Source organism: Streptococcus pluranimalium, from assembly GCF_002953735.1.
GTDB lineage: Bacteria > Bacillota > Bacilli > Lactobacillales > Streptococcaceae > Streptococcus > Streptococcus pluranimalium.
The window spans coordinates 1,168,087-1,225,757 of the sequence record NZ_CP025536.1; the positions used below are offsets into that span (position 1 = coordinate 1,168,087).

Genomic DNA, 57,671 nt, shown 5'->3' on the forward strand with positions numbered 1-57,671 from the left:
CATCTGTCTCATAAAAGGGAATCTCATAAGTTATCCTATATCGTTTTCCCATTTTTAACCTTCTTTCTAATCATCATTATCAAGAATAAATTTTTCCGCAACAGTATCTCCAAGGAAAAGACCTTTTTTGGTCATGCGAATGGTATCATCTTCATGAATCAAGAGACCATCCTTGACTAAATCGGCAACGATTTGCCCGTAACGCTCTTCAAAACCGACACCAAATTTTGCTTCAAAATGACTGATGGAAATGCCAGATTTCTTACGCAAGCCTAGGAAAAACTCTTCCTCCATCATTTCCTCTTTGCTTAGGATATCTTCACCTAGACGCGAATGCCCATGTTCCGCAATGGCTTTAAGGTAATGCTGAATTGGTCCACGATTGCGGTAGCGCACTCCATCGAGGTAACCCGAAGCACCCGCACCAACACCGTAGTATTCGACATTGTCCCAGTACATGAGATTATGACGACTTTCAAATCCTGGCTTGGTGAAATTGGAAATTTCATAATGTTCGAAGCCATTTTTTTCCAACTCATTGATGATATAGGTAAACATATCCGCTTCGATGTCTTCATTTGGTAAATGCAAGCGACCACGACGTTGCTTATTCATGAAAACTGTATGATTCTCCAAAATCAAACTGTAAAGACTGAGATGGGGAATATCTAAGGCCAAAGCTTTACGAACATTTTCCTCAACCTGTTCCATGGTCTGATTGGGTAAAGCGTATATCAAATCAATCGAAATATTAGTCAAACCAGCTGCTTTGAGGGCATCGATGCTTTCATAGATTTGAGCTTCATTATGACTACGACCTATTTGCTTGAGCTGCTTGTCAAAGAAGGTCTGAACACCTAGAGAAACGCGATTGACGGCTGATTTTTTCAAGACTTCAATCTTCTCAGGTGTTAAATCACCTGGGTTTGCTTCAATAGTAAACTCTTCCAGCATTTCCAAATTGATTTGTTTTTCAAGATTGCTCAACAAGTAATCTAATTGCTCAGCTGAGATTGCTGTCGGAGTTCCTCCCCCAATATAAAGCGTTTTTAAATCATGAATATCATAATAATTAAATTCACTGATAAGCGCTGTTAGATAATCATCAACAGGCTGATTCTTGATAAAAACTTTTGAGAAATCACAATAGTAACAAATTTGAGTGCAAAAAGGAATATGCACATAAGCTGAAGTTGGTTTCTGAGACATACTACTATCCTAGCATTTTTTAGAGTGAATATAAATGAAAGTTCAAAAAGACATAGAGAGAAAGAATAAGAGACCTATTATAGAAAGTTAACAGCTTTATCCAGTTAAAAACAATCCTAAACACGTTTTATAAAAGATTGAGACAAGCATTATCAACAAAGAATCAACACAGTTCCGTCATTAGAAAGTATCTATAATAGCTTGATACTGCTCCTTGGAAGTCAAATGAGCAGCTGCTTCTTGCGCGACGATTGCCGTAATCATGTTACTTTCATTGCCAATTAAATCCTGTAATTTTTGACTCATCTGAGCAATTTCAGTCGGTGCAAAACAATGTCTGTCAGCGATATAATCTCGACCATGAACTGTGTTATTAAAAGCCAAGATAAGCATTCGATTTTCAAAAGCTGTTCTTAAGGCAGCTAAAATTTCATTACCATGATTGATATCTAAATAAAAGGAACAAGTCTGAAAAAGATGATTAACATTAGCTTGAGAGATATTAGGATAAAGGCTGACGTTAGGGTATTTACCAAGCGCCATCAACTTAGCCGACATTTCTGTCAAAGCACCGATATGAACATGTAGCGACGGTATTTGTCTAAGTAACTCCTCAATACCTTCTAGCTGATCAGAATTGGTTAAAATAAGTGCCTCGTTAGTAAGGTGATTTTGACGTTTAAATGGATAGTGAAATCCTAAAAAACTGACTTTGTTTTGTAACGGTAGTGGCAACAAATCTAAGGCTTTCTCATAAGCTTTCTTCTTTTGAATAACGATTTTGGTAGGCCTTGGTACATCGTCATTTAGCAATAAAGTCATATTTCCAGGAATGGATTCTCCCAACTCTTCCTGCCAAAATAAAACATCATTACCAGCTAATCCTAGTTGATAGGTTGCAAGGAAGGGAGTTGATAAAGAGTTATAAAAAATACGATCGAGCTGATAGCCTGCTACCTTCAAATAATATGCCACAAATTCCGAACGACTTTTAAAAATGATAATCTTGTCAGCTGTTAAAATCACATCACCTGTTGTATGATTCTCAACAATAACTTCCTGATTATCTTTATTAAAATAAGTTGTTATGGTCGCTTGACTAGCTTGATTATAGCTTGTTTGAGAAAAGAGATACCCTTGCTTGTTATAACGATCCGTCACGCGCAATCGTCCCTTCTCATCATACCAATCCACTGCCTTGACACAGCGCAAATGTCCTGGATGAGCATAATGAATGTGCGCTCGCTTTTGATGATAATCATGAACCGCCGCATGGCTATTATTACCTGAGATTTCCCAGTATTCAGGAACTCTGATTTGATTAAAATAAAGCGGATTCGCCGGCATATCAGCAAAGCCTGTAAAATACAAATAAGGTGATGTAACGTCTTCTGGCAAAAAGCCATCATCATTAATAGCAATCGTCGGATTCTGATAGCCAGACATGATTAATGAATAGTGGAGATCCCAACTCGCCTGATTATAGGTATCAAATAGATTAATCATGTCTTATCTCCTCCATTAATTGATGCCATTTTTTCGCGACTTCCTGTTTTAAATAGGGTTGCGCCATTTCATAAGAAGCAAGATGCATTGAGGTCAGATTATTTTGCTCAAATAGAGTGATTATTTTCTCAGCAAATTGTTTAACAATCACTCCTTCATCATCGTTATCAGATTTAGGGATCAAATATCCGTTCTCCCCATCTCTAATAAAGGTCTGATTGCCATATCTCGAATCAAAGCCAATCAAAGGCAAGCCAGCACCTATAGCTTCCATCAAAGTCAAGCCAAATCCCTCGCTTTTTGAAGCTGTTAGATAAAGCTGATAGTTTGGATAAACTCTCGTTAACTCTTGATGACCTTTTAAATGAATGAAAGTTTCTGCAGAAGCCGCCTTAATAATTTCTCGTATATTAGTTTCTTGAGCACCTGCACCATAAATATCGAATTGAAGTTCAGATAGGCGTTTTTGTGCCTCAATGACAGCCTTAACTAACCAGTCAACATGTTTCTCAGTAGCTAAACGAGAAGCAGTCATCATGCTGAAAGGTCGTCTTTCCTGCAATGGTTGATGCAGTTCAGCCAAACTTCCAACAGGAATGGTAACAATTCTCGGCTGATGGTTAGTATAGGTTTTAAAATGCTCTGCTAACAATTCTTTTTGCTTATCAGTCGCCGTAATAAAAACATCCACTTTATCAGCATTCGTAAACTGATATTCATAGAAATTATTCCACAGAATATTATTGCCGGTAGACGCATTTTCACTGAAATGTTCTGCATGTACTACTACGGCTAACTTTGCCGGCTTAACATGTCTAAAAACTGCCTGACCAGTCCCTGTAGCACGGTCTAGAATCACAACATCAGATGCTGTTAACTGCAGACTTTTCAGGTAATGGGCAATTAAACTTTCCTTTGAATAGCCGATAAAATCTTTTGTACGATAAACAATCGAATCTCCATCAATGATTTCTTCTAAAGCGACTGTACCGTCCTCATTAAAAAAGCGACGTTGATAGAGGTGAGCTTTGCCATCTCTCGGGGTATAATACTCGGTAAAACTTCTAAGATAGGTAAAGAAATCTTTACGGATTAACTTCCCACGAGAAACATATTCCATCCGATGCACAATATCTTCATGTTCATTCTTCAAGTAGGCTGTCAAAAAGACATCTTGGTCAGGATAAAAATATTTAACAACTTTTTTATCGCGTTCAATCCGCTTTAAATCTCCATAAAAACTGTCCTTTAAATCTTGCAAGGTAAAGGTCGTTGGAGCTATTTTCTGATCAGAAAAATGTGTATACAGCCAATCCACTTGATCATCTGAAAAGCCAAGATTTCTCGTCAAATCACAAATATTATCTTGAGAAATAAAGTCCATGAAAACGAACTTAGCATCAATTCCCAAATCGTTAAAAGCAGTCGAGCGATAGGCTTGGGCATATTCAACACCCGAGCTAGCCCAACCAATGCCTAAATTGATATTATAAACAGTCATTCATTCTCACTTTCTTTATTCAAATCTTACACTTTAAAAGACTTTATAAGAGATCATCAATTAAGTCTGTCACATCATCGGATTCTTCGTTAGGTGTTATTTCTGTCACCTTAATTCCTGCAACAGCTCTTTCTACAAGTCCTTCAACATCGAGTCGTTCTTCATACTGTTCTACATTTTTAAGCTTAGGATTCGTCTTAGGACGATCAGGTGCAAAAATAGTACAGCAATCCTCAAACGGTTGAATAGAAATCTCAAAGGTATCAATCTTCTGAGCCAAATCAATAATTTCTAGTTTATCCATCGTTACTACCGGACGAATAACTGGAGTTGTAGTGACTGCATTAATCGCCTGCATAGATTCCAAAGTCTGACTAGCTACTTGACCAAGGCTTTCACCATTGATAATAATACGAGCATCACGTTGTTGACGAATGCGATCTGTGATACGCATCATAAAACGACGTGTTAAGGTCATCAAATAGGCTTCAGGCGCTTTTTCCTTAATCTCTTCCTGAATTTCCGTAAAAGGCACCTCGATAAATTGGATATTTCCACCAAATTTTGTTAATTTACGTGTCAAATCCTGAGCTTTTTTCAGAGCACCTGGACTAGTATATGGAGGGCTGGCAAAGTGAACAGCCTCAATATCAACCCCACGCTTTAGAGCAAGATAGCCCGCAACAGGTGAATCAATTCCACCAGACAACATGAGCATACCCTTACCAGCTGTCCCGACAGGCAGCCCCCCAGCTCCACGAATCTCCTCATGTGAAATATAAGCCGCTTCATCACGGATTTCAACTTTGAGGTTGACATCTGGTTTTTTCATTTGTGCCTTGATATTTGGGAGTACATCAAAGACTGCTCCACCAAGTGTATGGTTCAATTGTGTTGAATCTAGTTCAAACTGGTGGTCGCTGCGCTTACTTGTTACCTTGAAAGTCATGCCTTCATAATACAAATCAGTCATGATTGCTTGCACTGCTTTGGTTAAGACAACCACATCTTTTTCCACGCGATAAACAGGATTAAAGGCTTGAATTCCAAAAATTTGTTGGAGGGATTCCGCAACAGGCGTATAATCTACACCATTTAAAAAGACATGACAACGGTCACGATCTGCTGACACCTTAACCTCAGGGTAAACCGATAAAACATCCTGGATATTACGACGCAACTTGTTAATGAAACGCATGCGGTTTTTCCCTTTGGTTGATAGTTCGCCGTAACGAACCATAATTTCTGAATACTGTAAATTCATTTGACTACTTGCTATCCTTATCTAACTTTTTGAGTTTTTTCATAAACTTGCTTAAAAATGGTTAAAAATTGTTCCACTTGTCCCATATCATTATCATCATCCAGACTAACACGTACAGCTGTCTGAGCAGTCTTAGTTGGAATCCCCATTGCCATCAAGGTTCCTGCTGGTTTACCTGCTTTTGAAGAGCAGGCTGAAGTCGTTGAGATAAAAATATCATGTTCTTCAAAGGCATGGACAACCACTTCTCCACGCACTCCCTTGATACCAAAGGTAATAATGTTTGGCGCAAAGCCATCTTGACCAGAAAAGACAAGAATATCATCATGTTTTTCTAACTCACCAAGGATGATTTCCTTCATTTTGGCAATCTTGGATACAGCAACAGCCTCTTTATCCTTAACCAAACGAAGTGCCTTCGCCATAGCCGCAATTGCTGCAACATTCTCAGTTGTTGAACGTAAATCTTTTTCCTGACCACCACCTGTTAGCAAGGAACTAATTTTCTTACCAGATTTTTTGTAAAGAAATCCGACGCCACGGACAGCGTGAAATTTATGACCAGAAAAAGACGCCAGATCAACTCGGTCAGTTAAATAACTTTCCGTTGGAATTTTTCCGATCGCTTGCACCGCATCAACATGAAAGGTAAGATTAGGACGGTCTGCTAACAAATCTGAGATTTCTTGAATCGGTTGGATTGACCCTATTTCATTATTGACCGCCATAACTGAGACTAAAATCGTATCAGGACGCAATAACTCTTTCAGAGCATCAAGATCTACAAAACCACGAATATCAACTGGAGCTAGTGAAACCTCAAAGCCCTGTTGACTTAACCACTCAGCGGATTCTTTGACCGCAGGATGTTCAATAGCTGAAATGATAATATGTTTGCCAAAAGCTTGCTTTTCAAAGGCAATCCCTTTAAGCGCCCAATTATCAGCTTCTGTACCACCCGATGTAAAGAAAATCTCCTCTGCTTTCTTTCCCAAAAGATCTGCAATTTGTTTGCGGGATGCTTCTAAAATACGACTTGACTGACTTCCTAAACGGTGTAAACTAGACGGATTCCCCCAAATTTTTGTTGTCACTTCTTGATAAGTCCTAAGGACTTCGGGATAAACTTGTGTCGTTGCTGAATTATCAAAATAAATCACAAAATAGCCAACTTTCTCATTCTTTTTTAGTAAGAAGAGCCTTGGGGGACATAGACTTTTCTTCCATTTTCGACTATCTATTATAGCATAAATCCCTATCAAATAGGTTTATGGACTATTCAAAGGAATATCTTCTGGATGTTAAAAATGTATGCAAGCCTTTTCTTGTTGCCTGTACCTTTCTTGTTAAGACATAGAGTCTTTAACATCCTAAAATTCTTGCCTTAAACTATTGCTTTTCTATTGATATTATCATTGATATTATCATTGATACCGTTCTAAAACACCTATCAATTGAGCAAAGAACACTTTTATTTATATACCTCGTAATTATACATATTTTTATACTTCAGTGGCATCAGTCATCCCTTTAAGGAAATAATAAAGAGAGAAGATATAACGAATCTTCTCTCTTTTAAAAAATCAGTTTTATTTTTGACCAAATACATAAGTCAATTGTTTAGCTTCTTGTGCTGAGAATGTTCTAAAGGAAATATTTCCTAATCCAGTTACATTAGACTCTGAGATAAGGATGCTACCATCTTCTCTGACGTCTTCTACAAAGGCAACGTGACCATAAGTGGCATCAGCACCTGCCTGACCTGGCGCAAATGATACTGCTGCACCTTGCTTAGGTTCATGACTTGTTTCATAACCTAATTTCAAACGCCAGTCACCACCATTTCCCATAAATGGACTGAATGCTATACCAAATTCTTGAGCACGGTTGTAAACGTACCAAGTACATTGTCCCCATGGATAAGTAGCGGCTGTATAGCCTGATTTATCTATAGAAGCACTCAAATTGAAGCCTTCTGGAATAGAGCTTGCAATAGAACCACTAGAAATCAAGGTGTTAGCTAAAGCTGGTGCTTTAGGCGTTCCACCATGTTGGTCAATCCAACGGTCCAAATCTTCCATTACTTTGGCACGTCTTTTACCAGTACCAGAAGTATCCGTAAAGTAAACACCACCATCTTTGGCAACATCTAACTGCCCATTTGCTAGTTGACGCGCCTTGTCATCTTGACGTTTAAAAGTGTTATTTTTATTTTTAATGATACTAATCTTAGTCAGAGCTTTGATAGCTTCTTCATCATTAAAACGTTTTGCATTATCTGGATTGTTATCAAAAGCGCCATATCCAAAGGCATTTGCTTGATTATCTTTGGCAACTCCTGCTGTTCCCAAAGAACTTTCAGCAATGGCAATAGCTACAATCGCACGGACATCAAGACCACTTTCTTTTTCCCACTTCAATAAGTTTTCACCATTGAAACGATTGCTATCATAGTCTATACCTGTTGATTGTAAAAAGCCATCTAGTTGTTCAGCTGAGATCCCAAATCGTTTTGAAAGTAAGTTATGGGTGTAAGCATCTTGTCCAGACCAATGGTCAACATACTGATTAGACACGATAATAGCATCATCTAAAACAACATTACTAAAACTTTCAATTGAGGCAGTTGAAGAGGCTACAGTATTTTCAGTTGGAACACTATTAGCGACGCCTTGGTTAGTTGTCACAGCTGGTGCCTTAACTGATGGATTTACTTTAGAAGAAGTCGCGGGTACACTACTATTATTTGCTGCTGGCTTTTGATTAGCAGTATTTGATGTAGAAGATGGTTGACTAGTTTGATCTTTAGTTGAAGACTGATCAACAGCATCTTTCTTTTCATCTGTATTTGTACTTGACGTCTCAGGGGTACTAGATGCTACCGTCTCTGCAGAAGGGGCTGAAGAATCAGCTCCTGTAGAAGCCGGAGTTTCTACAAACTCACTAGCAACCGTTTGAGATCCATTATTCGCCAGTGTGACATTATCTGAAGATTGAACTGTTTCAGTTACCGACTGATCTGCGGACGCAGTTTTTTTATCATTATTTTCTTTTTTTTCTGCAGTTTTATCATTTGTAATAACAGCTGACTGCTCAGTTTGTTGCTCAGAATCCACTGTAGCATAAACTGTGCTAGTTACAGCTGCACTTTCGGAAATAATCATTCCACATAATAAAATTATAGATAAAATTTTATTTTTACTCATCTCTCTATACTAATTCCTATCATTTTATTTTTTTGTATTACTCCACAAATAGTATTATACCATATCATTATCAAATAAGTAGCATTTTTTGTTTGTCAAAATTGCTTTTATCTATAGCTACTATGTTAGGCAATGATAATGATATCATATTCTTTTTAAAAAAAGTTATTCATTTTGACATGATTTTTTTCGAATTAAATCATATAATATAATTCAAAGGAGGACATTATGTCACAACAGTATTCTCGAAAATCAAAACAAACAGGGCAAAAAGAAAAGCGTCGTCCTACTGAACATATCAAGTATGGCTTAACTGCCTTTCAAAAAACCTTAGCCTTAGTTGGTTCTATATTATCCATTATTGTAGCTTCCATTACAATCACCAACTACTTACATAGCAAAGGGACAACCAATGAAGATAAGAGTCCCTCTTCAACTATTGTCATTGAAAACAACGGCGGACAAGGAGCTTCCAATACAAGGTCGGGAAACACTACGGATACTGAAAACTCTTCAAATAGTTCTTCTGACTACCAAAGTGAAGTTATCAATCCGGATAGCTCTTCTGATACAGCTACCAACGATACTCCTGCTAGTTCAATACCTGCTACTGATACGGAGACCTCTCCAACTTCACAAGGCGATGGAACAACGGATCAGCCAGCAATAGCTCAATAATAAATAAAAAGGTTGGGGAAATCCCAGCCTTTTCGTGTTCATTAATCAAATAAGACTAAAAAATCACCATACCCAGCTGATGCCATATCTTCGTAAGGAATAAACTTCAGGGCAGCCGAATTAATACAATAGCGTAAGCCACCAGCTTCAATGGGTCCATCATTAAAAACATGACCCAGATGAGAACCAGCTTCTCGGCTTTTTACTTCAATCCGTCTCATAAAATGGGAACGGTCATCGTGATTAGTCACGCGACGATTATCAACTGGCTTGGTGAAAGCTGGCCAACCACAACCAGAATTATATTTGTCCAGTGATGAAAAGAGGACCTCGCCACTGACCACATCAACATAAATACCTTTCTCAAAAAAGTCATCGTATTCCCCTGTAAAAGCGCGTTCTGTAGCTGCATTTTGCGTAACTTCATAAGCCAAATCGCCAATACGTTGGCGTAATTCTTCTTGTGTTTCTACCATAAGATGCTCTCCTTCTTCTTTTTATCTCAAATAAACATACTAGTATCTCTCGCTTATGATTTCCAGTTTATAATTAGTAGTATTTAATACTAACACCTAGCCACAAACTCTTCCGCACCAGTTGGGTGAATAACTCAAGCAGTCAGGGATTGACTGATTGAGGTGGGAAGACATAGGATTCCCAATTTTAATGAAAGCTATTCAACCAAGTTAAAACTGACTAACTAAAACTTGTGACCATACACTTCCTACTTAGCGCATGGTTACAAACTCTTCCGCACCAGTTGGGTGAATAGCCACCGTCGCATCAAAATTTTCCTTAGTAGCTCCCATCTTGATAGCGACTGAGAAGCCTTGTACCATCTCATCAACACCGTATCCGATACCATGGAGACCGATGATTTTTTCGTTTTCTCCAAGTGTGACTAATTTCATGGTAGAGTGTTGGCGGTTATCTCCCATAGCTGTGTACATTGGCGTGAAACTTGAACGGTAAACTGTCACCTTATCTTCACCATATTTAGCAATGGCAGCTTCTTCAGACATCCCAATAGAACCGATAGCTGGGTGACTAAAGATAACCGTCGCAACATTTTCATAGTCCATTTTGGCATTGGTTTTACCATTGAAAAGGCGTTCTGATAGTTGACGACCAGCCTTGACCGCAACAGGTGTCAATTCTAACTTACCATTAACATCACCTAGGGCGTAAATACCGTCTACTGTTGTATTCTCAAATTCATCAGTTTGGATATAACCTTTTTCAGTCAGTGCAACCCCAGTTTTTTCTAAGCCAAAACCAGTTACATTTGGCTTACGTCCGATTGCCCAGATGAGGCAATCAACTGTGTAGGATTCTCCATTTTCTAAAACAAGGGTCAAAGAACCATCATCATTTTTGACAACTTCTTTTGGTACTGAGTGCGTGTGTAAGCTTGGACCGTGCTTAGCCATTTCATCAGTCAAAACAGAGATAATCTCACTATCAAAGTTACGCAAAGGACGTTCTTTACGAACAAAAAGGTGAGTATCTGATCCAAGTGCATCAAGAACACCAGCAACTTCAACAGCAATATAACCTGCTCCAACAACGGCTGTACGTTTTGGCACCTCATCAAGTTCAAAGAAGCCATCTGAGGTGATGCCGTAGTCAGCACCAGGAATTTCAGGAATAACTGCATGACCACCAGTCGCTACCAATATGTGTGGCGCAGTGTACTGCTCCCCAGATACTTCCACTGTGCGGGCATCTACAAAGGTCGCATAGTCATAGATACGCTCCACACCATTGTTATCAAAACCACGTTCGTAAGAGCCATGGATACGATCAATATAGGCTTGGCGATTGGCTTTCAAAGTCATAAAGTCAAAGTTTTTAATATCAATAGCAAAGCCATATTCTCCAGCATAACGGTTGAGGGTTTCAGCGACTTGAGCACCGTACCACATGACTTTCTTAGGCACACAGCCAACATTAACACAGGTTCCACCAACTGCATTAGCTTCAATCAATAGTGTTTTAGCACCATGCATGGCCGCACGATTAGCAGAGGCAATCCCCCCTGAGCCACCACCAATAACAATGTAATCATATTCTTTAACCATAATAACCTCTTTTATTGTTCTATCTCCTTAAAGAGTATCACAATCTAAAACTGTCCTCAACTTTCTGCTACGACAAGCAAAAAGAGCAGAAAATTCTGCTCTTTGATAGGAAAATAACAGTGAATTAAGACAAAATAGCCTTCTTTTAGGATTTTTATTTGGGATTTGAACTAATCGTTTTAAAATCGAAAATCATATAACCATTGAAGATAGATAATAGGTTTATCAACATTTTCAATTCATCTACCCTTTAAACTATATATTTAATAGCGTAATAATTCTGTAGAATCAATCTTCTCTATCTTATCAAATTGACCTTGATAAATCATATTGAATAACCACTGTAGATTAACTTTAGGTCTTTCTTGATACTGAATAATAGGGCTCATTACTTGGTTTATCAAATCATCAGACTCTTTTTTTGTTTTAACTGATGTATTGTCTTTCCATGTTTCAGTTTTTTTGTCCCACTTGGCTGTATCACGCGAAAATACAAAATTACCTGTCCGAGATGAATAAGAGTATTCATTTGAATTTGAATTAACATTATCCAATGAATATCTTAATGTTATAATTCTCTTGTCCTCGAACTCGTAGTCATATTTTACAACGTAGCCAGCGTTTTTTATTAAAATGTTATTTCCATCTAGATTAACACGTAGTCCTTTATCCTCCGGTATCCGAATATTACCCAAATACTTGATAGTCATGACCAATTCTGGGTTAGTCCCTTTCGCATGAGGCATGCGATGAGCATAATAAACAGAGTGAATAGCTATATTAAACCAGATATAAATAGCTAGAATCAACGAGCATAGCGGTAAAACAATTGTTGAAATGGTCAGAACTTTTGATTTCATGATTGATGCCGCTCCTTCAATACCTATCTCATTTTCAATAATCAGTACAAACTAGTTGAACCTTTTCTCATACCGCCAGTTAAAGAGCCACTGTAAATTGACTTTCGGTTTAGGCTGACGCTCAATAAAAGGTTCCAAAAATGAATCAATATCTCTCCAAACCGCATCCACATTGACAGATTGAAATTCTTTTTCACTAGGTTCAGTAAAAGTACCATTTTCAGTTCCAACTCCAGTAAATTTATGAGTATCTGATGAAAAATTATATCTGTTCCCATCAAAACTTCTATATTTAATTGATCCAGAAAATCTCTGTAAATACTCTTTATCAGAATAAATAATAGGTGATTCATACGTATCATAAGAGTAACCGATATCTTTTGGCTTTTCTAAAAAATCAAGTTCCTCTAAAACAAGAAAGGGAAGTGGATGTTTATCTTTGGCATGAGGCATCCGTTGGGCATAATAAACCGTGTACTTAGCGAGATTCTCTTCCACAAAAATATTCCCAATCGTGTACAGGGATGTCAGTACAAGCAAAATAATAAATAATATCTTTTTCATTTACGTTTTCTAATGTTCCCGAAAAATAAAGTCATATAACCATTGAAGATTGATAAACGGTTTAGTAACCCGTTTTAAGAGTGGTTTAATTAATTCATTGAGTTCCTTGCGAATTTTTGCTTCTTCCTTAGAAGTGAGTTGATAAGAACGATATGGGCCGTCATCAATAGATACATCACTTTCTATCATTGACATACTTTCATCAAAATAATATTTAAACTCTTTATTTTTTTCTTCTTTTAAATAATAATATCCTAACGATTCTTGACCAAAGCTACGTCCAATCACATTAGTAGTAATATTATAGCTAATAGATTTTGAGCCATCAGTTTGCAAAAAATAATTACCAAAATGTTCGTATTTTGTGTCATACATAACATCATCCAAATGGTCTACAATAATACCTGGCACCTCATCTTGACTGGTATACTTGGAATGAATCGCATAATAAGTTGAATTCAGCCAAAAATTAAAGATAATCATCCCAAGCAAAACGAATAAACTAATCAATAAAATACGTCTTTTTTTCATCTTCAACCTCCAAATTAACGCTTCCTTTTTCTACCCTTAAATACTTTTTTAACAAACCTAGTAATGGGACGAATATAAGGTTTTACTGCCCTAATAACTGGTCTAATATAAGGTTTTACTGCTCTAATAACTGGTCTAATATAAGGTTTTACTGCTCTAATGGCTGGCTTGACATAACGCTTCACCGTCTTAATAGCTGGTTTCAAACGATATGTTATCGGCTTAAGAACTGGTTTCACATAACGTTTTATCGCCTTAATCTTAACAGCCGGTTTCAAATGACGTTTTATCGGTTTAGGAGCTGGTTTCATATAACGTTTTACCACCTTAACAGCTGGTTTCAAACGATGTGTTATTTGTTTCACCTTAGTATTTTTTATTTGTTTAGCCTTACTTGGAATAGATTTAACAAAAGCTACAACCTTTGAACCAAATTTTTTTAGCAAAGATACAGCCACTATAGCCCCCAATCCAAGACTAAAACGAGCAGCTATTTGGGCCTGTTTTTCCTTTTTCTTATTAGAATCAAATTGTTTTTGATAGGTATATGCTCTATTATACTTCTTTCCATATAAATTGATAAAATTAGTAACCAAATCAGGCGATTGACTATTGGTTCTTTTTTTCAAAATATAAGCATCATTATCCGCATTTCTGTCAATTTGATCTATATTGGTATAAAAATCACCTACTAATGAATTCAACCAAAAAAATGATTCCGGAACTTGTCGTCCAAAACTAGTATCGGACATTGCTGTTTTTATCAATTCCTTCCACCATACACTTTTATAAGAGGTTGCAATAGGCATCATCATATGCGATAAATCCACCTTATAATAATTTTTGTGACTACTGTTTACTACTCTGGAGGCTTTATCATAATATTTACTTTTTTTATAATCAATAAGATTAAAATCATTAACGAGTTTCTGATCCTTTGATTGATCATAATTTATTCCAGCAATAGCATTAGCCACGGCATGATTAATCTTATCATGATTATTTTTTCCGTACTTTTTAATAGCCATTTTTTGAACATCTTTAAGGTACGAAACTAAAGCTCTAACTTCATCTCTAGAAATATTATAATCTTTAAGTTTCTTATCATATACCCCAATATTTCTTCTAAACCAATCAATCTGCTCCGAACTCAGCTGGTCAATATAATAGCTATTTGTTTTCTTAATAGATGTCTTCTTGTTAACAGGATTAAGTTTGGGTGGTAGAGAAACTATGTTAGAAGAAAAACTCTTAAGATAGTTTAACGTAGCTGGTGTTGAAAACACTGTGTTCGATGTATAGTATACCGGTATCGGTTTAGGTTTGTAAGTTACCTTATTGACTTTAACTGTCGCTACTGACGGTTTAGGGCTTACCTTAGCCCTATTTGGACTAGAGGTTGCTCGTTTAGTTGGTTTTGACGGTCTTACTACTTGTGATAGTTTGGGAATAATAACTTTAACTTGATGGTAAAAAACAATCGGTCTTAATGGTGCTACCGGCTTGGCAACAACTTTGGGAGCTAGTGGTTTCATCACGACTTTGGGAGCAACAGGAGCCTTTGGTGGGGTTAACAATCCACCACTAACTTTGACATCCGAGTTAAAGGCAAACCAGATAGCTGAACCTTTTGAATTGCCAAAATGAAAGCGAATACGTTCTGTTGATTTTCCTACAATAGCTCCAATATAGGCATTAGGATTGTCCTTATCATCCCATTCTCCAACAACATCAATTTGCTTAGTGTTTGTGAAATTAGCTGCCCTACCATTTTGCACGCTTATCGTTGAGCCATTGATCGGGAGGAATTGTCCATTATAATCACCAACATACTCCCCTTCGCCATTTAAGGAATTTAAACTAGCAAAACTCGTCAAGGCATAGTTTTCTGGAGTTGGAAGCAGTTCTTTGCCATTAGCATCAAAGAATTGTACCGTCATTTCCATATCAAAAGCAGATGATGTTTTAGCATCTTTATGATAGACATGGGTAAAAGAAGTGACTGTTGGATCACTCAGAGCTTGAAAAATAACTTGTCCGGAATAATGAGAGGTTGACACCAAGCGATACGTATATCTGACTGTTTTAATCGTATGACCTGAAAAGCTTGAGTGCTGCAAATCAGAATAATCAACGACGACAGTATCTCCAACTGCCATTAAAACACTGTTGTTTTTATGACGGCTAGTCACCGTGACTAATTTCGGACTTCCTAAAATTGTCCCTGGGTCAATCCAACCGACGTGATTCTTAATCGCCTTACTTAATTGCTCATCAGAAAGCACCTTACCAGTGATTGTTTGGACGGCATCTGGTTCTAATCTAAAAATAAGATTTTGTGCTAACACTTCTGGTAAGTAACCTGTCTTTGTCGTATGACCTTGTGCTTCTGCATAAGCCATATCATAACTAGCCGCTTCAAGATTGTAAGCTTTCATCTGTTGGTCATAAATGGCTTTTTCTTTTTGATAAGCTTGGTAAGTTGCTAGCTCTTTCTGATACTGAGACTGTTTAGCCAGGTAATCCTTATAATTTTGGTCGTTTTTCAGATACTGAGCTTTTTCAGTTTGGTATTGTTTCGTAACGGCATCGACGGTAGTCACTTGCGCTTGGTAATCCTGAGCCTTTTCACTGGCACTTGCTACTACTTCTGTCGGTGCTTCAACAACAAGGACACCTTCCGTTTGTGCTCTTGTTAAACGACTATTCAAGCTAGCATCACCACTAGTCGTAATCGGTTGACTAGAACCAATGCTACCACTAGTGGATTCAGGAGGAATTGCCGGACTAGCAACCGTTGATGATGCTGGACTAGCTGTTGTATCGGCTTGAGCCTGTACTTGAGAGGACATAAAAAAAGCGGAGCTGAAAAGGACTCCACTCACGATACGCAGTTTTTGATTTCTTTGTTCCATCCGGATTTCCTATATTTTTTTTCAATAATATTGATAATACCATGGATGTCATTTTATTGCAATCTAATATTAATTTTCTAATTTTTGTTATTTTTAGTAAAAATTAGAACTAATGCCTAAATCGCCTCTGTTCTAAATCCTCGGCTTTCAAGAACTTTCAGCATGGCATCTGCAGTGTCAAGGGCAGTAAATAGGGGAACACCTTGTTCAATAGCAGAGCTTCGGATAATCTGTCCATCCTTGTCTGTTGTGCGTTTCGTACCTACAGTGTTGATGATGGCTTGAACTTTTCCAGCGCGAACTAGGGCTGGAATATCTTGATCTTGGTTCTCACCGATTTTATTGACCAGGCGAGCATCAATACCATGTTTACTCAAGTAATCAGCCGTTCCTTGTGTTGCGAAAATACTGTACCCAATAGCCGCAAAACGTTTAGCCAATCCAAGAGCTTCTTCCTTACTATCGTCAGCAATGGTGAAGACGATATTACCGTATTCTGGCAGATGGAAATAAGACGCTTCAAAAGCCTTATAAAGAGCCTTCTCGAGGGTCACATCTGAACCCATCACTTCACCAGTTGACTTCATCTCAGGTCCCAAGAGGCTATCAACTTTAGCTAATTTGCTAAAGGAGAAAACTGGCGCTTTAACATGAACTTGTGATGATTCTGGATAGAGACCGTCCTCATATCCTAAGTCAGCCAAAGTTTCCCCTAAAATGAGACGAGTCGCCACTTGTGCCATTGGGATATTAGTGATTTTTGAAAGGAAAGGAACCGTACGGCTGGCACGAGGATTAACCTCAATAACATAAACTGTTTCATCCTTTATTACAAACTGGATGTTCATCATTCCGATACAGTTGAGGCCGATAGCCAAGCGTTTGGTGTAGTCTGCGATAGTCTCTTGAACAACTTTAGACAGTTTCTGTGGTGGGTAAACTGCCATAGAATCCCCTGAGTGAACCCCTGCTCTCTCAATATGTTCCATAATCCCTGGAATGAGGACATTTGTGCCATCTGAGATAGCATCCACTTCACACTCCTGACCAACGATATAGGAGTCCACAAGTACAGGGTGCTCTGGACTAGCTTTAACCGCTGTTCTCATGTAAGAACGTAAGTCTTCTTCATTCTCCACAATTTCCATAGCACGACCACCCAAGACATAGGACGGACGAACAAGGACAGGGAAACCGACTTTACGTGCAGCATCAACCGCTTCTTCCTCATTGGTTGCAGTATGCCCTGGCGGTTGTGGTATGTCTAATCCTTTGAGAGCTTTTTCAAAGAGGTCACGATCTTCAGCACGATCCAAATCCTCAACCTGAGTTCCTAAAATGGTAACACCGGCCTCTGACAAGCGCTCAGCCAAGTTAATAGCCGTCTGACCGCCGAACTGAACCACTACTCCCTTAGGTGCTTCCAAATCAATAACATTCATGACATCTTCAAATGTCAATGGTTCAAAGTAGAGCTTGTCCGAAACAGAGAAATCCGTCGAAACCGTTTCAGGGTTAGAATTCATGATAATAGCTTCGTAGCCAGCAGCCTGAATCGCTTTAACAGAGTGAACAGTCGCGTAATCAAACTCGACCCCTTGCCCGATACGAATTGGGCCAGAACCAAGAACTAAGACTGATTCTTTCTCTGTACGAATGGATTCATTCTCAAAAGCATAAGTTGAATAGAAATAAGGTGTCGTTGACTCAAACTCTGCAGCACAGGTATCCACCATCTTGTAAACTGGTAGAATGTTGTTGGCTAAGCGAACTTCACGAATCTCGTCATCCTGCATGCCCCAGAGTTCTGCAATTTTACGGTCGGTAAAACCATGACGCTTGGCTTCTTTCAAAAGACTGAGATCGCCGACTTTTAGGGCTAATGCTTGTTCCAATTCATAAATATGAAGTAATTTATCCAAGAAGAAGATATCAATCTTGGTCAAATCAGCAATTTCTTCAATGGAAATACCACGGCGGATGGCTTCTGATATGTAGAAGAGACGATCATCTTGGGCTTTCACAATTTTCTCAAAAAGCTGGTCATCACTAGCTTCAAATAATTCTGGCATCTCATTATGATAGACACCAATTTCCAAAGAACGACAAGCTTTTAAGAGAGACTCTTCAATGTTACGACCGATAGCCATCACTTCTCCAGTCGCCTTCATTTGCGTTCCTAAACGGCGCTCACCATGTTCAAATTTATCAAATGGAAAACGTGGAATTTTAGCCACCACATAGTCCAAGGCTGGCTCAAACATGGCATAGGTTGAACCAGTGACAGGGTTAATCATTTCATCCAAGGTCAAACCAACAGCGATTTTGGCCGCTAATTTGGCAATAGGATAACCTGTTGCCTTGGAAGCCAGGGCTGAAGAACGTGATACACGAGGATTAACTTCGATAACATAATATTTAAAACTGTGAGGATCCAGAGCAAGCTGAACGTTACAACCTCCCTCAATTTTAAGGGCACGAATAATTTTCAAACTGGCATCACGCAGCATTTGGTTCTCAACATCCGAAAGTGTTTGTGTCGGTGCAAATACAATAGAATCCCCTGTATGAATTCCAACTGGGTCAAAGTTTTCCATGTTACACACAACCAAGGCATTGTCAGCAGCGTCACGCATAACTTCGTACTCAATCTCTTTAAAGCCAGAGATTGAACGCTCAATCAAACATTGCGTTACCGGAGACAACTTGAGACCATTTTTGGCAATGGCCCGCAGCTCATTGTCATTAGAACAAATACCACCACCAGTACCACCGAGAGTAAAGGCAGGACGGACAATAACTGGGTAACCGATAGCTTCAGCAAATTCAAGAGCTTCTTCCACTGTTTCAACTATTTCAGATTCAGGGATAGGCTGTTCCAATTCCTCCATGAGTTGTTTGAACAAATCACGGTCTTCAGCTTGGTCGATCGCTGATAATTTTGTTCCTAAAAGTTCAACTCCAAGCTCTTCTAAAATTCCCGCTTTTGATAAGGACATGGCCATGTTGAGACCAGTCTGACCACCGAGAGTTGGTAGAAGAGCATCTGGGCGTTCCTTGCGAAGAATACGTGAAACAAATTCAAGCGTCAATGGTTCAATATAAACCTTATCCGCGATTTCTTTGTCAGTCATAATGGTCGCAGGGTTAGAGTTAACCAAGACAACACTATAGCCCTCTTCTTTCAAAGCAAGACAAGCCTGTGTTCCGGCATAGTCAAACTCCGCAGCCTGTCCGATAATAATGGGACCAGACCCAATCACCATAATTTTCTTAATATCAGTACGTTTTGGCATAATTCATGATACAAAGGGACATTTCGCTTGCGAAAATTTTCGTAGAAAAATAGGAGTGAAAGTGTCCAGTGGACACTTTCAGCTCTATCACCTAAAAATCATAAACGATAGGCACCTCCTCCAAGAATCTATCCCCAGACTCTTGGACTTCCCTAGAAAATTAGTCCCGTGTTCAAATCAGCAAATCAACTAACCTGAACCTGTATCCTCCCCTTTCTTTCATTTGTTACCTCACTGGATAACTTTAAATAATTCTCTAGCTCACTGTATAGGATTAAATGGATACTCCGACATGAGAAAATGATTATCCTATGACCTCATTTTCCTTAAGAGTCTTAACGACCCTGTTCCGCCTGATAGGCATCAATCATCTCTAAGAAATCATCAAAGAGATAATCAGCATCGTGTGGACCAGGTGCTGCATCAGGGTGAAATTGAACGGAGAAGGCCGGAAAATCACGGTGACGGACACCTTCAATAGACTTGTCATTAATCTCTTCATGAGTAATCATAAGGCAATCCGGTAAACTGTCACGCTTAACCGCATACCCATGGTTTTGACTCGTAAAATCAACACGACCCGAAGCAATTTCACGAACAGCATGGTTAAAACCACGATGTCCAAAGGTCATTTTATAGGTCTCAGCCCCATTAGCCAAGGCAAAGAGCTGGTGACCCATACAAATCCCAAAAATTGGAATTTTCCCTTGAATACCTCTAATCATGTCCAAGGCATGAGGCACATCTGTCGGATCTCCTGGTCCATTAGATAACATCACGCCATCTGGATTAAGACTCAAAATCTCTTCAGCTGTTGTATCGTGTGGCACGACTGTCACGTTAGCATTTCGTTTTGAAAATTCGCGTAAAATCGAGTGCTTAAGACCAAAGTCAACCAGAACAATACTTTTACCAACACCTGGTGCTGGATAAGCTGTCTTAGTAGAAACTTGTTCGATATTATTAGTCGGTAGAACCGTTGCTCGCAATTGGTCCTTCAAGTGGTCAACACTATCCCCATCATCTGCCATAGTTGCTTTCATGGTTCCATGTTGACGGATAATTTTGGTTAATGCCCTAGTATCAATGCCAGAAATGCCAGGAATATTCTTAGCTTTCAAAAATTCATCCAAGGACAATTGAGTGCGCCAGTTACTAGCACGACGAGCATGTTCAGATATGACAACCCCTTTACAAGTCGGGCTAATCGATTCGTAATCATCACGATTAATACCGTAATTTCCTACTAAAGGATAAGTAAACGTTAAAATCTGACCATTATAGGATTGGTCGGTAATAGATTCCTGATAACCAGTCATCCCAGTATTGAAGACAATTTCACCAGTCACATCAATATCGGCACCAAAGGCTTCACCTTCAAAAATGGTACCATCTTCTAAAATTAAAAGTCGTTTTCCCATATCTTTTCCTTTCGTCAAGTCCTCTCAGGAACTTGTTAACGTTTTTTCTGACGTCCGTTAAGAACTGCTTCTAAAATAGCCATCCGTACAAATACACCGTTAGACATCTGTTTAACAATGCGCGATTTTTCAGCTTCGACCAGAGCGTCAGCGATTTCCACATCACGATTGACTGGAGCAGGGTGCATGATAATAGCTGATGACTTCAACTTTTGATAACGGTCTTGGGTCAACCCAAAAAGCTGATGATAGGATTCTTTTGAAAAAGATGTCTGTCCATCATGACGCTCATGCTGAACCCTTAAGAGCATAAGCACATCTAAATCAGGCAAGATAGCATCGAGTTCCACATGTTGACCATAATCCTCGAACTCTTCAGAATACCACTCTTTAGGTCCAGCAAAGTACACTTGAGCACCTAGTCGTGTTAGCATCTGCATATTTGACTTAGCGACTCGTGAGTGAGTGATATCTCCTGCAATACATATCTTAAGCCCTTGGAAATAGCCAAATTCTTCGTAAATGGTCATCAAATCCAATAAACACTGACTAGGATGTTGTCCTGAACCGTCTCCACCATTAATAATTGCAACTGATAGCGATGGACTTTCTATCATCTCTTTATAGTAATCGACTGCTGGATGACGAATCACACAGACATCAACGCCCAAGGCATCCATGGTTAATATCGTATCGTAAAGGGTTTCCCCTTTTGTAACAGAACTACTGTCAGCATGGAAATCTATCACATCCATACCAAGCTTCTTCTCAGCCACTTCAAACGATTTATGAGTTCGTGTCGAATTTTCAAAAAAAAGATTTGCCACAAAGGTCTGACTATCCAAAGAAAATGTTGCCTGATCATTTTTAAATAGCAACCCTCTTTCCAACAAAGCCATCACTTGTTCTGTAGACAAATCTTCAATACTTACCAAATGTTGTAAACTCAGCATTTTCTCACCCTATTAATTCTTTTATTCTGTTCATGACAAGATGTCATTAACCAACTTCAAAACCTACTATTATAGAACATAGAAAATCAAAAATAAGCGATACTGATTAACAGGATTAATACTTGAGTATTACGATAAAGTCTAACAGAAAGCTTCTTTTGATTTCTAGTGATTGTTAGCTTGGATCTACAATGCTAACACTATCACGTCCATCGACTTCTGTGACTTCAACAACAATTTCTTCAATACTTGATGTTGGGATGTTTTTACCAACATAATCCGCACGAATCGGCAATTCACGGTGACCACGGTCAATCAGCACTGCTAGGCTAACACGCGCTGGACGCCCAAGGCTAACGAGGTTATCAATAGCTGCACGAATAGTACGACCTGTATAAAGGACATCATCTACCAAGATAACATCTTTATCAGTGATATCAACTGGCATTTCTGTAGTATCTTCTTCGACTTTCATGTCATCACGGAAAGGTTTGATGTCAAGTTGACCAAGAGGGATTTCCAAACCTTCAAGTTGTTGCAATCGTTCTTGAATGCGACGTGCCAAATACACTCCACGTGTCTTGATCCCTGCTAATACGATATTATCAAGATTTTTATTACGCTCAATAATTTCATAAGTAATACGGGTTACCGCACGTTTCATGGTCACTTCATCAATAATTTCCTTGGCTTTCATAATAAACATCCAACCTTTCTAATCTAAAAAAATCTCCTTGTTTCCAAGGAGATACAACAAATAGCATACAGTTAGCCTGTACGTTTTCCGGTCTCCTTGCCTGCCTCACGGGACAGGGTTAAAGGATTATTTAGTTAATTTATTCTAGCAAAAAGACTTTTGGAACGCAAGTTAAAATAAGAATTATTTAACTATTTGGCGACATTTTGCTAACGTTTTTTGAAAAATCTCTGGCAAGTCAGCTTCAAAGGTCATCAATTCACCAGTTTTAGGATGGGTAAATCCGAGTGTTCTGGCATGGAGAAATTGACCATTACCTGCTAATGTCTTACGAGGTCCATAAGTTGCATCACCAGCAATTGGATGACCGATGTAAGCCATGTGCACACGGATTTGGTGAGTACGTCCTGTTTCCAATTGCAACTCAACTAGAGTATAATCACCAAAACGTTCCAAGACATGGAAGCGTGTCAAGGCTGGTTTGCCTTTTTCTGTTACGGCTTGTTTCTTACGATCTTTATCTGAACGACCAATCGGTGCTTCAATCACACCACGATCATTTGGTAGATTGCCATGAACGAGAGCCACATACTGGCGAAGTGATTTCTTGGCTTTCAGTTCCTCAGCCAAGGCTTGATGCGCTTGATCATTTTTAGCAATCATTAGGAGCCCAGAGGTATCTTTATCAATACGATGCACGATCCCTGGACGAATCACGCCATTAATAGAAGACAAATCCTTAATATGATACATGAGGGCATTAACCAAGGTTCCGGAAGAATGGCCCGCAGAAGGATGAACTACCATTCCTTGTGGTTTGTTCACGACTGCCACATCTTCATCTTGATAGATAATATCTAAGGGAATATCTTCAGCTTTATATTCTAAGACTTCCTCTTCAGGAATCTCATAGCTGATGACATCACCCATTTTAACAGCATATTTTGCTTTCGCAGGCTTACCATTAACTAAAATAGTACCTGCCTTGATTTCTTCATTGGCTTTTTGACGTGAGAGTTCCGTTAAATCCGCCACTGCCTTATCTAAGCGGACGCCCGCTTCTTTAATGATTACTTCCATCTTCCTCTTTCCATAGGGCAATCATCAAAACGATGACCCCAATTGTTAAATAAGAATCCGCCACATTAAAAATGGCAAAATCCATAAAATCCAAATGCACCATATCAACCACATAACCCAGACGCATACGATCGATAAAGTTACCTAAGCCACCTGCAATGATTAAAAGTAATCCAGTCAGAAACCAAAGAGAACCATGAATCATTTTATGGGCATAATAAATTGCTACGCCAATTACAATACAAGTTACAAGAGCAAAAAACCACTGTTGATCTTGCAAAATGGAAAAAGCTGCCCCTCTATTTTGCAAATACGTCAAACTAAAAATACCTGGTAGAAAGGATTTGACCTCTCCCAAAGGGATGTTGTTAACAATCCAAAGCTTACTGAGCTGGTCTAAAGCTATCAATACCAGCACTAGTCCACTAAAAAGAATTTTCCGCATACAACCTCCTAAGGCTTATATTTGTCAAAATAGCTAGTCATCACTCCAATAAATGCTAGTGCTTGCGGACTTAAGTTAGCATCCTTACGTTTGACATAGACCATCTTGTTGACTAAATTATCTTCTAAAGGAACCACGGTAATCCCATTAACACTTCTGTCATCTAAGAATCCTGAGCCTGTCGCATAGGCATTAGTCCGCTCTAAAATACCATTTAAAGTAGCGCGATCTGTGACATGGTACATCACAGTGCTGTCAGATGTATCAACAAGATTTTCAGAATAATAGAGATATTCATCTCTTTCTTGAGCAAACTTAACCGTTGGCAATCCAACCAAATCAGCCATCTGAAGTGTTTCTTTAGTAGCTAGTTGGTGTGTTTTAGACAGATAGATATGCGTTCTAAACGAAATCAAATCCACCGATTCCAAGCCTAATTTTTCCATTCGCCGGAAAAGACCACTCTCATTTTGGTGATTCATATAGATGATACCAATCTGACTGAATCCCTGAGAAACCTCGTCAAGAATTTGAATCGTTGTTGCTTCAAAAATTCGGAAATCGTTAAGCTCAGGATAAGCCCTAGAAAACTCCGTCATTAAGGGTGGCAAAAAGTCATAGTGTTGACTGGCAATTGAAAACTGGTTATCCTCATCCTCTGGTTGGATAAAATGCTTCTCAAAAGAATCAAAACTTTTAACAACTTCAAGAGATTTTTCGTAAAAAGTCATCCCTTGAGCTGTCAAAACAGTCCCTGTTGTTGTTCTGGTAAAAATTTGAAACCCTAATTCAGTTTCTAAATCTTTAATTGCTACTGATAGACTAGGCTGACTCACATAGAGTTTACTGGCAGCCTCACGAAATGTGCCACTATTAGCAATAGCAACCACATAACGTAATTGTTGGATGTTCACAATAGAACTCCTTTCTTAACCTTACTAGCTTAAAGTTATATCAAGACATTTTTTAAGTGAAAATTCTCTCTAAAGTATGTCCAATGATAACTAAAAACTACCATTACTTCTATTATACAAAAAATCACAGGAAAGACCTGCAATTTAGACTACTTTTAAAACTTCTTTGACGATTTGTTGAATGGGATTCTTTGTCCTAAAATAATACCTAATAAAGCTCCCAGAAGTGTTAGGCCAAAGAAAAATAAGACGACTTTGAGGTCTGGTTCAACCATAACTCTAGTAATATAAGCCATATCTTTCCCTCGTTCTAAAAGCATTTCTTGGTAAGCCTTTGGTGCTAACCACATGAATAAAATAGGACCAGTAGTTGTTAAGGAAAATAAAATAAAGGAAAGTTTGTTTTTGATGTCTTCTTTATAATGACCTGACTTGGCTAGAAGGTCAGCCAGTAGAGCAAATCCCCAGTATGGCAGGATAGTTGCCCAAAAATGACCTGAGAATAAAAAGAAGAGCGATACGATTACTGAAGTTAAAGAAATTAAACCAAAAAAAGATTTTTTTAGCAGATATTGGAAGTAAAGAATCCCCGAAAAGACCGCAGAAAAGGCTGGGGCATAAAACATGTTACCATTTCTGTCAAAGATAAGATTCAATAGAACCCCGATTCCTAGACAGGCAAAATAAAGTAAGGCGGCAATCAAAGTACGCTTGATTGCAAAAAAAGATTGTTTTGACATAAGATTTCCTTTCACCATATCATTTTATCATAGGCAGAAGAGAAAAGATAGGTGACTATCATAGGCAAAGACAATATCCAATACCTATCCTTATTTTCTAGACCTCTATATTTTAAGACTGTTTCTGATTTTATAGGTTTCAAAATTATCACCCAAAAGAAGCTAGCATGGAGTTGATCAGCTATACGAGATAGGTTACTTCCGATTGTGAGACAAATCCTAGCTTCTCATAAAGATTTTTGGCGATGAGATTGTCGCTCTCTACTGCGATTTGAAAAGACTTATGGTCTTTTGCTATACGATCATTGATAATAAAGGATGTCAAATAACGACCAATCCCCTGATTTTGATAGTCCTTTTTAACGGCTAAGCCATAGAGTACCTGATCTCCTGACGATAAATCTACCGTACAAGAAGCCACGACGAAATCCTCTATCAATACAACATAGAGTAAACTATTTGGATCCTCAATAGCTTCTTTAGCATAAGTTCGTGTTACTTCTATAGGTTCATCAAAAACATGTGATTGAAACATTGCAGTAGCATCGATATGCTTATCATCAGCTAAAAGAATCCGTAACTCTTTTTTGTCCGGTAGCTCTATCAGCTGACGTCCTCTAGTCATCCAGAGTTCACTATCGTCAGTTTCTTTGAGATGCCAGGCATTTGCTAGGTCAGGATTGGCGCGTAGAAAATGCCTTTCAATGGAAAATGATGGTTTCCCCAAGTGATAAGGTTCAGTTGCCTCCTGATACGAACGAAAAAGTCTCTTAGCAATTCCTTGTCGTCTGTATGTTGGAGCTACCCAAATCATCAATTCTGGTTCATCTAGTGTATCAGCATAGACTGTCAAAAAACCTCTCAACTCATCTAAATCATAGGCCAAAAAGAAAGCTGGCATGTCCTGATCAACATTTAAGATATTGGTCAAAAAGGGTTCTCGAGTCAAGTGGTCATGCTTTCTGATGCTAGCAATTAACTGACGAACCTGATTTTCTTCTGTTCTTGTTAATCTATTCGTTATGGTTATCTTCATTGTTTTACCTCACTAAAGTGTAAGCCCTACAATCAACGGCTTCAACTATTTTAAAACCTTGGCTTTCATAAAACGCTTTGGTCTTGTCCGTTGTATCCGTCAAAAGATGTATTTGATAAACATTTTTGTATATCTCTAGACAGTTTTTGATTAATTGGCTTCCAATCCCCTGTCTTTGGTAACTTGGTAACACAATAATATCCTGAATAAACATAATAGAAACGCCATCTCCAACCGCCCGTAAAATCCCCACCAACTTACCACTATCATAGGCAGCTTGGACATAGAGGCTTTGTCTCAATGCTTGCTCAAGCATTTGAGGTTGAGAAGTATAATTCGTCCAGCCAACGGCTTCATATAAGGGCAGAACGTCTTCTATTCTTAATGATGCTATCACTTTATAGTTTATCATTATCATCACCCCTTCAACTCTTATTAATTAAACGCTTTAATCATAAAGCTTCAAAGACCAATTCTCATCTTCATGATAAATCATTTTTTTACTCATTCCACCATCAACTGTAATGGTCTGTCCCGTGATAAAACCTGCCTTATCCGAAGCCAAATAAAGGATCATATGAGCAATATCGTCTGGGACACCCACACGACCAACTGGATGCTGGTAGTTGTCTGCATCAGAGTGTACGCTATCACTTGTCTCAATCCAACCAGGCGCGACAGCATTTACCCGTACTTTGCCAGCAAACGACATGGCTAGAGCATGCGTCAGAGACGTAATACCTCCCTTAGCAGCTGAGTAGCTTTCCGTTTGAGCTTGACTTTGGGCATAACGCGATGACGATACATTAATGATACTTGCACCAGAAGCAAAGTGACTAGCAAACAACTGACTCAAATAAAATGGCGCCGTGACACCAACTGTTAGGGCTTTTTGGAAATCCTCAAAGCTTGCTTGATCCAGTCCAACCATGGGCGGTAGCGCATTATTGACTAAAATATCCACCTGATGATGTTTTTTCAAGACATGATCTGCAAAAGCTTCCAAGGTTTCTTTTTGACTAATATCACCGACAAAATGGTCGCCTGGGGCAATATCAATGATTTCTACTGTTGCACCAGCTTTTTTAAAAGCCTCAGCAGTCGCCTGGCCAATGCCATGAGCACCACCAGTAATAAGAACAACTTTGTTTTTAAAGGCTAAATCAGACATCTCTTCTCCTTACTTTTGAATTCCAGCATGTTCACCAGTCACAAACATGGTAAAGGAAGCTTGAGCAACTCTTTCACCTGCTTGGTTAGTAATCGTAACCTCTACAACCTTAGTCTTACGACCATTATGCAAGCAAGTCCCATCAATGGTAAGCAAATCTCCCAAGTGACCACCCTTCATATAATGAATATTAGACTGCATGGTCACAGCCTCACTTCCTAAAGATAAACAAGTCAGACCCGCAACTTGATCACACAAGGTAAACAGATAGCCACCATGAGCATTGCCGTAATAATTAAGAGACTTTTCAACAATCTTCGTTGACACAAGGATATGACCTACTTCTTCCATCAGCAAATCATAATTTTCAAACACACTAATTTCATGTAGTTTATCTAACATCTTATCTCCTCAGTAATCGTCTAAATAAAAGCTACTTGTATTATAGCACTTTCCCGTCTGATAAGCCGATTAATACTCGAAGAAAGTCAATATCTTACTAGGAAAGGAATCGCAGATAGAACTGAAGTTCATCAAGGTAAACTTGACAATGTCAGATTGTGATTTCCAATGAGTATAACACCACTAAAAGAGGTATTTGACACTAAAAGCCAAATACCTCAATAATATCACCTATAGATTAACTGTCATCAAAAACTTATTTTTCAGCCAAACCTGTAATGTAATCAAAAAAGGCATCACGATCAACATGGTAAACTAAATCTACTGGACGACCACCGTCAACCTTAATTGTTTTCCCTTTGCTTGCACCTGTCGTAAGGACATCGGACTCAACTACTTCACGTTTCACCAAATCTTCTTTACCAAACGAAGCTGTCGTTAGAACATCCCACAAGAAGTAGGTTGAATTCGTCACAAAATGTGTTAATGGTGGTACAATGGCATAACACTGACCAAGGAAATCCAATCCTTCATTTTGGCGTCCCTGAGCCCAACGGTCACGAACATCCAAAGTTAATGGCACCATACGAGTGCTTTCAAGAGCAACTAACTCAATTTTAATGTTTGAATCCCAAACACGTTTTGCGGCGTATGGATCCCAGAAAACATTCCATTCAGCTGTTCCATCATGCTCTGGTTCTTCAATATTACCATGGTCAAGGAAAGTACCACCCATCCAGTAAAGTTTACCAATCTTCTCTTCAATACGAGGTTCCAAATCAAGCGCACGTGCTAGATCAGTCAAAGGTCCTACAAAAACAAGGTCAATCTTATCTTCAGAATTCATTAAAACATGAACCAAATCTTCATGAGCTTTCAGAGGAGAGTCTTCAACTTGGAGAGGTTTATGTTCATTAAGAATAGGCAGTGCATCTACGGTAAAGGCATGCATACGCCATTCTTTCGGAAATGGGTGAACTGGACGCGAATCAGATGAAGCAACTCGCAACTGTTTATCTTTGTCAGAACCAAATTTTTGAATGATTTTCTTACTAGCTTCTACTGCCGGCAAAAGATAACAATCTGCTTCAATGACGCCGACACCAACCAGTTCAACATCTTCCATTTTTAACAAGAGGTACAAAGATACTAAATCATCAACACCACCGTCATGGTTCAAATAGACTTTACGCATATTAACTCCTAATTTTTCAGTTTATACTCTATTATAACGAAAAAACCGAACAAACTAAACTCTTTTTAAACAAAACTAGTAAAAAAACTATAAAAACCGAAAATCCTATTCCGATAATTGGTACGAACTATAAAAATCAACTTTTAATTGAATAAAACGTTCCAAATCTCCCAGAAGTTGAAAAAGCAAAGCTCGGCTTTCAAATTCTTCACGTTTTTCTGGTAATGCTCTTTCTCTGAAATGATCTCGAAACTCGTGTAATTTTGTCAATAAGGCAGTTGCTGGATTTTCTTGACTTAATTGGTCAGCTGTTCCTTCAAATAACTGTGCCAGTAGTTGACTCTCTTCACTTTTTAAGGTCAAAGATCTAATGCTTTCAGCCATCCCCTTTAAAATTTTTTCTTGTTCACGGCGCATTTCAAAATAATGAACTTGATAGTTGGTTGATTGAAAAATTTGATTGTCACTTTCGATATAAACCAATTCTAGGGCTTTCGTCAGAGTCTCCTCAAGTTTATCGATTAATTCACCCTTGTTACTACCATCTCCATTTTTTAAGAGTCTTGCAAGAGCATTTAAAATGGCTCTCAAACCTTCTTCGACTTCTAGATGATAGGCATCAATCCTTGCTTGTTTGGAAGGCATGTAAGCATTTAAGGCTAAAGCCACTCCAGTACCAATAAACAGTAAGCTAACCTCATTCATAATATGAGTTAACAAAATACTTTCTAAACTATACAAGTGAAGTATCAAGACTGTTATCGGTGGAATGCCAGATTCTAACTTCCAATGATAAGCCAAAGGAACATAAAGCATCATGTAAAGACTAATCACCCAAATATGATAACCAAAAATAGAGAATAAGACAACGGCTATAACTAGCGCCAATAAAGCGGATAACAATCGGCGCCAAGCTATGGTCAAGGTACTTTTGCGCGTATCCAAGATACTTAAAATAGCAATCACCCCAGCAGATGTCGCGAAAGCTAGACCAAATAGCTGAGCTAAAATAATGGCAATCGTAGTTGCTAAAACTAATTTTATCGTCCGTTGAAAAATCGACATAGAAACCTCATCCAAATATAATCCTATCTATTGTAGCATGAAATGAGAAGGTAAAAAAACAGAAAAGCGTTGAAGAAAACAGATTTACAGGTACGTTTTTTTACAAGGATATCTTTGTCAATATTGTTATAACCACTATAAATAATAAATATATGATGTTTTTCTTCTACAATGGCTCCTCTTAAGCAAGTACCAATACCTTTAAAACTATCGTTCATTTCGTAAAAATCTCATCATAATAATCAAGCGATATATCTTGACAAGTATATAACTAATTTTTCATAAAATCTTTTATTTTAAAATTTCTCCGTGATATTAACATCCAAGACTTATACGAGGAACATCCCCTCCTCACCCTCTACAAACAACTAAACAAGACAATCAAAAAGAAGGTCGATGAACTCACTCATGACCTTCTCATGGAACAAAAGGTTGTCCCACTCTTTAGTGTCCAAGTGCTGGACCATATCGCCCTCTCGGCAGGACACGGTTCTGGCTTCTACAACGAATACGAGACTAAGGAAGTCTTTACAGACAAAGAATACCTCTACGATGTAGCAACATGGATTGATGGGCATTCCATGGAACCTGTCTACCAAAATGGAGAGATAGCCTTAATCCGTGAAGGGGGCTTTGATTACGATGGGGCGGTTTATGCTATTTCCTGGAATGAAAAATTATACATTAAGAAGGTTTATCTTGAAAAAGACGGCTATCGCCTCGTTTCCATTAATGATTCCTATCCAGATAAATTTGTGCCTGCAGAGGACGAGCCGAGGATTGTCGGGAAAATAGTGGGAAACTTTATTCCTATAGAACAGTAAAAGCACTTGAAGAATAAATTTCTTCAAGTGCTTTTAAGTATTGTATCGATACTTCCTAGCCAACAAATAATTGATGTAGCTCTGATCGGCTAATCGGGCTGATAACAATCTGAGAATCCGTCTCTTTAGCAACTTTGCTAGATAATTGTCCCAGACCTTCTCTAAATGGCAAATCAGCAATAACAGATTCTTCATCAGAAGTTATAGCAAGTATTCTAAACTCCGTTACTTGTCTACCATCAACCTGATACAAGTTTTCAGGATACTTAGGTAACAGGATTTTGTCATCAGAATCACGGATAGGAAATACTCCTAGAGTTTCAGAACCATTTTCATAAAATGTTGGTTCAATAGCAACAGGTTTTTGAAACAAATTTTTAAACATTTAACCTCCAAAATGAACTAAATCGTAAGGGTAATACTTATTGTCTTTGAAAGAATCATCTGGGATATTCAATACTTTTACCAATGCAGCAATTTCTAATGCCCAGTAACCGAAATATAATGGTTCTTTTTCTTTATCATAGCCATAGAAATAACTACTTCTTTGACTTTTATACCAGTTCGATAACTGTTTTGAAATGATAGCTTCTCTATCATCAGGTGACTGATAAAGTTCTGCAACCCAGGGTCTAAAACGTCTGATATCTTGATAACGACTAATATCACTAATATTCTCTTTGTGCATGAGAATATCAATAACACCATGTGAAACTTCAAATTTATCAAGTAATGATAAAAACTCCTGATCATTAAATAAATCGACATCTAGTAATACTGCTAAAGCTATAAACTGAAGAGTACTCATATCAATGATATCTGAAAAGACTTCTTTGAATGCAGGTATAGATTTTATATATTCTGCCCTTATTGACTTCAAATCATCACCTTTAGAATATCTAGCCAGTAGAATTTCAAAATTTATCGTGAAAATTGCATTCTTCATCGATCTCATGACTTTTTCCTTTGAAGTATCTATCTCGGGTAATTTATTTTTATAAAATGTAAGCCTAGTATTTTGTTTATCTAAGTAATATTTGAAGTACTCACTATCTTTTATTGTATCTCTCATTACTCTGTGCCCTCCTAAGGTAAAACTTTCGATTTAACGCTTCCATCAGGCATGACACGAACTAATAAACTATCATATCCTTGAGAATTTATTACATCTGTAAGGTCAGAACCTACTGCTTTTTGTAATCTCTTATCAATCCAGCCACCACTCATCTGAGGACCATCTTGAGTTTTTCCTAATTGAGCAGTATTATACTTAGCTTCCGCTACAACATATGTATATCTATCATTGACTTATCTCCTAATCAATGAAGTTGGGGTTCCTAGAACAGTTACTCCGCAATTCTTTTTAGCAGAAACTCTATAAAATCACTTGCATAATATTCCTCATCCCTAAAGACAGGTAACTCATTATTCAAAGAATCTTGATTTTGGAAATAAAACATACCATCTTCACATTCGCAAATGACCAATTGATCAGAACTACTAAAACCTTTTTTCCTATTTAATTCATTTATATAAACAATGTCGCCACCGACAACATTGTCAAAATCTAATCCATAAATACTAAATATCTCTTCTCCATAAATTTCACCTCCCATATAATTTTTTAGCCACCATTTATATGATTCAGGAAACTTAAAACTCAACCTTTCCTCAGCTTTTTTTATCCATTCCTCAGAAATCCCTTTCCCAAACGGTGCAAAATCTACACCTTCAGTAGAAGCAATCTTTTTTTTCAAGTCATCTTTCAGCATAATTCACCTCATTTAATCAATAAAATCTTTCGCTCTGTTCTCCCAGTAACTTCCTCTCCACTTCCCAAACTCATTGCGATTGATTCCTGAAGAGATTGTATTGGGATTAATATGAATTGTCTTTGAATTTTGTTTATGGAACGTATATGTAGTCTCTGCAATCGAACTGGTTTGTCTCTGTGTAGTATGATGCAATTCAATTGATTTACCATCCGGCCCTATAGGTGTCAAACCTTTTTTCATACGATCAACATTTGTTCTACCAAAAGTATCAGTAAGATTCGGATCTATCAAATCATCTCGTTGATACACCTTGTTACCATTAAATTCTATCTCGTTTTTCCAATATTTTCTATTTTGACTGTAGTCTTGTTTAGGAGGTGATGCACTAGAAGTAGAATTTCCCGACTTCAGCTTGTTCTTGACTGATAGTTATTCCATTGCTGACCAACCCAGAATGTAATAGGTTTAATTATAATTCAAACTCTATACCATCTACTTCTATGCTATTTGTTTCTAGAAATAATACTTGGTTCCATATTTCCATAATCACGTTAACTTTGGAATTGTTTTGAGCATTCCCTTGGAATATAAGGGGAGACTCTTCATCCAATAGTTCAATAGCAGTCAATTCTAAGTACTCCATATCAGTAATAACATACTTAAAATCATCTACATCATTTAAAAAATAAGCAGTGGAGATATTTTTAAAGTTTAGAGTGTGAAAACTCTCGTTCCCTCCATCGAGTAATTTTAATTGCATGTTCAGATTATTCCTAAATAAGTCCATATTGTATTCTAAAATAGTGGCTCCCCATAAATTATTTAAATTTTCCTCTAAGTTGTGAACCATACTTCCTCCTTATGGTTTTATATATTGATTAATAATCTGTGTTATCTCAATTACTGAGTTAGGTGAAATATTAATATGAGTGCTTCCTATATCACTCGAGAACGCCCCTGTTATATCGACTGAACCTTTATTCCCTATTGAAACTTGATAATACGGAGAAGTTCTGTCACCACTCCCTTCTCCCATAAGACGTACAGTAATTTTTTGGTTTCCTTTATAAGGTATAGTTACTGTATACCCTTTTCCAGTCCGCTCTTGAGAAACACTACCTCCATATAAATTTCCGATTTCATCAGCCATGCCATGTAAATTTGAACCCACTTGCGGAGTTGATGAGTTTATTGCCTTTGCCGAATCCGTAGTTTTCTGCTGGTTGAAGTTAACTTTTGTCTGGCCATAGTACTGCTTATAGGCTTGGTTGGCAAAGGCAATATTAGTACCGATTTGAGCAATATTAGTGACACTTTTTATCCAACCATAATTATTTGCTGCCCACATTTGAGCTGGAGTAGCAATTTTCCCAGTATTTGGGTCGATTCCTGTAGCTTTCATTTTCGCGAAGTAATTATCAGTTGCTCCGTAAAAATCGGCTACTTGCTGAGCTATCTTAGCATCCTCTTTTGCCTTCAGCTCCCGGTAACGCTTCATGACAAACTGGTCTTCAAGCAATTGTTTTGGACTCCGGACAATATAGCCATAGCCAGTACCTTGATAGCTATGTTGAGCACTAATGAGACCTTTGTATTTCTTCGTCAACTCCTCATAATCCAGTTTGTTGACTTCCTTCTTAAAGGATTCGCTCACTGTGGGTTTAGTGGTACCTTTATCCTTAGCCTTAGCAGTCTTCGGATTGCACACATGCTTCAATGTCTCAGCTAAGGCTTTACCCCAGTTGCGAAAGAGATTTTTCCCTTCTCGAGTCTTAGGAGTGGATTTAAGACCCGTTGCTTGGCGGTATTCGTCACTAATCTTTTGCTGACGGCGTTGCTCGGCTTGGGCTCTAGCTTGAGCCTGTTGTTGCTGAACATAGGCATGACTAGTAGTTGGAGAGTAATAGCCTCCGCCATAACCACCTAATGGAGATGCATGATAACTTGTTCTTGACTGATAGTTATTCCATTGCTGTACAGACCAGTTCTTGACATGGTTAACTTGAGTACCAACCCAGTTAACTGCCTGACTGACCTTGTTGCTGACCCAGTTCACGGGATGGGATACTACACTCTTCACCGTATTCCACGTATTTGTTGCAACTCGCTTCACTGTATTCCAAGCGTTGCTGGCTGCCTTCTTAATGCTCTTCCAGAAGTGTCCGCTTAGGTCGGTGTAGTTGACTGGGTTATTGTGGACATAGGTGTAGCGATTCCGACTGAGTGGATCCGCCAACTCACCTTCTGTGTTGGTCTCGTAATGGTCGTACCTGAGGTCTCCTCCTGACACCAATCATTATAACAGCACAGCGTAATCCTTGTAAAGAGGATGTAATGTTTCTAAAACTTATAAATCTAGGAGATCACTCTATTGTCTACTTGTGTCATTTTTATAAACCACTTTCCCACATTCCTTGTCAGTAATAAAAATAAGAGGAGGACATCTATTCCCTCATACTCCTTACCTCGACGTGTGCTGAGAGCTTTCTTCTATACTAATAGACGAAAAGGTGGGGAAGTGATTTTAGAATGATACTGTGGAACGGAATAACAATTATTGACAAGACAGTAAACTGACTTAACTTCTTCTATCACTGGTGAGATATGCAATTCTATATAATCTAAAAATCACATTAAACTCTTCAGACCGTCATAATTAGTCAGAGGGATTTTTGATGATTTCCTTGTAAATCATTCTAAGAATACCTGCAACAGTCGCTTTGTTAAAATGAGGCTCACCAAAATGATGACTACTACCCCTCATTTTCAAGGCCACTAGCCCCTCTATTTTCTTACGATCTATCACACCATTTGCTGCACACTGATCTAAAAATGAATCACCATAAATTTTTTGATATTCGTCCAAGCCTTGTACAATCCAAAACGTATCATATAAGGAGACCTTATAGGCCTTCAACCAATCCCACATAATCTCTTGGTCCACAACATTTGGATTTTCAAGATGGCATCTTTTGCACAACAAGACAAAATTTGAAGGCCTATCTGTACCCCCTCTAGAATGAGGAATAATATGGCAACGTTCTAGCTTGGTTTTACGGGCACATCGCCAACACCTCTCTCTTGCTTCCGACCAATCAACGCTCAGTTCACTCTCGCAAACTTTATTAGTCCAATAATCTGCAATCTCGTTAATCGTTGTGCTTATTTTGGGCCGTTTAGCCATCACTGACCTCCCGAAATATTTTCCTCTAAAATATCTTGAACTGATACAGCTACAAAATGCGACTTATTAAGATGGTCAACAATATAAAAATAGACTTTCCCTTGTTGCCGCCTGCCGACTAACTGTTGAATAGCTTTCTTCATTATATTGTCTTCAACTTCAAGATAAACACTTTCACCAGGTCGCAAGGTGCTGGAATAATGTGTCGGCAGATTCTTTTCATTGTAAGTCCATTCCAATACGCCATCAAACTCAACCTGTTTACTAAAAATAATACGTTTGTATAAAGATAATCCTTCATAAAGAAGTGTTGTGGGAACCTGTCCAATATTTAGAATTTCAAAAATATGAGTTGTTTTATCAGTCTCTGAGTCATAATCCATACAATAGTAAATATAAAGGTTTGGCTTCTCAGTTCGTCTCGCCAGCCATAATGACAGAACAACCGCTCCAATTGTCCCCAAAGCTGATAGCATATCCCATAAATTACCTAAATCAAGAATAAGTTTCATTTGCTATCTTTCTAAAAAACCATAATCAATATTAAGTGCGTAAAAATAATTTTGGAATGATTCCCTGAACGAAAAAAGAATCAAGCACACTATCACCTAACAGCTCCATCTAACCAAATAACACTATTGAACTAGATTGCTTTGTCAACTTTACCTATAACTCCCAAGAATATTTAGAGTAGAATACTTCCAATTTATACATTAAACAACATCGTTCCCTTGACATATACGTATAACTTCAATAAATCCAAAAAAGTACACAATACTATAAACAATATAAATAACATCCATTTGTCCTAAGCAGCAGGGGACTTTCGAAGGAAAGGAACTCTGTTAGACTTTCTTTAAGGAGTATTAGAATTTCAGGTAACCATCAATTCTCTTCAACTTCATTGCATTCAAATTTACAATCCTCGACTCTAATGGTTGATAAATCAGCACTGCTTGGATTATCTATCTTTATCACTCGTCTTGCATGATGCATAATCAAATCATCATACAAATTTCTTGCCAACCGACCATTTGCAAAGTTCTCGTCCTTCAATGAAATTTGCTTTTCAAAATACAAGTGAATTTTCTCTTTAGCCTCATCGTCTAGAATATAATCATTGCTTTGGCATATGGATAGCAATATAGTAACCAACTCTGCAGAACGATAGTCAGCGAATTCTATGAAGGTATTGAAATGCGATTTTAATCCAGGATTTGATTCAAAAAATTTATTCATTGGCTCGGTATATCCAGCAACGATTACAATCAAATCATCTCTATAATCCTCCAAAGCTTTTGTTAATTCTGTTAAGCACTCTCTACCATAAGAATCAGAATGCTCATTTTCTGTAATGCTATAGGCTTCATCAATAAATAAAACACCACCTTTAGCTTGTTCAATGATTTTTTTAACCTTAAGTGCTGTTTGACCTTGGTACCCTGCGATAAGATCAGTTCTTGAAACTTCGACAAAATGCCCCTTTGAAAGCAAACCAATCTTCTTAAAAATTCGTCCTACAATTCTGGCGACAGTAGTTTTTCCGGTTCCTGGATTACCAGTAAATGCTAGATGTAAGGTACTCTTTGTCGTGTGAAGATTTTTTTCCTACGTAACTGTTGAACCTTTTGATATAGTATCAAATCTTGAACGTTACTCTTTACTTTTTCTAAACCAGTAAGATTATGGTTTTAGCTTCATATAATAATCCCTTTGCTCTGGATCTAGTTTTTCTATTGCCATCCGGAGGGTCACCCGGGGCATGGACTTCCCGTGTTGATCTAGAAATGCCAACAATTTCTCCCTGTCCCTCTTGCCTGCTTCTCTAATCCAGCTACCTACAGCCTTGTTGATGAGTTCATGTTCATCGTATAAGAGAATTTCAGCAATCTTAAAGGTATCCTCCACCTGTCCTTTCTTAATGAAGGCGTAGGTGCTGACAATTGCCGTTCTTCTCTCCCAGGGGTCATCAGATTCGGCAAGCTGATATAGGATTTTTCTATCCTTATCAATCAGATACTCTCCAATTATGTTATAGGCTCCCCGATCTACAAAATCCCAATTGTTAAGTTGATCATGTCTTCTTAAATAGAGATCAAAGAGTTCTTTTTTCTTCTCGGATGTAGTCTTCTTGTCCTTGGCTTGATAATCCATAATGCTTACTGCACCCATTCGGATTTCGTAGTATTTGCTTTCGAGAAGCTTTTCAATTTCTTCAATAGACATAGACTTATACTTTTTAGCGATTTTAAATACATCCCCAAATTTCACCCCAAAGGCTTGAGTCTCCTTGTCTTCTCCTTTGAAATACTTCTCGAGCTTCTTGAGCTCTTTTTCCGTCTTAAGCTCCTTTAGGGTATCGATAAAAGCCTCGGCTGTAAGCACTATATCTTGATTTTCTTGCTTCTTAACCATATCCTTTCTCTCCTTTTTTCATTTTTATTTTTATTTTTTACTCTCAGTTATAAGCTTTATTCAACTGTTCATTCTCAAGCTTCTTCATCTTTAAATCAATATCAATGACCCTTTTCACACGATCTTTGTCTTGGTCCTGAAGATATTCAAATAATACCTAAAGAAATATTTTCCAACAGCACTTGTCTATCTGAAATAGTATGTTCCCTTTTATTTGCTGGTTTCCCATTGATTGTAACACTTCTTAGCCCAAAATAGTACAGATTCCCCTCTAAAAAAATATCATAAGCTTTCATATACTGAAAAAGATTTGTATCACTTCTGGTTAACTCTTAGATACTACTCCCTTTTGAAATCTACCTAGTAATATCGTCATAACTAAAGATAACAGTAACCCTCCAAATACATAATCCCAACTAAAGAATGAGGTAGGCTTTATCATTATATTATTGAACGGATTTATTAGTCTAAGAAATGTAAAAGTCTACCGACAAGTCTTCATCAGATTCATGTGGTTTCCAAGCCACATTAAAACCATATCTCTCGCTCCAATCTAGGTGCCAATCGTCATAATATGGAACACGACTGTATTTACCAAGTGTCACTTCATCCTCTTCAGGCGATTCCTCACAGGTAATCCCAAACTCGATACCATCCAATTCCCAGGAATTTCCCCAGACATACTCATCAGAAATGACATCGACCCATCTCGCAGCATCTATCTCAAAATCAGTACATAACTTCAAAGATTGGAAAGTACTATAATTCATCTTGAAAGGCTTGATATGTATAGCACAGTCAACGTAGTATTTTTCATAGTTGGCATTTAAGAGGGTAACCTTCATTGGGATAGGAACGCCATTCAATTCCAACCACCAGTGCCCAAGTTTATTGTTCAATATATCAAAATAGTCATCTGCTACTACTGATTTTGAAAAAACATCTAATTCTAAACATCGACCTGACGTTACTAATTCAGCTGCAATTTTCTCTGCTCTCTCTTTATCAAAATCAGAATAGCGCTTAATCACATGTTTCAACTTGTTAATTGGATAAGAGATATCGTCTTGCGTAGCCTGATGTATTTTTACAACATGAGCAACTTTTTCGACATTATTGATACCTACAGGTACAACCACATAATGGTCCTCCTTGATTGATTCATCCTCACAGATATAGGAATATTCCTCACCAAACTCTGAGAAAGTGACCGATGCAACTCTATAAACTATGTCTGATGAACTTTGAACTGTAGCTTGCTTCCCTTCACTACTATCTAAATCTATCCGCTTATAAAATGTATATCGATTAGGATTCTCATCCTCGCCGAATACCATCAAACTTTGACATTTAGGGCACTGCCAAGCATAGTACGAAGCATCAGAAATATCGTAGTAATCAATTTTATTATTTTCATCAGCGGTATCTGTTATTTCTTCCCACAACTCATCCGAATATATTGAAAAAGCGTTCGGATCCGGAGCAGAATGATTATTCATCGGATACCCACATTGACAAATCCACTTACCCATATTAATACTCCCACATCTAGCATCAAATCATACTTTTTCTGTTGACCCTATTATACCACGAAACAACGCAATAAACTGCAACCTTTCGGTCACAGTCATTTACAAGTCTACCTCAGTTCCTTCTAAAAATCTGACTGTTATTTGCCCATCCTCCGAAATTGTTATACTAGTATTTGCCATCCTATCAATGCTTGCTGCTATATCATTCCATTTTAAGCAACGTTTTAAAGAACTCCTTAAGGAGAGCATTTTTACTTCTTGTTTAGAAATGAATAATAACTATTATAAACTTGTTTACACTTAGAAAAGTTAAAGAAGAACTCTACTTAAAGAAGATTATAAGCTATCGAATTAGAGGGAGGACATCTATCCCCTAATACTCCTTACCCCATGTCCCCCCTTGCGTCTACGGGAGTGAAAAGGTTCAGTGAACCTTTTCAGCCTTGTGCCTTGAAATAAAAGAGCACAAAGAGTATTCTGCTTCAGATTTCAGGATAGGTCACCTCCCCCTTCAACTGAGGTAGTCACTCTGATACTACCCCACCAAAACGTAAAAAGCCTTGTCTCCAAGGCTTTTAATAATGCTTTCGTTCAACCGTTTCTAGGCTTTTACCAGCAAACCAACTACCTCAACATGTGCTGAGAGCTTTCTTCTATACTAATAGACGAAAGGGAGTGAAAGAGATTTTTGAATTATACTGTGGAACGAAAATTATAACAAATTATTTCGTAAGCAAATCCTCTAGTTCGCCAATCAACCCCTTCTTTACAGAACCGAAATCAATACTCTGAAGTGCTGCCAAACGCCATTTAACTTTTGATTGAGCATTATAAGAATCTAACTCATCCTGAGTGAAAAAATCCAAGCTACTATATCTACGTATAGAGATAAGATTTTTATCATAATAAACTAGCATTTTAATAGGATTAGCTCGAAGTACCTCAGCTAATCCAGAATCCGCAGTTGCAAAATAATGAAGATATACAACTTCTGTATCTGCCATACAATCAAACAAAATACTTTGCTCTAATAATCTTATATGAAAAATATCCCATGCTATATTATGTATTTTATTTACTAGCTGCTTAGCCCCAATCTGCAACTTTTTAAACACTTCTTGAACCGAACTATCATTTTTCAAATACAATATTAGTAGAGGCATTTCCAACTCTAAAAATACACATAACTCCTCAAAACAATAGCGTTTAAATTCAGCTATTTTAGATTCTGTAGAAAGATTTTTTGTGTTTTTCAAAATAAATGCTTTCAATATATAACAACAAACCGCTTCATAATGTTGTATTTCTTCATCATTGTCTAGATAAGTGTGTGCATCATCCCAAATTTCTCTCATCCAAATATATTTGTCTTGCTCTAGAGCCTGAGGTACATTTGATTGAAACACATCAAATTCAACACTATCAAAATAAACATAACTTTCAATCATTTTAGCTAACAACTCCGAATTTATCGGGGTAGTATATCTTTCCATTAATGCCGTTGATATGTTATTTGTTAAACGTTTTGTTTTTATTTCATTTAAAAATTTAATCAAATTTTCCTTATCCGGTACATTTCTTCTCCGATACAAATCGTTTATATAAGTGAACACATTAAAGCCTTCATTTGAGAACCTGTCTCTATCCAATCATCTACAATCAAAACTCTTTTGTTCCTCACAATAGAACTCTTAGATATTTCAAAGCTTTTATCTTGACCTGAATAGTCGGTAAAATGTGTCGAAATAATCTCTTCTTTTGCGTATGGCAGCTTATCACCTTTTCTTACTCCAATAAACCCCACTCCAAGTTCTTTGGCTATGGCAGTGCCTAGTATCCATCCAATTGCTTCTGGGGCAGCCACATAATCTACTTTATTTTGAAAATCCAATGATAGTACTTTTACAATTTTATCAAAAACGGTTTTATGTGTAAAAATAGTTAGTAAATCATATTTTCCAATTGAGTTACGAGGTAATATACCTCTAATTTCATTTATAACATCAGTACTTTCCATACATTTACACCCCTTGCTTATGGTTAATAATCTTTGCTAATCTTTAAAAATAGTCATTTTCAACATATTTTTTATACATGTCCTCGGTATATCTTGTTATGTTCTTACCATACTCTGGATAATCAAACCCCAGTAGTTCTGCTACCTCTTTGGACACTTCCCTGAACAATTGGTGGCATATAAATAATGACTTCCAAATATTTTCATAGGAATCCATGCGATATGTAGATAATAATCTATTCCATAGATCTTCATCAATGTATTTGTTAATATACTTATAATTTTTCCCAACACTTAATGAAAATTCTGTCTTTATCCCAACCTTCCACGACATCATCCTAAGTAGTTCAAACCGTAGAATCTGGTTCAGATGATCGATTGCAAACAGTATCTCTTTGCGGCACAATCCTTTAATAACATAAGGTGTTACATTCCAAAATTCATTGCAGCAATCATCATACTCCCTTGCGCTTGGCTTTCTTACATGATAATCTATATCAGTCGGAACTATGTCCCTTTTAATTCTACAATCTTTATCAATTAGAACCTTTATTAATTTATCGCCCTTTAGGTAATTATCTAACTCTTCCAAGGGCAATAAGGTAAGATCAATTTTATTGTAATCATCAAATAGCATAAGATAGGAAAATCCCTTTTCTTCAGGTGGGAATAATTCCATATCCTCCGGCTTTTGCATCATTATTATATTCCCAAATTGATTAAGCCAGTCATCATTAGATATAAACGGTTCTATATCACTTACAAAATATGTAATATCATAATCCTGAAATTCATCTTTAGGTATATTAATATTTGCGCGTGACCCCTCAAGGGTCACAATTCGAATACGTTCATCCTGTTCTGCTAAAGAAAGTACTAAATCCATCATTTCTTTTTCTGATCTCATTTACATACTCCTCGTTTATTTTTTCTATATTATTACATCTTCTTTTTTGCCGACACAATCAGCATCATTGGGCGTCGCATTTCATCCGCCATCCCCGGAATATCCATCATGTTCTCTGGCGGCTGTGGCTCCACAATCTGATTTATTATAAAACTATTTGAAAGCAGTGTATTTAGATATGTGGTCAGTGTTCTATGATATTTTGTAACCTTTTCTTCCAAAAACATAGCTGTCCGTTTGCCCTCATAATAATAATTGTCCACCGGGAAATGCAGTATTTCTCCTTTTTCGTTATAATACCAGTCTTGTGTTCCATGAGCAGTAAAAACAGGATGTTCAACTGTAAAAACTAAATTGCCACCAGCCTTCAGCATCCTATATATCTTTTTTATTAAATTCTCATAGTCTGCTACATAATGAAACGCAAGCGAACTTAGTATTACATCAAAGCTCTCCTCTGGGAAATCCACATCTTCTATGGCACAGCATTCATATTCAATCTGTGGAAAATGGGTTTTTCCTTTTGCTACTTCGAGCATTTTATGAGAAATATCAACACCTACTACAGAGGAAGCACCGTTTTCCATCGCATATATACAGTGCCATCCATAGCCGCATCCTAAATCAAGCACACGCTTACCCTTAAAATCAGGTAGCATCTTTTTCAAAGTCTCCCATTCTCCCGCACCAGCCAGTCCTTTCTGCGAGCGACTCATTTGACTGTATTTTTGAAAAAATATATTATCATCATATTTGTTTTCTTTCATCTGAACTCTCCTCGTTTAAAAAGTTATTTATCTCCGATACAATTTCATTCACTTCATTATAAAGCTTCTCGGTCATGTCGTAGCATTCAAAAAGTGAGATACCGAGTACTTCAAAAATATGATTTACCTTCTCGGTATATTTTTCAGGTTTATGTTCAAAAGTTTCAAGCAGTTTTATAGCTTTCTTTTCGTTGATACAATAAGCATTATTACATGCAAATAACACTTGATTTAAACATGAAACTATACGAAAAACATGACCCGCAATATAATATTTATCGTCTGTTCCCGAATTTGCTTTTACAAACATTAAAGAGAACCCTGCTTCAAACATAAAAAAGTTAACTAAACTTTTCTGCAAAGCATTGGGATAAGTTTCTGCCTGTTTTTTTAATTCGCATAAGCTTTCATTCTTAGCATATTGTATCTTGCTGATCGCCAATTCTCCACGATACATAGCACTTATATAACCATGGGGATGCCCAGTCTGATAATTGGCAGTAACAATTCCTTGCTCTGTATCTTTGATTATTTGTTCCACCCGTTTTATATCACGTAAAATCAAGTCAACATGATACCCGTTTATAACTAACCATCCGCCGCCATTAATCCAATCACCCCACGCTCCGGGAGGTACAACAAGGTCATTTCTATTCTCATCATCCAATTCTGTAGCAATTTGATTAATCGCTGTCAGGTCAAATGATTCTGAATTGTAATAGATTCCTATATCTATATCAGAAGTCTCTGTATGGGTGCCTCTTGCCCGTGAACCCCCTAATACAATGCCTCCTATGCAAGGCAAAGAAGATAATTTCTCTGTTACAATTTGAATTACATTGTCTACCATACGAACACACCCCTTTTATCGATTAAAGACAAAATATTTTTTCTTTTGAATTGTAATATTCATACTTCTTCCTCCTCTTACACTGAGTGATAATTGCACTCGTGATACTAATGTGAATGGTTTCCCGTTTCTTACCTCTGAAGGAGTAAATCCATGAAAATTCTTAAAAGCTGTTCCAAACGAATCCGATGACTCATATCCGAATTTGAAGGCAACATCAATAATCTTTTCGTCCGTATCTCTTAAAATAACTGCTGCTTCCGTCAATCTTCTGCTTCTTAAATATTCTGAGAGCGTTGTTTCGGTCAGAATAGAAAACAAGCGACTAAACATCGAATACGAATATCCGGATAGCTGTGCTACTTTCTTTTCGTCAATTTCATCATCAAGAACTGTTTCAAGATAATCAATCGTATTGTTAAACGACTTGATAATATTCACTTCGATCCCCCTTTTCTTTCGGTTTATTTTAGTATAGAGGAAGATTTCTTTTCCTACCCTACAATATCCGTACAAGTTTTATAGGTTTTATCTCTTAGAAACTTATAGTTTGCTAAGTTCGATAAACTTAGATTTTTCATAGTCCTATTTCAGCGTAAATTTTCTCTATGAATGGTGCTTTATAAGCAATATAATATTTCGTCGTTCATCACTGTTTTATTCATTATTTATCATCCTAACTGTAAAATTTTGCCGATAACGATTTGATACTGTTCATTCATCATTTTACCACAAAAACGCAAAAAAGGCTGTAACCACAATGGTTTCCCAGTGTAGTTACAGCCTTTCGTTTGATTTATAAATCTACCTCAGTTCCTTCCAGGAAACAAACGGTTATTTCACCATCAAGTCCTATCCTGATATGGTCTAGCACTCGACACATGTCTGAAGGGTTGAAGTCAATCTGCTCCTGCCTAAGCAGGTCACTCAATGCCATGCTGTAGTGCTTATCCAGTAGGCGATTCTCTGCTAAGATTTTCTCCCACTTGCCATCAAGCAAATCAATGTTCTCGCTTAGTAGCTCTAATGCCTGTAGAAAAATCTGCTCGAGTGTCGCCTCATCCAAATGGCTACTGTAACACCCTTCAACACCCTTTATGCGATAGCGGTTGTTACATTGCCAAACTTTACGTTTCCCTCGGCTGGTTGCCCAATTCTTCCGTCCAAAGGCTGACCCGCAGGCTCCGCAGAACACCTTGGTGGTAAAGGGGTTGTCCTCACTCTGCATGATATAGGACTTGAGCTGATGCTCTTCTCGGTAGGTTTTACGCCTGGCGATTTCTAATTGAACAGTCTCCCAAGTTTCCTCATCAATAATACCCTCATGGCTATCTTCCACATAGTATTGGTTTACCTGTCCATCATTTTGAATCCGTTTCTTGGTCAAAAAATCAACGGTATAGGTCTTCTGGAGTAAGGCATCACCTTTGTACTTTTCGTTCTGAAGCATCTTGAGAATGGCTCCTGGACACCAGTTTGCCTTGCCTGACCAACCCTTGACGCCTTCCTTGTTGAAATACCTTGCAATAAGCTCTGGACTGTAGCCATCCATATACAACTCATAGATATCCCTTACCACCTGGGCTTGTTCTGGGTTGATGATGAGTTTACCCTCTTCATCCTTGTCGTAACCCATGAACTTTGTCGCATTGACTTGCACTTCTCCTCGCTCGAACCGTTTTCTAATCCCCCAGGTCGCATTCTCTGAAATGGAGCGTGATTCATCCTGTGCTAAGGAGGACAAAATGGTAAGAAGCACTTCGCCCTTGGCGTCCAAGCTATCGATGTTCTCCTTTTCAAAGGTGACCCCAATCCCAAGCTCCTTGAGTTCACGGACATACTTGATACAGTCCAAGGTGTTTCTCGCAAATCGAGAAATAGACTTGACTAGGATGCGGTCAATTTTGCCTTCCCTGCAGTCTGCTATCATACGGTTAAACCCCTCACGCTTCTTGGTATTGGTTCCTGAAATCCCCTCGTCGGTGTAAATATCTACCAAGTCATAGTCATCTTGCTGGGCGATATAATCTTGGTAATGTTGCACCTGGTTCTCATAACTTGATAGCTGTTCGTCTTGGTCGGTGGACACTCGACAATAGGCGGCCACCCTCAACTTGGGTTTGAGTTGGTGTGTTGTCTCCACCTGCACCTTCTTGGCAGGTATAAGTGTAATCTGCTTTGCCACGGTCGTTCTCCTTCTTTTTGATGGTGTATTGTTTTGTTAAGTCCAGTTTCCAACTATCCAATAAGGACTCTTTGATTTTAATACCTTCGCAGGTTGACTTCCCCTGTTTAAGATAAGTCGCACACATCCAAGTGGGGGTGCGATAGGGAAGCTGTCGGCGTAGGCTTTTCTTACAGTAAGGGCAGAAGAGCTTTCCTGTATAGGGATAGCGTTTGGCATAATCCGCTGGGTTTGTTGTCCCATTTCGCCTCTGTCGGCACTCCTGGGCTTGTTGCCACAATTCTTTGGAAACAATAGCTGGGTGGTGGTCTTCCATGTAATAGCTATCCACCTGTCCTTGATTCAGTTGCGATTGGTGACCAAGGGACGGGGTATAGAATTTTTGAAAGTGCCAATCCCCCTTATACTTTTCGTTACTTAATAAATTTCGGATGGTGCTTTCGTGCCACTGACGATTGGTTACTGTAGGAACCTTGTTGGCATTTAGTTCTTTGGCAATACGATTTGCCCCTTTTCCTGAAACATAAGATTCAAAAATATATCTTACAATCTCAGCTTCTTCTTGGTTGATAACCAACTGCCCATCTTCGACATCATAGCCCAAGAACCGTTTGGCATTAATATGGAATTCACCTCGTTGGAACTTCTTCTGATAGCCCCATCTCACGTTAAAACTGTGGCTGGTTAACTCCTCCTCCGCATAGGAAGCTAGAACTGTTAACATGACCTCTCCTTCTGAAGAGAGAGTATGGATGTTTTGCTCTTCGAAGAAGATGTCTACTCCCAAGAGTTTCAACTCACGGCTGACACTCAGAATGGTTTCCGTGTTTCGTGCAAATCGACTAATGGACTTGGTATGAATAAAGTCAATCCTACCTTGCCGACAAAGCTCCAACATCCGTTGAAATTCTGGTCGAGCTGTTTTCTTACCTGAAATCCCCCTATCCATAAACACACCAATAAAATCGACATCGCTTCTTTCCTTGTAGTGATTGTGATAGTAGGCGATTTGGTTCTCAAACGAGGCTAGTTGTTCTTCTTCCATACTCGATACTCGAACGTAGGCACAAACCCGTAATCGCTTCGGTTTCCTTGTTTTAGATTCAATTTTTCGAACCGTCATCTGTTTTCCTCCTACCACTATATATCACTCTAAAACCTTTATTTATCAAGTCATAAGGGCTTAAATATAAGTAAAAAGATGCCGTTTTTGAGCTATTCAAACGGCATCTTTATTTCAAAAATAAGGTGCGATTAAACCAACTTTAAAACCTGCCCAACCTTGATACGATTAGGGTCAGGAATGCTGTTAATGCGTGCCAGGTCTTGGTAAGTCGTCTTAAAACGCTTGGCAATGCTTGATAAAGTGTCGCCTTTTTGAACGGTATAGGTTTGTTCACTATGACCGACAGTTGAAGGTGCTAAATCTTGCTCCAATACCCAAGAGTTAATTCCTTCTAAAAGATACGCCTGCTTGCTCTTAGATTGATTCACTGCCTTTACCTTAAGGACTTTGTAGACCTTCCCCTTCACAAAACCTTTCATTGGCTGTCCTGTTTGATAATGCGTCGCATGCTTCTCCACCCGAACACTATCCCCAAGGTGATAGCGAGCACCAGACTGGGAGCCTGAACTGGGGAAACTGGGAATGGCAGACACCTGACCTGTAATAGCCTGTACAAACTCCTTGGCCAGAACCCGCTTATGTGCCTCGTAAATGGCCATGTCCGCATTGTTATCGATAAAGGCAATCTCCACCAATCGGTAGTTGTAGCCTTTGCTGGCGGCGACGTTGGCATTATAGAGCCAATCCACCTTCTTAATGCCTCGATTAGTGAAGCGACTAGAAAGAGCTGCTAAAAGTTTCTGGTCCAAAGCATCAGGTTGATAGCCTGCATAAATCAAAATTTCAGTTCCACGAGCCTGGCCATTAAAGGCATTGAAATGAAGCTCTGTAATGGAGTCATATCCCTTGCCAATGCTACCTAAGCTCCGATAATCATAGACATTTTGGTCTGTGATATAGTCAATCTGATTACCTGAATAGATTGCCATCAACTGAGCGAACTCACGCACCTTGTCCGCTTCTGTAATCCCTAACGAACGATTGACCGCTCCTGGATCATATCCAGACTGACCCTTACCGTGTCCACAAATCACTAAATGTTTACCCATTTTCTTTTCTCCTTTTTGTTTTGTAATTGCTTTGTCCCAGTCATTGAGACGGTGTTGTTCAATAATCCCTATCAACTTCTCGGCATAGTTGGGATCTGTCGCATACCCTGCAGCTTGTAAAGCTAAACATGCCTTGCGATAAGCCTTCTCCCCAATGACTGCCGCATAGTTCCTACGTCGCCAGTCGGTCGACGAGAAAAAGACCGCATGATCCATAATGGACTCTGCCCATGAATCATATTTCCGAAAGGCTGCGACCTCAGTCCCCATTTTCCCTTGACGAAACTCCTGAGTAGGTAGCCGGACAACCTTCCCCTTCCAATCCTCACTAGCCTTAATGCCAAAGAGGTTATGGTTTGGGTATTGGGCAAGAGTTGACTGACCCCAACCACTTTCTAAAACGGCTTGTGCAGCTGAGACAGAAGGTAAAATCCCCTGTTCCCATCCTGCCAAACAGTCTTCTTTAATCTGGTCTAAAAAATTCATTTGTCACAGTCCTCCTTAAATTGCTTGAGTATAATTTTCAACTGCCTTGGGATAGGCAAGCCAATCCTTACCGTATTCTCTAAAATGGATAAGCCCTCGTTACTCAAATAGAAGAAAATGATTGCTGTTCTTATGCTGGTTCCAGTCTGTATGAGACGAGTATCAATGATATGTCCAACAGCAACCAGGAAAAATAAGACAATCTTCTTGAAGATGCCCTTAAAGCCAATCCTACTGGATAGCTTTTTTTCAACAACAGCTGCCATAAGTCCTGTCATATAATCGATGCACACAAAGACCACTAAGGCAAAGACGAAGCCATCGACCTTGCCAAAGACTTGGCCAATTAGCCCTCCAATAGTGGAAAACAACAGTTGATTAACGGTCATAATTGATTTCATCATTTACCTCACTTCCAAAGATGTCAATGGGCGTTCCCAAATCGGCTCACCGGTTTCAGTAAACCGCATCAAGTAGAAACACTTCTCATTTAAGAGAGAAATGTCCAACTGCGGGACGGCCCCTTGCCACTGGGTGCTAGTCTTCATTGTCTCTATCGACACCCATTGGCGACGGCCTTCCACCCAAATGGGGCGTTGTTCTGTGACCTTGTAAAAGTAAAAATCAAGGTCACCCTTGACACAACGAATAAACTCCCCATAGGTGTTCATATAAGCTAAGGCTGTTGCCAAATCAAAAGGCTCATTTACCTGAGCCTGCTCAAAACTATCCTGAATGATTTCTTTAGTCATCGTGGTTTCCTCCTGTCTGTGGTTGTGTTGCTCCTTCAAGTAAGGCTTCAAGCTCTGCAACCTTTGCGCCTAATGCCTGATTGATTTCTTGACTTTCTGCCAATTGAATGGCTAAAATTTGCTTAGTCGTCAACTCATCTGCCAACTTTGCGGTCAAGTCAGAAATGGTTAAGCGAAGAGCTTGGATGAGTAATTGGTCGTTCATATCGTTCTCCTTATAAATCTTTCATGTGGTTGTTGTATTCGTTAATAACGGCTCGTCGCATATCCATATTATTAGGATCCCAGCCGATATTATTCCAATGAATCCAGCACCTTGCCAGTGCTCTGACAGCTCCGACAAGATAGTTCATATCAATCATGCTGCCGATGGTGGTTGGGGTAAACTTGAACCCTCGGCCTAGTGAAAAATCATCTTTCAAGATAATACTATCACCGTAGAATTCTGCCTGGTCAACCGTGGCCGTATGAGCTGTCCCTCTTGCCCCACGGAAGAACCTTGCTCCACAAAAACGTCCTGATGAGGCAGAATTAATACCATCTCCAGATGAAGTTACCCCAATAGAGGCATAAAGACTTCCAACCCCTCCATCACTTGATGACGTCACATCATTGAAATGGACAAAAGCTGTGTGCGTTCCTTTGCGTCTCACCAATGCATTATTGGAGGAATTAAATGTTACCGTCGCATCACTATTAAAGGTGATGTTTGCCTGGTTGAGGTTGATGCTCATAGCGTTGTTTAAGGCAGTCAGGACACCTCCAGAAATCTTATTGGCTGACAGGGTAACTGCCTGGACTTGGGTAATAAATGCGTTCTTCGCAAAGAGTTGCTTCAAATAGGCTTCATTAGCCATGAGCTTATTAAAGAAGGCCTGATCTACTTTCAGCTTATCTGCCGTGACAGCTTCTGCCGCAAGAATAACTGATGTGATAGAACCTGCCGTAATCTTCCCACCATGAAGGCTTTCAATCATGGCGTTCTTGATTACCCCATTGTCAATAAGGGTCTGCCCATTCAAGTGAATCAAGCGTCCTTGGATTTTCACGCCACCGGTATTGACATTTAGTTGGCTCAATACTGTCCCACTATCAGACAGATATTTAACTGCCCAAGAATCAGAAAGTTGTTGCACCTTAGTGGTCGCAGTGGTTAGAGGATTTTTGACCTCAGTTTGAAATAGGGAACTCGTCATGACTTGACGAGCCATATTGGTCGTCACATCTCCCTCCGTTCGACCCAAGATCCGCTCGTACAATTGAGCTGTCTCTTTCACCCGGTTAAAATCCGTAGCTAGTGTCAAATCACTCGGATGTGGAGACCAAGCTGTTGGTTCAAGTTCACTTTCCACTACTAGGTACCATTCCACATCAGCTGTGCCACTTCGATCTCCTCCACTGGGTGACCAATAAGAGGAAATAGAAAAGACACCTGTTGTTCGAGGTGTCACCTTTATGCTCTTGGTTTCATAACTTGTAGTCGTAAACTCAAGTCGATAACTTTCTGTCCAGCCCGTGCTGAACAAAAAGATAATAGTTTTCTTGTCGTTCGTTCCACCTGTCTTTTTGGCACGAGCAGTAAAATAGTAAGTTTTTCCTGCTTCAAGCGTTACCTGTCTTGTCCCAAAACCATAATTACTGGAGGATTCATTAAGCCTAGAATTTAAGACCAGATTAACCGAACTTGTCTTGGTCGGGATCAGATTCCTCGTCTCAGTCAAGCCTCGTTCAATCGCTTGAGCTGTTTCACGCTTGTAGTTGTCAAAGGTGGTCGATGGAACATAACCAGAAAGAGCACTCGACGTCAGATAACCCCGTCCAGTGATGTTACTGTCGACTTGAGCCTTGGTTTGATACCCCTTGCCTGCGATGTTACTATCAACCTGGGATTTGGTCTGGTAACCCTTACCTGTGACAAGACTCTCCACCTGGCTACTGGTCAAGCGTTGACTAATCAAACCTGCTTGCTGGGTGAGCGTTGTCTCGGCAGTTGTCAACCGCCCAGTAAGGCCACTCACTTCTGTCTTAGTTGCTAAGAGCTTAATCCCTTCCTTGGTCTGGTCATAGCTCGTCTTAAGGCTTGTTAACCCACCATCAACTGTTCGAACTTGGCCAGAGAGTTCAGCCAAGTTACGACTAATTGTCTGTTGGTAATCAGCCATCTCCGTTTTAATATCTACCTCTGAAGGCGACCAATCTTTGTTATGATGACCCTGATAAACGGCTGGAGAGTTAACCTCCACCCATCTCTCTTGACTAGGGTTATCCCCTGCAAGGCTACCTAAAACAACTATCGGTTTATCATAGCATCCTTGCTTAAAGGTGTAACGAATCCAATACCTCAACCAACCATCCGTTATAGGAAATGTAACTAAACCATCACTCGTTTCTGACCGGTGACCAGTAGAGGTTTCAGCCGTTTTAACTATCTGACGGTTATCTAAAAGCTGGCATCTGATAACTTGTCCACGAGTAGAAGCCTTAGCATAAAAGGAAACTATCAATTCCTTATCCCCGTATAGAGCAATGGTAGTCGCACGCCTGTAGCCTTCGATAACAGAGGTACTGTTGGCAGGCTGAAGTACTTGCTTAACCGCTCGACCAAACATGGTTGCCAAACTCCCATTCGTGTTTCGTTTAGGAGTTTGGTCACTCATCTTCTCAGTATCAGACAAGAGGTTTCGATCACCCACCCAGATGTTTTTAAGGCTCAGTTTCGTGCCATTCAAGTCTTGTTCCAAGGTCTGAACTTGTTGGCTCAACCCTGCTTTTGTACGATCCAGTTGAGTGACTGTTGTTCTCAATCCACCAGCGTCCGTTTGAAGTTGTGTCACCTCCCTCACAAGACCAGTCAATTGGTTACCCTTAGCTAAAAGGTCACGTTTGGCATCATCAAGGCTTCGATTCAAATCAGAGACACTCTCCTTAGTGGCCAAACTCACCAGTTGTCTCACCAATTCCTGCCTAACGCTATCAGCCGCCTCTTTGGCAGCTGTCGCAAGTGAAGTGGACACTCCGACTTGTTGGAGGAGCTGATTGGCTCTGGTCTCTGAGGCCACGACTTGCCGAGATAAGTCTTGCGCTTGGTCTTCCACTTGAGCAATTTTCTGGATTATTTCAGCCTTAACGACTTCTGCCCTACTCTTTGCGAGGTCAATCCCTGATTCTAAGGCCTCCTTTTCTTTTGCAAAAGTCGCCTCAAAGGCTCGATTGGCATTTTCCACAGCTTCCTTAATGGCTAGTTCTTGAGCAGTATCTGCTGCACTAAGCACCTCTTTCGCAAAACTGGACAGTGGACTGGACAGCGATGACCCACCAACAGAAGCCTTATCGTCAAAAGTTAAGGAAATATACTGCTTGGTTAAAGCATTATACTCATAGCCAATGGCCTGTTTGGATAAATCCACTCGATGTTTCCGACTCTTGATGTGAACCCTGTCGCCCAAATGAACGACTTGGCCATCAAGTTCGTAAGCTTCAATGGTAATGGCATCGCTTGGTTTATCAATGTTCTCATACCTAAACTTAGCCTCACCCCATTGTCGAAGCTCATCAAGCGTCTTGAGATTGTTATTCTCAAACTCTGCTTCTTGGATATAAGGGTAGTGGTTAATAAATGGGCTATCTAAGGTCAGAGAGAGAACACGTTCATCATCTCCCTCCTTGATAGTTGAGCGAAGATGAAGTCGAGTAATAACTGACTGACTCCCCTGTTTTCGCTCATACCGCTTCAAATTCTTATGGGTGGAGATGACAACACCTCGGTCTTCTCCACGTCTTGCCTTAATGGCTAAGGAAAAGTTATCCCGAACCAGCTCACCTTCCCAAGTATCAACAAGTGAGTGTTTACCATCCATCAAAACGGAATAAAGGGTCTCTGCTTTATCCGTGTTAAAGGTATGGAGACTAGAAATATCACTCGACAAAGAGAAAGGGGCCAAAGAGGTCTTACTCTGTGCGACAACTTGACTGAGTGCCGTCTGACAACCGACTTGGACAAGAGCAAGTGGTTTGATAGAGCGTCTCATGATATCATCTGTGATGTGATAAGCCACAACCTCTACTGCATCATCACCTTCTACCACCTCTCGAATACGAAAGAGTTGTTGACCCAATAATGGAACTGGTGACTTGATGATCTTGTCTGTTTCGAGTAATTGATAGACCTGAGTATCTGACAAGGGATAGGACATGGTCAGTTTGAAATCACCGTTTAGGGTTTCAGATACCACAGCTGAACTCGCTTCATGTAAAGGCAGGCCATTCCACCGACTGGTTTGACTGGTTTTATCCAAAAGAAATAACATCAAGCCCACCCCCAAACCGTTTCAATCACTAAGGATGAAATCCCAGGACCCAAGACAATACCGACCGAAGTCCCTTGACTGGGATCTAGGGTGATAAAATCTCCTGACCACTGGACAGCTTGTCCCCTACTGGTTAAAAAGGAGGGGTGTTGCGGATTATTTTCCATAACTAACGACTCACTGAGGCGTGACAAAACGATAACCTGGTCACCAAGAGTAAAGCGTGTCTCACCGCTTGAAGAACCACTGAGCGTAATCTTAGGAAAGGCAAGTGCTGACCCTTGTAAACGCAAAGCTCCATTTCCATTAAACGCCTGACGGTCCAGGGTCTTAAAGTATTTTGTTGGGTGACAAACAAAGGTCACGGACACCACCATCACGCCTAGTTTATCCTTCTGACTAGAGACAGCCTCTACTCGATAACACCAGAGCTTGGTCGTTTTCACCTGTTCTCGCTCCAGCCAAAAACCTTCTTTTGTAAACAGACTGAGGAACTGGTAGAGTTGTGCCTCTGTGGGTTTCACCAAGTAGAGGGTATAGGCCAACCTCATCAGGCCTCGTTGACGGTTACTTTGAACCAGAGCTCCACTAATCCCGTCATGTTCCAAGAGCTTGGTTTTAGAATCACTTACCTCATAGGTAGGACCTTCTTCAACAAGAACCTTAAAAGGGAAGGAGCTGGTTGAAACCCCACCGATGGTTAAAGCATTGTGTCTAATCATGCGCATCCTCCTCTCAATCCTTTCTCTCGCTCAAGGGCTTGGCTAAGTCGTCTAGCAACCTCATCTGCCAAGCGGACAATATCTGCTTCTTCACGAACCACAGTATCACTAATGGTCACCGAAACGGTAATCGGCGCTTGCCCCATTGTCTCCGCAATTCCTCGGCCAATCTCACCCAAGGTTGAACGGTTAAGTGGCAAGACGGCCTCACGACCTGCTTCGCCACCAACCATGAGTTGATTCCCATTCATCCCAAAAGCAGTTGGCTTAGTCAAAATCCCTCCCTTGGCATACCAGGCCACAGAGATACTTGGCAAGCCACCTTTTAACCAGTCCAGAGGATTTGCGGAACCTGAAATACTAAAGTGGGGAAGCGGGATATGCGGCCATTGGAATTTAAAGTTAAAGAGGTTCTTAATAGCATTTATGGCAGAGGAGACTGCTTCCTTCGCCCCATTTATGGCATTGGAAATGGTCTGTTGCACGCCAAGCCAAGTAGAGGACACTGTACTAGAAATCCCGGATAGAACGCTGGTGACCGTTGAAGAAATAGACTGCCAGATACTGGAACAAAGTGAAACGATGCCAGAGAAAATACCACTTAGGGTCGTTTGGACCGCCAACCAACAATTGGAAATGTATTGAACTAGAGCCGATAGAATAATCTGTGCAACAGATTGAATGGTAAGCCAGGCCTGCTCAAAAGTGACTTTCAAGGTCTCAAGTGCACCAGACCAATCACCCGTCAATAACTGCATGGTTGCTTTGGCGATGCCGAGGACAAAATCTAGTGCAGCACTCACAATGGTTTTGATGACCTCAAATGAGGTGGTAAAAATCAACTGTAGATTGGCAAGTGCAGCCTCAAGATAGGGACCTAGAAAACTCATGACCGTTTCAACCACAGCCTGTATGGAAGCCCACACCACTTGAGCACTTTCTTGAATGAGGGCTTGATTTTCCTGCCACCAGGTGGTCAGCTGACCCCACAGCGTCATCACAAACGAAATGACCTGATTGGTAAATTGGGTGATGGTATCAGAAATGACCTGCCAGGCCAACAGCACACCATCTCGAAATCCCTCGTTTGTCTCCCAGAGGTGCTTTACCCCAACCACCAGTACGGCTATGGCAGCCGCAATACCTAGAATCGTCCCTACTACAGGTAAAAAGGACACTAACATGGCTCCAACACTTGTTCCTAAAGCCGCAGCCGCTACTTGAAGACTCAGGAATATGGGGAGCACTAAACCAATACCTGCTAGCAGTGCCCCAAAGAGCACAACCGCTTCTTGGATAGGTTGAGCCAAATTCCCAAACCATATTGCTAAGGACTGGATCACTTGAGTGGCCAGTTGAAACAGTGGAATCATGGCTTCTAAAATCGGTTGACCCAAAGCTGACAGGGCATTCTCACCTGATTGCTTGAGGTTGCCCAAGACATTCTCGAAACCATCCGCCTCTCGACTAGCTTGACCAAGAGCACCAGAGAGTTTGTTTCCATCCTCCACCATGGCAAGAAGGGTCAACTGTTTCTGAGACTCTGAGAGTTTATTAAAAGACTCCCCATACAGTTCATTGGCCTTGGCATTACGAGTCGTTTCTGTCGCAGAAATACCTAATGCCGCATCATTTTCAAAGTTCCCTTTCAAAAATGACTGCAGGCTTTCGGTGACTTCTTCAATCGATTTGTCATAAAAGGCAGCCCCATCTGCGGCAGCCCTAGTTGCTCGTTCAGTCAAATCAAGGGCTGCTGCAGTATCCAGTCCAGAGGTCTTGGCAAATGCGGCCATTTGGGTAAAACTTCCCTGTAAGCGTTCAGGGACAATCTGAAGGTCTGATCCAATCTTATTGAGACTGGACCTTGCTTGGCCTTCAAGTTCTCCAAAAACTGTCGCAAACTGGGCCTGACTAGCTTGGAGTCCCGCCGCTGCTTCCATACCCTTCCAACCAATATCAAGCAAGTGTTGGGACAGCTCACCCATCTTATCACCGACAGTCGCAAGTGCCTCTGCACGAAGCGTGTTGGCGACTGTTTCCATC

Annotated in this window: 55 protein-coding genes and 1 pseudogene (2 of these 56 only partly in view); 2 read left to right on the forward strand and 54 right to left on the reverse strand. The window is 39.2% G+C overall.

All coding sequences use genetic code 11. The features are described from left to right. The 7 genes from C0J00_RS05970 to C0J00_RS06000 form a co-directional block, all read right to left on the reverse strand. Positions 1-52, reverse strand: the start of a protein-coding gene (locus C0J00_RS05970; protein ID WP_104968015.1) for an acyl-ACP thioesterase domain-containing protein. The gene continues 689 nt to the left of window position 1, outside the view; the window shows 52 of its 741 coding nt (coding positions 1-52); it begins with the start codon at positions 50-52; its stop codon lies off the left edge, out of view. A gap of 14 nt (positions 53-66) precedes the next feature. Next, complete coding sequence (gene hemW / locus C0J00_RS05975) at positions 67-1,209, reverse strand: radical SAM family heme chaperone HemW (protein ID WP_104968016.1); 1,143 nt, start codon at positions 1,207-1,209, stop codon at positions 67-69. A gap of 180 nt (positions 1,210-1,389) precedes the next feature. After that, positions 1,390-2,715, reverse strand: coding sequence for an accessory Sec system glycosylation chaperone GtfB (gene gtfB, locus C0J00_RS05980; protein ID WP_104968017.1), 1,326 nt, complete (start codon positions 2,713-2,715; stop codon positions 1,390-1,392). Then, positions 2,708-4,216 carry an accessory Sec system glycosyltransferase GtfA gene (gene gtfA, locus C0J00_RS05985; RefSeq protein WP_104968018.1) on the reverse strand — a complete coding sequence of 503 codons (1,509 nt, stop codon included), beginning with the start codon at positions 4,214-4,216 and terminating at the stop codon, positions 2,708-2,710. The genes gtfB and gtfA overlap by 8 nt, the downstream gene beginning before the upstream one ends. Before the next feature lie 43 nt (positions 4,217-4,259). Continuing rightward, complete coding sequence (thiI, locus tag C0J00_RS05990; protein ID WP_104968019.1) at positions 4,260-5,480, reverse strand: tRNA uracil 4-sulfurtransferase ThiI; 1,221 nt, start codon at positions 5,478-5,480, stop codon at positions 4,260-4,262. Positions 5,481-5,497: 17 nt separating this feature from the next. Continuing rightward, entirely contained in the window at positions 5,498-6,640 is a 1,143-nt protein-coding gene (locus C0J00_RS05995; RefSeq protein ID WP_104968020.1) for a cysteine desulfurase family protein, read from the reverse strand. A 429-nt stretch (positions 6,641-7,069) separates the two neighbouring features. After that, positions 7,070-8,686, reverse strand: coding sequence for a CHAP domain-containing protein (locus C0J00_RS06000; RefSeq protein ID WP_104968021.1), 1,617 nt, complete (start codon positions 8,684-8,686; stop codon positions 7,070-7,072). Between the two features lie 228 nt (positions 8,687-8,914). Here C0J00_RS06000 and C0J00_RS06005 point away from each other — a divergent pair, with 228 nt between their 5' ends. Next, complete coding sequence (locus C0J00_RS06005) at positions 8,915-9,364, forward strand: DUF6556 family protein (protein ID WP_104968022.1); 450 nt, start codon at positions 8,915-8,917, stop codon at positions 9,362-9,364. 41 nt (positions 9,365-9,405) lie between these two features. Here C0J00_RS06005 and msrB read toward each other — a convergent pair whose 3' ends face one another. The 20 genes from msrB to C0J00_RS06105 form a co-directional block, all read right to left on the reverse strand. Further along, complete coding sequence (msrB, locus tag C0J00_RS06010) at positions 9,406-9,840, reverse strand: peptide-methionine (R)-S-oxide reductase MsrB (RefSeq protein ID WP_104968023.1); 435 nt, start codon at positions 9,838-9,840, stop codon at positions 9,406-9,408. Between the two features lie 252 nt (positions 9,841-10,092). Next, the gene (gene gorA, locus C0J00_RS06015) at positions 10,093-11,445 is read right to left on the reverse strand and encodes a glutathione-disulfide reductase (protein ID WP_104968024.1); all 1,353 of its coding nucleotides are present in this window, start codon (positions 11,443-11,445) and stop codon (positions 10,093-10,095) included. Positions 11,446-11,708: 263 nt separating this feature from the next. Continuing rightward, positions 11,709-12,305 (reverse strand): hypothetical protein, encoded by a 597-nt coding sequence (locus C0J00_RS06020; protein ID WP_104968025.1) that lies wholly within the window; start codon positions 12,303-12,305, stop codon positions 11,709-11,711. Between the two features lie 51 nt (positions 12,306-12,356). Beyond that, positions 12,357-12,869, reverse strand: a complete 513-nt coding sequence (locus tag C0J00_RS06025; RefSeq protein ID WP_104968026.1) for a hypothetical protein — start codon at positions 12,867-12,869, stop codon at positions 12,357-12,359. A 9-nt stretch (positions 12,870-12,878) separates the two neighbouring features. Further along, positions 12,879-13,400: a hypothetical protein gene (locus C0J00_RS06030; RefSeq protein ID WP_104968027.1), complete on the reverse strand. Its 522-nt coding sequence runs from the start codon at positions 13,398-13,400 to the stop codon at positions 12,879-12,881. 14 nt (positions 13,401-13,414) lie between these two features. Next, the gene (locus C0J00_RS06035) at positions 13,415-16,252 is read right to left on the reverse strand and encodes a GbpC/Spa domain-containing protein (RefSeq protein WP_158667318.1); all 2,838 of its coding nucleotides are present in this window, start codon (positions 16,250-16,252) and stop codon (positions 13,415-13,417) included. A gap of 179 nt (positions 16,253-16,431) precedes the next feature. Further along, positions 16,432-19,611 carry a carbamoyl-phosphate synthase large subunit gene (gene carB / locus C0J00_RS06040; protein WP_104968029.1) on the reverse strand — a complete coding sequence of 1,060 codons (3,180 nt, stop codon included), beginning with the start codon at positions 19,609-19,611 and terminating at the stop codon, positions 16,432-16,434. Between the two features lie 335 nt (positions 19,612-19,946). Further along, positions 19,947-21,032 (reverse strand): carbamoyl phosphate synthase small subunit, encoded by a 1,086-nt coding sequence (locus tag C0J00_RS06045; protein WP_104968030.1) that lies wholly within the window; start codon positions 21,030-21,032, stop codon positions 19,947-19,949. A gap of 35 nt (positions 21,033-21,067) precedes the next feature. Then, positions 21,068-21,985, reverse strand: a complete 918-nt coding sequence (locus C0J00_RS06050; protein WP_104968031.1) for an aspartate carbamoyltransferase catalytic subunit — start codon at positions 21,983-21,985, stop codon at positions 21,068-21,070. 175 nt (positions 21,986-22,160) lie between these two features. Continuing rightward, a complete protein-coding gene (gene pyrR / locus C0J00_RS06055) occupies positions 22,161-22,682 on the reverse strand; it encodes a bifunctional pyr operon transcriptional regulator/uracil phosphoribosyltransferase PyrR (protein ID WP_104968851.1) in 522 nt (173 codons plus the stop codon). 183 nt (positions 22,683-22,865) lie between these two features. Next, a complete protein-coding gene (locus C0J00_RS06060) occupies positions 22,866-23,762 on the reverse strand; it encodes an RluA family pseudouridine synthase (RefSeq protein ID WP_104968032.1) in 897 nt (298 codons plus the stop codon). Beyond that, positions 23,746-24,207 carry a signal peptidase II gene (gene lspA / locus C0J00_RS06065; RefSeq protein ID WP_104968033.1) on the reverse strand — a complete coding sequence of 154 codons (462 nt, stop codon included), beginning with the start codon at positions 24,205-24,207 and terminating at the stop codon, positions 23,746-23,748. The genes C0J00_RS06060 and lspA overlap by 17 nt, the downstream gene beginning before the upstream one ends. Positions 24,208-24,215: 8 nt before the next feature. Next, a complete protein-coding gene (locus C0J00_RS06070) occupies positions 24,216-25,121 on the reverse strand; it encodes a LysR family transcriptional regulator (protein ID WP_104968034.1) in 906 nt (301 codons plus the stop codon). A gap of 155 nt (positions 25,122-25,276) precedes the next feature. Beyond that, positions 25,277-25,861, reverse strand: a complete 585-nt coding sequence (locus C0J00_RS06075; protein ID WP_104968035.1) for an MptD family putative ECF transporter S component — start codon at positions 25,859-25,861, stop codon at positions 25,277-25,279. 181 nt (positions 25,862-26,042) lie between these two features. Further along, positions 26,043-26,897 carry a GNAT family N-acetyltransferase gene (locus C0J00_RS06080; RefSeq protein WP_104968036.1) on the reverse strand — a complete coding sequence of 285 codons (855 nt, stop codon included), beginning with the start codon at positions 26,895-26,897 and terminating at the stop codon, positions 26,043-26,045. A 4-nt stretch (positions 26,898-26,901) separates the two neighbouring features. Then, complete coding sequence (locus tag C0J00_RS06085) at positions 26,902-27,309, reverse strand: GNAT family N-acetyltransferase (protein WP_104968037.1); 408 nt, start codon at positions 27,307-27,309, stop codon at positions 26,902-26,904. Between the two features lie 36 nt (positions 27,310-27,345). Then, positions 27,346-28,068 carry an SDR family NAD(P)-dependent oxidoreductase gene (locus C0J00_RS06090; RefSeq protein ID WP_104968038.1) on the reverse strand — a complete coding sequence of 241 codons (723 nt, stop codon included), beginning with the start codon at positions 28,066-28,068 and terminating at the stop codon, positions 27,346-27,348. Between the two features lie 9 nt (positions 28,069-28,077). Beyond that, positions 28,078-28,470 (reverse strand): PaaI family thioesterase, encoded by a 393-nt coding sequence (locus C0J00_RS06095; RefSeq protein WP_104968039.1) that lies wholly within the window; start codon positions 28,468-28,470, stop codon positions 28,078-28,080. A 256-nt stretch (positions 28,471-28,726) separates the two neighbouring features. Beyond that, a complete protein-coding gene (locus C0J00_RS06100) occupies positions 28,727-29,665 on the reverse strand; it encodes a nucleoside hydrolase (protein ID WP_104968040.1) in 939 nt (312 codons plus the stop codon). Positions 29,666-29,770: 105 nt separating this feature from the next. Then, entirely contained in the window at positions 29,771-30,730 is a 960-nt protein-coding gene (locus tag C0J00_RS06105; protein ID WP_104968852.1) for an aromatic acid exporter family protein, read from the reverse strand. Between the two features lie 419 nt (positions 30,731-31,149). Between C0J00_RS06105 and C0J00_RS06110 the strand changes: the two genes are divergently transcribed. Next, a complete protein-coding gene (locus tag C0J00_RS06110; protein WP_233995826.1) occupies positions 31,150-31,554 on the forward strand; it encodes a S24 family peptidase in 405 nt (134 codons plus the stop codon). A gap of 55 nt (positions 31,555-31,609) precedes the next feature. On the opposite strand, the gene C0J00_RS06115 is transcribed toward C0J00_RS06110, so the two are convergent. From C0J00_RS06115 to C0J00_RS06240, 27 genes and pseudogenes are all read right to left on the reverse strand, one after another. After that, positions 31,610-31,939, reverse strand: coding sequence for a hypothetical protein (locus C0J00_RS06115; protein WP_104968042.1), 330 nt, complete (start codon positions 31,937-31,939; stop codon positions 31,610-31,612). Next, positions 31,940-32,626, reverse strand: a complete 687-nt coding sequence (locus tag C0J00_RS06120; protein WP_104968043.1) for a PoNe immunity protein domain-containing protein — start codon at positions 32,624-32,626, stop codon at positions 31,940-31,942. A 14-nt stretch (positions 32,627-32,640) separates the two neighbouring features. Then, positions 32,641-32,781, reverse strand: coding sequence for a hypothetical protein (locus tag C0J00_RS10445; protein ID WP_158667319.1), 141 nt, complete (start codon positions 32,779-32,781; stop codon positions 32,641-32,643). Between the two features lie 119 nt (positions 32,782-32,900). Next, complete coding sequence (locus C0J00_RS06125; protein WP_104968044.1) at positions 32,901-33,326, reverse strand: SMI1/KNR4 family protein; 426 nt, start codon at positions 33,324-33,326, stop codon at positions 32,901-32,903. Between the two features lie 12 nt (positions 33,327-33,338). After that, positions 33,339-33,638: an HNH/ENDO VII family nuclease gene (locus tag C0J00_RS06130; protein ID WP_199773955.1), complete on the reverse strand. Its 300-nt coding sequence runs from the start codon at positions 33,636-33,638 to the stop codon at positions 33,339-33,341. A 160-nt stretch (positions 33,639-33,798) separates the two neighbouring features. Next, positions 33,799-34,179, reverse strand: a complete 381-nt coding sequence (locus C0J00_RS06135; protein ID WP_104968046.1) for a YxiG family protein — start codon at positions 34,177-34,179, stop codon at positions 33,799-33,801. A 9-nt stretch (positions 34,180-34,188) separates the two neighbouring features. Further along, positions 34,189-35,385, reverse strand: a complete 1,197-nt coding sequence (locus tag C0J00_RS10485) for a hypothetical protein (protein WP_199773956.1) — start codon at positions 35,383-35,385, stop codon at positions 34,189-34,191. A gap of 600 nt (positions 35,386-35,985) precedes the next feature. Beyond that, positions 35,986-36,513: an HNH endonuclease gene (locus tag C0J00_RS06145; RefSeq protein WP_104968047.1), complete on the reverse strand. Its 528-nt coding sequence runs from the start codon at positions 36,511-36,513 to the stop codon at positions 35,986-35,988. After that, entirely contained in the window at positions 36,513-37,025 is a 513-nt protein-coding gene (locus C0J00_RS06150) for a hypothetical protein (protein WP_104968048.1), read from the reverse strand. Before C0J00_RS06150 ends, C0J00_RS06145 begins: the two co-directional genes overlap by 1 nt. A 373-nt stretch (positions 37,026-37,398) precedes the next feature. Beyond that, positions 37,399-38,037, reverse strand: a complete 639-nt coding sequence (locus tag C0J00_RS06155; protein ID WP_324761712.1) for an AAA family ATPase — start codon at positions 38,035-38,037, stop codon at positions 37,399-37,401. A 159-nt stretch (positions 38,038-38,196) separates the two neighbouring features. Beyond that, entirely contained in the window at positions 38,197-38,928 is a 732-nt protein-coding gene (locus C0J00_RS06160; protein ID WP_104968049.1) for a DNA alkylation repair protein, read from the reverse strand. 467 nt (positions 38,929-39,395) lie between these two features. Beyond that, complete coding sequence (locus C0J00_RS06165) at positions 39,396-40,460, reverse strand: hypothetical protein (protein ID WP_104968050.1); 1,065 nt, start codon at positions 40,458-40,460, stop codon at positions 39,396-39,398. 722 nt (positions 40,461-41,182) lie between these two features. After that, positions 41,183-42,016 carry a hypothetical protein gene (locus C0J00_RS06170; RefSeq protein ID WP_233995827.1) on the reverse strand — a complete coding sequence of 278 codons (834 nt, stop codon included), beginning with the start codon at positions 42,014-42,016 and terminating at the stop codon, positions 41,183-41,185. Positions 42,017-42,057: 41 nt separating this feature from the next. Next, the gene (locus C0J00_RS06175) at positions 42,058-42,477 is read right to left on the reverse strand and encodes a phosphoribosyltransferase family protein (protein ID WP_233995828.1); all 420 of its coding nucleotides are present in this window, start codon (positions 42,475-42,477) and stop codon (positions 42,058-42,060) included. A 43-nt stretch (positions 42,478-42,520) separates the two neighbouring features. Beyond that, positions 42,521-43,384 carry an aminoglycoside nucleotidyltransferase ANT(6)-Ia gene (locus tag C0J00_RS06180; protein ID WP_002294505.1) on the reverse strand — a complete coding sequence of 288 codons (864 nt, stop codon included), beginning with the start codon at positions 43,382-43,384 and terminating at the stop codon, positions 42,521-42,523. A 32-nt stretch (positions 43,385-43,416) separates the two neighbouring features. After that, positions 43,417-44,151: a class I SAM-dependent methyltransferase gene (locus tag C0J00_RS06185; RefSeq protein ID WP_000662263.1), complete on the reverse strand. Its 735-nt coding sequence runs from the start codon at positions 44,149-44,151 to the stop codon at positions 43,417-43,419. Further along, positions 44,132-45,001 (reverse strand): nucleotidyltransferase domain-containing protein, encoded by an 870-nt coding sequence (locus tag C0J00_RS06190; protein WP_104968051.1) that lies wholly within the window; start codon positions 44,999-45,001, stop codon positions 44,132-44,134. Before C0J00_RS06190 ends, C0J00_RS06185 begins: the two co-directional genes overlap by 20 nt. Positions 45,002-45,031: 30 nt before the next feature. Next, positions 45,032-45,442 (reverse strand): annotated as a pseudogene (locus C0J00_RS06195) (helix-turn-helix transcriptional regulator); the annotation flags it as partial. A 355-nt stretch (positions 45,443-45,797) separates the two neighbouring features. Further along, positions 45,798-47,150, reverse strand: a complete 1,353-nt coding sequence (locus tag C0J00_RS06200) for a recombinase family protein (RefSeq protein ID WP_456154326.1) — start codon at positions 47,148-47,150, stop codon at positions 45,798-45,800. After that, positions 47,053-48,309 (reverse strand): recombinase family protein, encoded by a 1,257-nt coding sequence (locus tag C0J00_RS06205; RefSeq protein WP_104968053.1) that lies wholly within the window; start codon positions 48,307-48,309, stop codon positions 47,053-47,055. The genes C0J00_RS06200 and C0J00_RS06205 overlap by 98 nt, the downstream gene beginning before the upstream one ends. Positions 48,310-48,440: 131 nt before the next feature. After that, positions 48,441-49,847 (reverse strand): glucosaminidase domain-containing protein, encoded by a 1,407-nt coding sequence (locus C0J00_RS10665; RefSeq protein ID WP_104968054.1) that lies wholly within the window; start codon positions 49,845-49,847, stop codon positions 48,441-48,443. Continuing rightward, complete coding sequence (locus C0J00_RS06215; protein WP_104968854.1) at positions 49,844-50,248, reverse strand: phage holin family protein; 405 nt, start codon at positions 50,246-50,248, stop codon at positions 49,844-49,846. The genes C0J00_RS10665 and C0J00_RS06215 overlap by 4 nt, the downstream gene beginning before the upstream one ends. A 3-nt stretch (positions 50,249-50,251) precedes the next feature. Next, positions 50,252-50,599, reverse strand: a complete 348-nt coding sequence (locus C0J00_RS06220; protein ID WP_104968055.1) for a hypothetical protein — start codon at positions 50,597-50,599, stop codon at positions 50,252-50,254. Further along, on the reverse strand, positions 50,592-50,804 hold the full coding sequence (locus tag C0J00_RS06225; RefSeq protein WP_104968056.1) for a hypothetical protein: 213 nt from the start codon (positions 50,802-50,804) through the stop codon (positions 50,592-50,594). The genes C0J00_RS06220 and C0J00_RS06225 overlap by 8 nt, the downstream gene beginning before the upstream one ends. A 10-nt stretch (positions 50,805-50,814) precedes the next feature. Next, the gene (locus C0J00_RS06230; RefSeq protein WP_104968057.1) at positions 50,815-54,906 is read right to left on the reverse strand and encodes a phage tail spike protein; all 4,092 of its coding nucleotides are present in this window, start codon (positions 54,904-54,906) and stop codon (positions 50,815-50,817) included. Further along, a complete protein-coding gene (locus C0J00_RS06235; protein WP_104968058.1) occupies positions 54,906-55,628 on the reverse strand; it encodes a phage tail protein in 723 nt (240 codons plus the stop codon). Before C0J00_RS06235 ends, C0J00_RS06230 begins: the two co-directional genes overlap by 1 nt. Then, positions 55,625-57,671 carry the 3' portion of a phage tail tape measure protein gene (locus C0J00_RS06240; RefSeq protein WP_104968059.1) on the reverse strand. 746 nt of this gene lie beyond the right edge of the window, so only the last 2,047 of its 2,793 coding nucleotides appear in the window; its start codon lies off the right edge, out of view; its stop codon occupies positions 55,625-55,627. Before C0J00_RS06240 ends, C0J00_RS06235 begins: the two co-directional genes overlap by 4 nt.

Coding starts and splice junctions, on each gene's coding strand:
- hemW (WP_104968016.1), bottom strand. CDS start 1,209: ATGTCTCAGAAACCAACTTCAGCTTATGTGCATATTCCTTTTTGCACT.
- gtfB (WP_104968017.1), bottom strand. CDS start 2,715: ATGATTAATCTATTTGATACCTATAATCAGGCGAGTTGGGATCTCCAC.
- gtfA (WP_104968018.1), bottom strand. CDS start 4,216: ATGACTGTTTATAATATCAATTTAGGCATTGGTTGGGCTAGCTCGGGT.
- thiI (WP_104968019.1), bottom strand. CDS start 5,480: ATGAATTTACAGTATTCAGAAATTATGGTTCGTTACGGCGAACTATCA.
- C0J00_RS06000 (WP_104968021.1), bottom strand. CDS start 8,686: ATGAGTAAAAATAAAATTTTATCTATAATTTTATTATGTGGAATGATT.
- C0J00_RS06005 (WP_104968022.1), top strand. CDS start 8,915: ATGTCACAACAGTATTCTCGAAAATCAAAACAAACAGGGCAAAAAGAA.
- msrB (WP_104968023.1), bottom strand. CDS start 9,840: ATGGTAGAAACACAAGAAGAATTACGCCAACGTATTGGCGATTTGGCT.
- gorA (WP_104968024.1), bottom strand. CDS start 11,445: ATGGTTAAAGAATATGATTACATTGTTATTGGTGGTGGCTCAGGGGGG.
- C0J00_RS06020 (WP_104968025.1), bottom strand. CDS start 12,305: ATGAAATCAAAAGTTCTGACCATTTCAACAATTGTTTTACCGCTATGC.
- C0J00_RS06025 (WP_104968026.1), bottom strand. CDS start 12,869: ATGAAAAAGATATTATTTATTATTTTGCTTGTACTGACATCCCTGTAC.
- C0J00_RS06030 (WP_104968027.1), bottom strand. CDS start 13,400: ATGAAAAAAAGACGTATTTTATTGATTAGTTTATTCGTTTTGCTTGGG.
- C0J00_RS06035 (WP_158667318.1), bottom strand. CDS start 16,252: ATGTCCTCTCAAGTACAGGCTCAAGCCGATACAACAGCTAGTCCAGCA.
- carB (WP_104968029.1), bottom strand. CDS start 19,611: ATGCCAAAACGTACTGATATTAAGAAAATTATGGTGATTGGGTCTGGT.
- C0J00_RS06045 (WP_104968030.1), bottom strand. CDS start 21,032: ATGGGAAAACGACTTTTAATTTTAGAAGATGGTACCATTTTTGAAGGT.
- C0J00_RS06050 (WP_104968031.1), bottom strand. CDS start 21,985: ATGCTGAGTTTACAACATTTGGTAAGTATTGAAGATTTGTCTACAGAA.
- pyrR (WP_104968851.1), bottom strand. CDS start 22,682: ATGAAAGCCAAGGAAATTATTGATGAAGTGACCATGAAACGTGCGGTA.
- C0J00_RS06060 (WP_104968032.1), bottom strand. CDS start 23,762: ATGGAAGTAATCATTAAAGAAGCGGGCGTCCGCTTAGATAAGGCAGTG.
- lspA (WP_104968033.1), bottom strand. CDS start 24,207: ATGCGGAAAATTCTTTTTAGTGGACTAGTGCTGGTATTGATAGCTTTA.
- C0J00_RS06075 (WP_104968035.1), bottom strand. CDS start 25,861: ATGTCAAAACAATCTTTTTTTGCAATCAAGCGTACTTTGATTGCCGCC.
- C0J00_RS06080 (WP_104968036.1), bottom strand. CDS start 26,897: ATGAAGATAACCATAACGAATAGATTAACAAGAACAGAAGAAAATCAG.
- C0J00_RS06085 (WP_104968037.1), bottom strand. CDS start 27,309: ATGATAAACTATAAAGTGATAGCATCATTAAGAATAGAAGACGTTCTG.
- C0J00_RS06090 (WP_104968038.1), bottom strand. CDS start 28,068: ATGTCTGATTTAGCCTTTAAAAACAAAGTTGTTCTTATTACTGGTGGT.
- C0J00_RS06095 (WP_104968039.1), bottom strand. CDS start 28,470: ATGTTAGATAAACTACATGAAATTAGTGTGTTTGAAAATTATGATTTG.
- C0J00_RS06100 (WP_104968040.1), bottom strand. CDS start 29,665: ATGCGTAAAGTCTATTTGAACCATGACGGTGGTGTTGATGATTTAGTA.
- C0J00_RS06105 (WP_104968852.1), bottom strand. CDS start 30,730: ATGTCGATTTTTCAACGGACGATAAAATTAGTTTTAGCAACTACGATT.
- C0J00_RS06110 (WP_233995826.1), top strand. CDS start 31,150: ATGGAACAAAAGGTTGTCCCACTCTTTAGTGTCCAAGTGCTGGACCAT.
- C0J00_RS06115 (WP_104968042.1), bottom strand. CDS start 31,939: ATGTTTAAAAATTTGTTTCAAAAACCTGTTGCTATTGAACCAACATTT.
- C0J00_RS06120 (WP_104968043.1), bottom strand. CDS start 32,626: ATGAGAGATACAATAAAAGATAGTGAGTACTTCAAATATTACTTAGAT.
- C0J00_RS10445 (WP_158667319.1), bottom strand. CDS start 32,781: ATGAGTGGTGGCTGGATTGATAAGAGATTACAAAAAGCAGTAGGTTCT.
- C0J00_RS06125 (WP_104968044.1), bottom strand. CDS start 33,326: ATGCTGAAAGATGACTTGAAAAAAAAGATTGCTTCTACTGAAGGTGTA.
- C0J00_RS06135 (WP_104968046.1), bottom strand. CDS start 34,179: ATGGTTCACAACTTAGAGGAAAATTTAAATAATTTATGGGGAGCCACT.
- C0J00_RS06145 (WP_104968047.1), bottom strand. CDS start 36,513: ATGGCTAAACGGCCCAAAATAAGCACAACGATTAACGAGATTGCAGAT.
- C0J00_RS06150 (WP_104968048.1), bottom strand. CDS start 37,025: ATGAAACTTATTCTTGATTTAGGTAATTTATGGGATATGCTATCAGCT.
- C0J00_RS06160 (WP_104968049.1), bottom strand. CDS start 38,928: ATGGTTAAGAAGCAAGAAAATCAAGATATAGTGCTTACAGCCGAGGCT.
- C0J00_RS06165 (WP_104968050.1), bottom strand. CDS start 40,460: ATGGGTAAGTGGATTTGTCAATGTGGGTATCCGATGAATAATCATTCT.
- C0J00_RS06175 (WP_233995828.1), bottom strand. CDS start 42,477: ATGGAAAGTACTGATGTTATAAATGAAATTAGAGGTATATTACCTCGT.
- C0J00_RS06180 (WP_002294505.1), bottom strand. CDS start 43,384: ATGAGATCAGAAAAAGAAATGATGGATTTAGTACTTTCTTTAGCAGAA.
- C0J00_RS06185 (WP_000662263.1), bottom strand. CDS start 44,151: ATGAAAGAAAACAAATATGATGATAATATATTTTTTCAAAAATACAGT.
- C0J00_RS06190 (WP_104968051.1), bottom strand. CDS start 45,001: ATGGTAGACAATGTAATTCAAATTGTAACAGAGAAATTATCTTCTTTG.
- C0J00_RS06205 (WP_104968053.1), bottom strand. CDS start 48,309: ATGACGGTTCGAAAAATTGAATCTAAAACAAGGAAACCGAAGCGATTA.
- C0J00_RS10665 (WP_104968054.1), bottom strand. CDS start 49,847: ATGAATTTTTTAGACCAGATTAAAGAAGACTGTTTGGCAGGATGGGAA.
- C0J00_RS06215 (WP_104968854.1), bottom strand. CDS start 50,248: ATGAAATCAATTATGACCGTTAATCAACTGTTGTTTTCCACTATTGGA.
- C0J00_RS06220 (WP_104968055.1), bottom strand. CDS start 50,599: ATGACTAAAGAAATCATTCAGGATAGTTTTGAGCAGGCTCAGGTAAAT.
- C0J00_RS06225 (WP_104968056.1), bottom strand. CDS start 50,804: ATGAACGACCAATTACTCATCCAAGCTCTTCGCTTAACCATTTCTGAC.
- C0J00_RS06230 (WP_104968057.1), bottom strand. CDS start 54,906: ATGTTATTTCTTTTGGATAAAACCAGTCAAACCAGTCGGTGGAATGGC.
- C0J00_RS06235 (WP_104968058.1), bottom strand. CDS start 55,628: ATGATTAGACACAATGCTTTAACCATCGGTGGGGTTTCAACCAGCTCC.